The sequence below is a fragment of the Chryseobacterium sp. POL2 genome (assembly GCF_011058315.1).
In the GTDB taxonomy this organism is placed as follows: Bacteria; Bacteroidota; Bacteroidia; order Flavobacteriales; family Weeksellaceae; genus Soonwooa.
On sequence record NZ_CP049298.1, the window covers coordinates 1095758 to 1153428 of the forward strand.

The following is a 57671-nucleotide window of genomic DNA, read 5'->3' on the forward strand; positions in this document are numbered from 1 at the left end:
AAATGTGGAAACGGCAGATTCTCGTTTTATAAAATTCTCCGAAAATCTTTTAGCAGGAAGAATCGGGACAGCTTCCGCAAAAATTTTGATAGAAGGCGTTACCAAGGAAGACAAAATATCTTTACCCGAAGTTCTTAACATTCTTGAAGAATCCAAGGAAAATATTAGTCTTAATAAAAAGCTAACCGAAAAATCTAATGAACTGAGATCGCTCTCTGAAAAACTACAAGTTGCGAACGAGCATCTTATTGTAAAAGACAGACAGAAAGATGACTTTCTGGACAGTGTGGCGCACGAACTTCGCACCCCGATTACAGCAATACGCGCGGCTGGAGAGATATTAGCTGACGACGACGATATGCCTATTGAGATTAAAAAAGAATTTCTTAACAACATCATCACCGAATCGGATAGGTTGAGTGAAATTATCAACGATATTCTATATCTTGACAAATTAGAACACGGCAAAACGCCATTAAACATCGGTCGTTACAACATCATCGAAACTTATCAAAAAGCGATAAAACCTTTGCTACATTTGATAAAAAATAACGATATTCATTTGAGTTTGGTCAATCTTCTTTCTGACGAATTTTTCAATTATGATGAAGCCAGAATGATACAAGTTTTTCAGAATATTTATGGCAATGCGCTAAAATTCACAGACGAGCAAGGCATGATACAAACCAAGTTTTTGACACAGCAAGAAGATTTAATTATAAAAATATTTAATACTGGAAAACATATTCCAGAAAATGATTTGGATTCAATTTTTGATAAATTTTACCAATCGAATAATCAAAATATTATTAAACCAATAGGCAGCGGACTTGGACTTGCCATTTGTAAAAATATAATGATGGCGCACAATGGCAACATAAGTGCAGAAAATAGCGGTTTGGGAGTGACATTTAATTTGACACTTCCAACGATTTAAAAACAGAAAAGAGGAGATATGAAAACGATTTTAATTGCAGATGACGAACACAAAATATTGATGTCTTTAGAATATAGTTTCAGGAAAAATGGCTACAATGTTTACATTGCCCGAGATGGTACAGAAGTGCTGGAAATCCTAAATAATCTGACGCCAGATGTTATTCTATTGGATATTATGATGCCAAAACTAGATGGCTACTCTACTTTGGAAGAAATTAAAAAATTAGAAAAACTTAAATCAACCAAAGTCGCTTTCGTCTCCGCCAAAAACAATCCTGAAGATATTAAAAAAGCTTATGATATGGGAGCCCACGCATATTTTACCAAACCATATTCCGTAAAACAAATTATACAACAAATCGATGAACTGGTTAGTTCTACAAATAATTAATATGTAAAAAGATGAATGCAGAAACATTAACCCAAAGAAGTCTAGACAACAAAGAAGAATTCTGGAAAGAACAAGCTGAACAAATTAGCTGGTACAAATTTCCAAAAACCATAACATCTCTTGACAAAAACAACTATAACCAATGGTTTGCAGATGGCGAACTGAATATGTGTTATTTGTGCATCGACAAACATATCGAAGATGGTTATGGTGACCAAGTGGCCATCATTTATGATTCTCCAGTTACAGACCAGAAAAAAAGCTACACCTTCAACCAAGCTAAAGAAGAAATTTCTCGCCTAGCTGGCGGATTAAAATCTCTTGGATTAAAAAAAGGCGATACCGCAGTTATCTACATGCCGATGATTCCACAAACGCTTTTCTCCATGCTAGCCTGTGCAAGGATTGGCGTGATACATAATGTCGTTTTTGGAGGTTTTGCGCCAAAAGAGTTGGTCGTGCGTATCGACGATTGCAAACCAAAAATTTTAATTACCGCAACGGCAGGTGTTGAGATTGCACGCCGTATCCCTTATTTGCCTTTGGTTGAAAAAGCGATTGAACTTTCTCAAGACAAAGTAGATCATATCCTCGTTTATAATCGTCAATTGGTTGAAAATAAAAACGAATATTTTGAAGGAACTTTAGATTACGAAGAACTTATCAAAAACTCTGAAGCTACAGATTGTATCGCTGTAGAATCTATCCATCCGCTCTATTTGCTTTATACATCTGGCACAACTGGAAAACCAAAAGGCATTGTCCGTGACACCGGCGGTTACGCAACAGCTCTTAAATTCTCTATGAAATATATATACGCTATAGAACCTGGAGAAACATTTTGGGCGGCATCGGATTTCGGTTGGGCTGTTGGACATAGTTACAGCGTTTATGCGCCTTTAATTAACAGAAATGCAACAGTTATTTTTGAAGGCAAACCTGTTATGACACCCGATGCAGGAACTTTTTGGCGCGTTATTTCCGAGCACAATGTCGTATCGATGTTCACAGCGCCAACTGCCATCAGAGCTATTAAAAAGGAAGATCCCAATGGCGAATTGGTGAAAAAATACGATTTATCTTGTTTAAAAAAACAATTCCTAGCTGGCGAACGTTGCGATGTTGCTACTTTGGATTGGTTTAATGAACATATCGGTGTTCCGGCAATTGACCATTGGTGGCAGACAGAATCGGGCTCACCAATGCTCGCACTTATGACTGGATTTGATGATTATAAAATTAAACGTGCTTCCGCAGGAAAACCTATACCAGGTTATGATATCAAAATTTTTGATGAAAACGGCTACCAACTCGACGCACACCACGAAGGTTATTTAGCAATAAAACTTCCTTTACCTCCTGGCGCACTACTTGGGGTTTGGAAAGATTTTGAAAGATTTCAGGACAGTTATTTGTCTCAATTCGATGGTTATTACTTTTCGGGAGATGGTGCCATAATTGACGAAGACGGTTATGTTTTTATCACAGGTCGTGTGGATGACGTTATTAATGTTGCGGGACATCGCTTATCAACATCAGAGATGGAAGAAGTGGTATCCTCACATCCCGACGTGGCAGAATGCGCCGTTGTAGGCATAGAAGATGAACTTAAAGGCCAAATTCCATTTGCAACTGTTGTTATTAAAAATGGCTCCGAAATTACAGACGAACAAGTCGAAAAAGAAGTTGTCCAAAAGGTTCGCGAAAAAATCGGCGCTGTAGCAAGTCTTAAAAATGTAATGGTCGTAAAACGACTTCCTAAAACACGTTCTGGAAAAACACTTCGAAAACTAATACGAACTATCCTTGACGGGAAAGAATTCAGTATCCCTTCCACCATCGATGACGAAACGATTATTGACGAAATTATAGAAAAATTTAAAACCTACAACAAATAACATTTAATAATGAATACCTATCAAATAAAAAACCTCCCAGATTATTTTAAACAATATAAAAAGTCCATTAAAAATCCTAAGAAATTCTGGGACAAAATCGCGGATGAAAATTTTGCTTGGTACCAACGTTGGAGCAAAGTGGTAGAATTTGACATGGAAGAAGCCAATATCAAATGGTTCAAAAATGCAAAAATGAACATCACAAAAAACTGCCTCGACAGACATCTTGAAACGCGTGGTGACAAAACAGCCATCATCTGGGAGCCTAACGATCCTAAAGAAGAAGCACAACACATCAGCTACCGCGACCTTCATGAACGTGTTTGTAAAATGGCAAACGTCCTAGAAGAAATGGGTGTACAACGTGGCGACCGCGTTTGTATTTATCTTCCGATGATCCCAGAATTGGCGATTACCATGTTGGCATGTGCCAAAATGGGCGCAGTACATTCGGTGATATTCGCAGGATTTTCGGCTTCTGCTATTTCTTCTAGAGCCAATGACTGCGGTGCAAAAATTATTGTTTGTTCAGACGGAAGTTATCGCGGCAATAAAGCTTTAGATCTAAAATCCATTGTTGATGAAGCTTTAATACAATGCGACACTGTTGAAAAAACTTTGGTTGTCAAAAGAACACACAATGAAGTCAACATGAAAGAAGGACGTGATTTTTGGCTAGATGACTATTTTCACAAAGCTTCTTCGGATTATGTTACTAAAATCATGGATGCCGAAGATCCATTATTCATCCTTTACACATCAGGCTCGACTGGCAAACCAAAAGGCATGTTGCACACATGCGCAGGATATATGGTCTATACAGGATATACGTTTAAAAATGTTTTTGATTATCAAGAAAATGATATCTTTTGGTGCACGGCGGACATCGGTTGGATCACTGGTCATTCCTATATTCTTTATGGTCCATTAATCAACGGTGCCACAACACTTATTTTTGAAGGTGTACCAACTTATCCAGAGCCCGATCGCTTTTGGGAAGTTATCGAAAAACACAAAGTTACGCAATTCTACACCGCACCTACAGCGATTCGTTCTCTTGCGAAGGAAAGTGTAGAATGGGTGGACAAACACGATTTATCAAGCCTTAAAGTTATTGGCTCTGTTGGAGAACCTATTAATGACGAAGCTTGGCATTGGTTCAACGATCATGTTGGACAAAAAAAATGCCCTGTCGTTGATACTTGGTGGCAAACAGAAACTGGCGGAATTTTAATTTCCCCTTTGCCATTTGTTACACCAACCAAACCTACTTATGCAACACTTCCCTTGCCTGGCGTGCAGCCTGTTTTAATGGATGACAAACGCAATGAAATTACAGGAAATCAAGTTACAGGAAATCTTTGTATCCGCTTTCCATGGCCGGGAATTGCGAGAAGTATCTGGGGCGATCATCAACGTTACAAAGAAACCTATTTTACGGCTTTTCCAGGAAAATATTTCACAGGCGACGGCGCTTTGAGAGACGAAGTTGGCTATTACAGAATTACAGGTCGTGTGGATGATGTGATTATCGTATCTGGTCACAATCTAGGCACGGCGCCAATCGAAGACAGCATCAACCAACATCCGGCTGTTGCAGAATCTGCGATTGTTGGCTACCCTCACGATATCAAAGGTAATGCACTTTATGGTTATGTGATTCTGAAAGAAACTGGAGAAGGCCGAGATCGTGAAAATCTTAAAAAAGAAATCAATCAGTTAATCTCAGACCAAATAGGACCTATCGCCAAGCTGGACAAAATCCAATTTGTATCGGCACTTCCGAAAACCAGATCTGGCAAAATTATGCGTAGAATTTTGAGAAAAATTGCAGAAGGCGACTTTAGCAATTTCGGGGATACATCAACATTATTAAACCCAGAAATTGTCGACGAAATTAAAAACGAAAAAATTTAACATTCTTTAGCTTATTGCTTGTTCGGTTTTTGATATCTCTATAGTTAAACACCAAAATATTTAATTATGTCAAGTATTATCACAGGATTGTTTACCAATCAAAGCAACTACGGAGGTCTAGAAAAAGATTTAGAAGCAAAAGGAATATCTAGCTCGCGCTACATTGTATATTTGGATAAAAATAACCCTAACAATTACGCCGCAAGTGTCGAAGTAGAAGATGATGTGGAAGCCGAAAAAGTTTCGGAAGTATTTAATAAAAACGAAGTCAAAAAGACCTATTTGTTTAATAACATGACGATTAAAGACGCTACGAACTACGACGATTTAAAAAAAACAATCGAGAGAAGAGCAGCCGCGGAAATCCCGAACACACCCGATGTCAAAATCAAAGAAACCGATTCGGGAATTGATTCTCAAGTAAAATTTTAGTCGAAAATAAATCCGCCCAAAATCTAAAGATTTTGGGCGGATTTTAATTTTATGTAGAAAAGGCTAAGCTCTCAGCTCTGCACCGAATTCTTTTTGAAAAGACTTAATCAACGCATTCATCACCTCGTTGATATCTTTGTCTTCGAGAGTTTTTTCTTCGTTTAGCAAAGCAAAACTCATCGCGTAAGACTTCTTAGCTTCTGGCAGATTTTTCCCTTCGTAAACGTCAAACAAATTAATCTCTTTCAAGAAAGGCGACTTATTTTTCTTAGCAACCTCGTACAACTCCGCATACGTAATCGATTTGTCAACCAACAATGCAAGATCTCTACGGATTTTATTAAATTTAGGAATGTCAACAAATTTGAAGTTCTCGGTGCTTCTCAAAGACTGACAATTTTCTAATTCGATTTCCGCATAGAAAGCCTCTTGGTCAACATCTGCATCTTTCAATAAAGCTGGTGCAACTTTTCCGATTCTTGCTAAAGTTTTACCTTCCGAAAGGATTTCTAAGGCATCAGAAAAACGACTATCTTCTAAAGCTTTTTCTTCCAGTTTAAGATTTAATCTCTCTAAAAGAAGCATCAAATAAGCTTTTAATTTAAAGAAATCCGAAGTGCTTTTTGGTTGCAACCAATTTTCAGCAAAATCGCGTCCTGTTGTTAAAATAGCCAATTGTTTTCTTTCTTCATATTTCTCAAATTTATGATATATTTTACCCAATTCGAAAAACTTAATATCTGGATGTTTTCTGTTAATATTGTAAGCGGCATTCGCCAAAAGTCCTTCCAACAAAGACGTTCTCATTGTAGAAAGCTCGTTGCTTAAAGGATTAAGAAGTTTTACCGCATTGGTTACGTCTTTTACAGAAGTTAAAGAATTGTTCATCACCTCGTGGAAACCTTGGCTTTGCAGCGTTCTTGCCCAAGCGTTTTCTAAAACATCTTGATCGTCTAGACTTAATCGTACGGTTGTAAAAGATGTTTTTTGAGGCGCTTCGATTTTGTTATAACCGTATATTCTTAAGATTTCTTCGATGACATCAATCTCTCTGGTAACGTCTGCGCGATAAGCAGGCACCGACAATTCCAGACCATTTGTAATCTCGTTAAGAACCGTAATTTCTAGAGATTTTAAAATTTCTTTAATCTTTTCTCTATGAATTTTAACACCCAAAATTTGATCCAATTTAGAATAACGCAAAACCACATAGAAAGGTTCAATCTTAGTTGGATAAGATTCTAAAAGATCTCCAACAAGTTTTCCACCAGCAATATCCTGAAGCATTTTAACAGCATGTGTCAAAATTGTTTTTGTATTGTTAGGATCCACACCTCTCTCGAAACGGAAAGATGCATCGGTATTAAGTCCATGGAATTTTGAAGCTTTTCTTACCGCAACTGGGTTAAAGTAAGCGCTTTCCAAAAATATTTTAGTCGTCGCCACAGACACGCCGCTATTTTCACCACCCAAAACGCCTGCGATACACATTGGATTTTGGTTGCCATCTTTAATCATGATTTCGTTGCCGCTAAGCTTACGCTCTACCCCATCCAAAGTTTTGAACAAAGTTCCTTCTGGCGATGTCCCAACTACCACTTTGTGACCAGCAATTTTGTCCGCATCAAAAGCGTGCAAAGGCTGACCATAACTGTGTAAAATATAATTCGTAATATCGACAACATTGTTAATTGGTGCAAGACCAATCGCCTTGATTCTGTCTTTTAACCATGCTGGCGAATCTGTAACTTTAAGATCTTCCACAACAGCACCTAGATAACGTGGTGTCAGTACTGTATCTTCTATTTCTATACTAAAATTATGAGTCGCTTCAGAAGTCAATGCTACGGTTTCAACTTTTGAGAATTCTGATCCTAAATTATTGGAGGACAAATAAGAATGAAGATCTCTCGCAACGCCATAATGCGACATCGCATCGGTACGGTTTGGTGTTAATCCGATTTCAAAAACTTCATCATTTATCAATTCAAAATAATCGGCGAAGTTTTCTCCGACTTTATATTTTGTTTCGTCCAAAACCATGATTCCAGCATGATCGTCTGACAGACCAAGTTCGTCCTCGGCACATATCATCCCTTCCGAAACTTCACCGCGGATTTTAGCTTTTTTAATTTCAAAAAAGTTTCCTGTTTTATCATAGATTTTGGTTCCTACAACGGCAACAGGAACAACTTGTTCTGCAGCAACATTGGGCGCACCACAAACAATGTCCAGAACTTTTCCACCTACATCTACCGTTGTTTTGCTAAGTTTATCAGCATTAGGATGTTTCTCACAAGTCAAAACTTTTCCAACAACGATACCTACTAGACTGCCTTTGATGCTTTCGTACTTGTCGATACCTTCTACTTCCAGACCGATGTCTGTTAAAAACATACCGATTTTCTCCGTAGTCAAATTGGTTTTAATGTAATCTTTAAGCCAATTATTTGAAATTTTCATTTTTCTGAATTTGAAATTTTAGAATGCTGACATTTTAATTTCTATTTTAATAAAAATTTGTCAAAAATCCTTTAGTAAAATCTTTATTTAAACAAAATTTGAGACCTGAATTTCAAATCTCAAATTATAAATTTATTATTTATCAATGCTTATAATCCGATTACCGGCATAGAAAGCATCAAAATATTTTCGTTGTCTTCCAAACCGTCGATTGGCTCAATAATACCTGGGCGATTGGGTTGTGACATTTTGAAAGTGATATCGTCTGCTCCTAAAACCGATAACATCTCTGTCAAAAATTTGGAACTGAATCCGATATTAATGTCTTCTCCATTATAATCGCACGGAATCTGCATATCTGCTTTGTTTGCAAATTCTGTATCTTCTGCATGAAGGTGAAGCACATTGCCTGATAATTTGAAACGAACTTGGTTAGTCGATTTGTTTGACATAATAGACGCTCTGCGGATAGAACTCAACAACAAGCTTCTGTTAATGGTCAATACATTTGGATTTTCTTTTGGAATAACTGCGTTGTAGTTAGGATATTTTCCATCGATCAAACGGCAAATCCAAACATTGTTACCAAATGTAAATTGCGCCATGTTTTCGTTGAACTCGATGGCTACTTCCTCCGCCGAATTGTTCAAAATATTTTTGAAAATCGCTAAAGGTTTTTTTGGCATGATGAACTCCATTGGCTCAGCATTCTGCAAATCGGTTCTTTTGTAAACCACCAATCTGTGAGAATCTGTTGATACGAAATTGGTTTCGTGTTCTGCAAACTGGAACAGAACGCCTGTCATTACTGGACGAAGCGAGTCGTTGCTTGTCGCAAACAACGTGTTGCTAAGGGCATCAGCCAAAACACCGCCGGGCATTACCACTTTTTGAGACGCATCGAATTCTGGCAACTCCGGATAATCTTCTGCATTGTCTAGTGCTACAGAGAAATTATCTTTCTCGTCCAAAATTTCCAAAACGCTACCATTGCCTTCTGGCGCATCTTTCACAACCAAAGTCAAAGGCTGTTCACCATAAGTTTTCAAAAAATCCTGAAAAATTTTAGCAGGCACAGCTATCTTTCCTGTATCATCCGACATAACCTCGATAGACGTTATCAAAGTTGTTTCTCCGTCTGACGCAGTCACTTTCAAGTTATTTTGCTCTAACTCAAAAAGATAGTTTTCCAAAATTGGTCTGGATTGCGAACCAGAAATTACACCACTAACAGTTTGTAAGGCTTTTTGCAATTCGCCACTGGCAACAATAAATCTCATAAAAGCTAATTATTTCGATTCACAAAGATAAAAAATTATGGCAAATTGGCAGTCTGATTTCTAATTAATTATCAACAATTACCATATTAAAGTAATTTTATTTTACTTTTGGAAAGAAATTACTCAAAAATCCAAAGCTTTATGAACAAACCGCCTTTACACCAAAGTTTCAAATATACTTTTCAAGGTTTTTTTTGGCTTTTACGTAACGAAAGAAATTTCCAAATCCATATTGCAGGATTGTTAATTAATTTGGCGCTGGTCACTATTTTACCTCTTCAGACTTTAGAAATTATAGCTGTAATTGGCGTTTCATTTTTGGTTTTAATCACAGAAGCGCTTAATACATGCATCGAAAAAATCTGTGACTACATCCAACCTAACTTCGACTCCAGAATCGGAATTATCAAAGACATTGCTGGCGCCGCTGTTTTATTGTCTGCAATATTAGCTGTTGTAGTTGGGCTTTTGGTGTATTGGAAATATATATTTAATTAAAAATTAAATTAGTTTTTCAAAAACTTATTGATAAATTCTGATGTTTTGGTTTTAATTTTCACCACATACAAGCCAGACTTCCAGGATTTAACATCAATTGGAGAAAGCGATTGCGATTGGTAAACTAATTTTCCACTTGCATCGAAAACAGAAAGCACGTCAAGCTCTTTAACACCTTTAATATTCAAAACATCGCCAGTTGGATTTGGATACAACTGAATTTGTACTTTATCAACATTATGAATATCTAAATTGTCTAAATTTTGGATTTTAACATTATCGACTTTAAAGCCGGATTGGTAATTATCGAACTCAAAATCAAACTCTTTAATAGAAGTAACTTGACTATTGAATGTGGAGGTTAAAACTTTCACCTGATCAATAAAATACTCGATTTTTTTGGTACTAAAATCGACATTCACTTTCAGATTATACCACTTGTTTGCTTGCCAACTTTTGGTCGTTATACTGGTGAAATCTCCAACTTCGAGTGTCGAATCAAAATTATAATAAAAGCCACCAAGACGCTCATACTCCTCAACATCCATACTATATAATGTTAGCATATCATAATCCGAAGCGCCAACCGAATCCATGTAAACATCGGCAGAGATGGACATTCTTGGATAGTTGGGAACATCGTAAAAAATACCGCCCCAATTTTCTTCCTGCTCCGCATTTGCGGTTATTGACACCGAGTTATTGCCTAAACTCGCAATGGTATTAACAACCTGAGAATGTGACGCATCGACATAGCCCCAATTGCTCCATCCTTTTTGACCATTGAAATTACCCAAAGTAAAGCCTTCGGAAGTTTCAAAAGAAAATTTAGTTTCTTGTGAAAATATATGCTTTGTTGCTAAGAATACTATAAACGCGGAAAGAAGTAGTTTTTTCTTCATATTATTATTTAAAGGGGAACAAAAATAAACAATCTTTTAAAACAATGATTATATTTTTAAACAATTTACAATATTTAAGATTATTACATAAGTCATATTTTCAAATGATTGTTAATTAATTAAAATCCTTAATTTTGTACTTTCTCAAAAAATTATGGAAAGTATCAAAGTACACGACAAAACTTTTGTCCCTTATCTAAAACATGACGAAATTATTGAAATCGTAAACCGAGTAGCAGCCGATGTCTACGAAGATTACAAAGATGAAAGACCCGTTTTCATCGGTGTACTGAGTGGTGTTATTCAGTTTTTCTCAGATTTCATAAAAGCCTATCCAGGCGAATGCGAAATCGGTTTTATCAAGATGAGTTCTTATGTTGGAACAGAATCCTCCGGTATCGTTTTCAAAGAAATGGAACTTACCAAAGACATCAAAGACCGCCACATCATTCTTATGGAAGACATCGTGGACACAGGTAATACCATCGAAAATCTCTTCACTTACTTCAAAGAGACACAACGTCCAAAATCAATAAGAGTAGCCTCGTTGTTATTAAAACCTGACGTTTATAAAAAAGAATTCAAGATTGATTATGTTGGAAAAGAAATTCCAAACAAATTTGTTTTAGGCTATGGACTGGATTATGATGAATTGGGCAGAAATCTAAAAGATCTTTATCAACTAGAAGAAGGAAACATCAACCATTAATTATAAAAAGTAGAAATCCTTCAAGGTTTCTGAAAAATAAATCTATTAAAAATGATTAACATCGTATTATTTGGTCCTCCGGGAAGTGGAAAAGGGACACAAGCACAACATCTAATTGAAAAGTTCAACCTTCAACAAATTTCCACGGGCGATTTATTTCGTTTCAATATTAAAAACGAAACAGAATTGGGAAAACTCGCTAAATCTTACATCGACAAAGGCGAATTGGTACCAGACCAAGTAACTATCGACATGTTAGTTGACGAACTTAGAAAACCATCAACTGCAGCAGGTTATATATTCGACGGTTTCCCAAGAACAGCTAATCAAACACAAGCTTTGGAACAAATCGTAAAAGACGAACTAAATTCTGAAATTAGCATTTGCCTTTCTTTAGTTGTTAAAGATGAAGTTCTTGTCGAAAGATTACTAAAAAGAGGCGAAACCAGCGGTAGAACAGACGATAGCAACGAAGCTATTATCAGCAACCGTATTAAAGAATATTATGCTAAAACCGCTGAAGTTGCAGAACTATACAAGCAACAAGGCAAATATGTAGAAGTTAACGGCATCGGCGAAATTTCAGAAATTTCTGAAAAGCTTTTCGCAGAAGTCGAAAAAATAAAATAGTTGTCAGTTGTTTGTTGTTAGTTGATAGTTTAACTAAGAGCCGACAACCACCAACCAACAACCATCAACTAAAAAATTATGAGCAATTTTGTAGATTACGTTAAAATTCATTGTACATCCGGTCATGGAGGTGCTGGTTCCGCCCACCTTCGTCGCGAAAAATACATTCCAAAAGGTGGTCCCGATGGTGGCGACGGTGGACGTGGTGGTAGCATTATCATGAAAGGTAACGCACACGAATGGACCTTGCTTCCACTTCGTTACACGCGACATGTTAAAGCTGGTCGTGGCGAAAATGGAGGAAAAAACCAATTAACTGGAGCTGCGGGAGACGATATTTACATTCAGGTTCCTATTGGTACCATTGCAAAAAATGAAGAAGGCGAAATTATCGGAGAAATCCTTGAAGACAAGCAAGAAATCGTTCTTATGCAAGGTGGAAAAGGTGGACTTGGAAATGAGCATTTCAAATCAGCAACCAACCAAACGCCAAGATATGCACAACCTGGACTTCCAGGCGAAGAAGGTTATGTTGTTTTCGAACTAAAAATCCTTGCAGATGTTGGTTTAGTAGGTTTTCCTAATGCTGGAAAATCCACACTTTTGGCATCTATTTCGGCAGCGAAACCAAAAATCGCCAATTATGCCTTCACCACATTAACACCTAATTTGGGGATTGTAGATTACAGAAATTACAAATCTTTTGTAATGGCAGATATCCCTGGAATTATCGAAGGTGCAGCCGAAGGAAAAGGTCTTGGACATCGTTTTTTACGCCATATAGAACGTAACTCTATCTTACTTTTTTTAATTCCGGCAGATTCTGAAAATCATTTTAAAGAATTCCAAATTTTGGAAAACGAACTAAAAGAATATAATCCGGAACTTTTGGAGAAAGATTATATTATTTCTGTTTCGAAAGCCGATCTTTTGGATGACGAACTAAAAACTGAAGTTTCCGCAGAATTCCCAGAAGGTAAAAAACCAATATTTTTTTCAGGCGTTACTGGTGAAGGACTTATGGAATTGAAAGATGCAATTTGGAAACAACTTCACGGTTAATAATAGTATGAAATACCTATTAAGTCTTTTTAGCATTTTGTTGCTGACGGCTTGTCAGTCTCATAAATCGGTATCCAAATATCAGAAATTAGAATATGAGACAACGCCATGTTTCGGATTTTGTCCAATATTTAAAATTACAATTAATGCCGACAAAAGTGCAACTTTCGAAGCAGAACATTTTAATTTTGGAGAAAACCATACAAAAACAAATTTTTCAGCAGAACGTGAAGGTACTTTTAAAACCACTATTAAAGCTAAAGATTATAACAAATTGGTCGCTTTGATTGATGAGCTAGATCCAAAACAACTCAATGATTTCTATGGTGATAAAAACATCATGGATATGCCAACTTCTTTTTTAAGAATTAATTATACCGATGGAACATCAAAAATTATTGAAGATTACGGAAAAAGAGGAACTCCAAAACTAAAAGAAGTTTATAAGTTTTTTGCGGATTTACGCTTAAATCAAACATGGAAAAAAGTAAAATAGCAGACTTAATTTTATTTAAGCTAACTTTGCAATATCAAATTCCTTCTACATGAGGGAATTATTTTTTTTAAATATAAATCATCAATTTGAATTTCACAGACCTCCAACTTATAGAACCTATCGTTAAATCGATTCACGAATTAGGATACACCAACCCAACACCCATTCAGCAAAAAGCCATTCCAGAAGTCCTAAAAGGCCGCGACGTACTAGGTTGCGCCCAAACCGGAACGGGAAAAACAGCAGCTTTTGCGATTCCGATGTTACAAAATCTTTCGCATCCGAAGTATAAAAACAATAAAAAAATAAAAGCCTTAATCTTGACACCAACGCGAGAATTGGCCATCCAGATAGAAGAAAATTTTAAAGAATACGGCAAACGTCTTCCACTGAAATCGTTGGTAATTTTTGGTGGTGTTAAACAAGGCGCACAAGAAGCTGCGATCCGAAAAGGTGTTGACATATTAATCGCCACGCCTGGACGATTGTTGGATTTTATAAATCAAAGAATCATTAATCTGCAAGATCTAGAAGTTTTCGTTTTGGACGAAGCAGACCGTATGTTGGACATGGGATTTGTACATGATGTGAAACGAATCATCAAACTTATTCCTCAAAAAAGACAAACATTATTTTTCTCGGCGACAATGCCAAAAGAAATTAGCGCCTTAGCCAACAGCATTCTTCAGAATCCTGTGAAAGTCGAAGTAACGCCCGTTTCATCAACAGCAGATACCATTCAGCAAAGTGTATTTTTGGTTGAAAAAGATGATAAACTGGAACTTTTGATTCACGTTTTACAAAACCAAAAGATTGATCAATTGTTGGTCTTTTCGAGAACCAAACACGGCGCAGACAAAATTGCAAGACGACTTCATAAAGCCAACATCTCTGCGGAAGCGATACATGGTAACAAATCTCAGAATGCCAGACAAAATGCCTTAAACAATTTTAAATCTAAAAAAACGCGTGTTCTGGTTGCAACCGATATCGCTGCGCGAGGCATTGACATTGATGAGCTAAAATACGTCCTGAACTTCGAATTGTCAGATGTTTCGGAAACTTACGTTCACCGTATCGGAAGAACGGGACGCGCAGGTAATGATGGGACGTCGTTCTCTTTCGTTGACGGTTTGGACTTGGTGAATCTTCGTAATACCGAAAAATTAATTGGTAAAAAAATCCCTATCAATCGCGATCATCCTTATCATACAGATAATCTTATCGAGCAAAAACGCGATAGCAATAATAAGGCTGCTGCCAACACAAGACCTTCCAAAACACAGGAAAAAGAAAAAGTCGCCAAAAAGAATTATTATAAAAAAAGTTCTAGACAAGGCAAAAAATAAACAAAAAAAACGTCATAAGATTGATACTTATGACGTTTTTTTATAAACTAAAACTCGAAGCCTAATTTCTCTTTATTAACCACTGGATTGGCGTAGTGACTTAGAAAATGCGTCTTGAGTTCGACATCATTTTTATCGATACTTAAAGCCATTCTACGTTCAAACAATTCCTTTTCATCTTGCGTGTAATATGCAGAATAACGATTTGCCTCGTTAAGAATATCCAACGCGATGAAACTGTTTGGGAATAATCTATAATTACTAATAATCGCTTTATCAATCGACTCTGCAATCATTTGGATTTGCTGATTATTGTTTTCAGATTTCGATTTTATCTCATCCAAAGTCTCGCTAAGCACTTCTCCAAAATGGATGTGGATTCTTTTCTTTTGTCCCAACACGCCAGCCATCACATTTTCAAAATCTTCATTTTTCGACTTTACAAGCACTTCAGAATTTTTGGACTGAATTGCTTTATAGGTTTTCAATTTATCCGTCGGATCATATTCATAAGAAATGCTGACAGGAACTATATTTAAGCTTTTAAAATAATCACAAACATCAGATTTTCCATTGGTCATTGCAATCATTTTGAGAACGCCAGGATGTGTGGTATCGTTACCATCTTTTGTACGACCTTCACGCTGTGCAATCCAAACCGATTGATGCCGATTTAGAATTAAATCTTTGATATAATCTGACATCAATTGACTACTTTTCAAAAGTTCGCGCGGCGAAACATCACGTTTAACCAAAAAATTTCTGTTAAGCTTCGCCAAAACCATAAAAATATCGCGCTGTACCAGATTATCACCAATAGCGGAAGCCGTCAACTGAAATCCATTTTCTAGCAAAGCCAAATTGATCAAACTCGTATCCAGAACAATATCTCTATGATTGGAAATGAAAAGATAGGTTTTATTTTTATCCAAATGTTCTAAACCTGAAATCGTCAAACCATCCGAAGATTGTTTTAAAATATTACGAATACAATGGCTGATGACTTTATCCTGAAAATCTTCGATACTATCAATTGATGCTAAAATATTTGAAATTTCGTTTTCGGACTTTCCCGGAAAAGCGAACTGTAACAAAGCCATCATCATCGGATGTTTTGCCATCGATTGTAACGCAGGATGTACTTCTTCCTTATTATAAAATCGAATTGAATCTAAACAAGAATCCATAATTAATTATTAATTCCAAAAATTTTTAATGCTGTTTCTGTTGTCCTTTTGTTAATGTCCTCAAACGAAACGCCATAGATATCTACCAGTTTTCCGGCAACCAATTCTACATAAGCACTTTCGTTACGTTTGCCACGATGAGGAACGGGCGCAAGATAAGGCGAATCTGTCTCCAAAACTATTTTATCTAAAGGAATTTGATTCAAAAACTGATCGACTTTTCCGTTTTTGAACGTTGCTACGCCGCCAATTCCTAAAACAAAACCTAAATCCAAAGCATGATTCGCTTGGTCTAGATCTCCTGAGAAACAATGAAAAACACCTCTAAGTTTCGGATGTTTTTTTCGTTCTAAAACCTCGAATGTTTCATCAAAACTATCGCGGGTGTGGATGACAATTGGCCAATCTTTCTCAATCGCCCAATCTATTTGTTGTTCAAAAGCTTTAACCTGAATATCCAAAGTTGACTTGTCCCAATAAAGATCAATCCCAATTTCGCCAATCGCAACAAAATCGCGTTGATCGATGTATTTTTTCACCAAATTCAATTCGTTCTCCCAAGATTCTGGCTTAACAGAACATGGATGAAGTCCCATCATAGCGAACATCTTATTGGGATAATTGGATTCTAAAGCGAGCATTTTTTCATGCGTTTCCGAATCGATGGCTGGCAAGATAAATTTTTCTACGCCTTTGTCTAAAGCGCGCTGAATCATTTCTGCTCGATCGACATCGAATTGCTCAGAATATAGATGGGTATGTGTGTCTATCATTTTTAAAATTTTGTAAAACTGTTTTATAAACTCTTAATGAGGATGTATTTAACAGTTAGTGGCTGTGCTGCACAACTTTTTGCGAGATGGAAATATTCTGCACAAATATTGGTGGAAATAGCTCCTAAAAAACTACAAATCAAAAATTTTTCTAAAGATCAACATTTTCAAAAATTGAATGTTTGGCTTTTTGGCGCTGATTTTCTATTTTCTGTTTTAAGTTTTCCAAAAATTTTTGATGTTTTGGACTTTCCTCATCGGAAGATTTATGCTTGAGCGCAGCTTGGATTTTGTTATTTTCATTAATGAACAATTTGGTATCATCGGCGAAAAAAGCTTGTCCAAATTTCTCCCAAATATATTGCACCGCTTGCTCATTCGGGTGAATAAGATCGTCTTTATAAAAGCGATAATCCCGCAAATCGTCCATTAAAATTTCGTAAATCGGAAGATAATAGCAATTGTTATAATTGGGGATAACATCATGCATTGCCGATAAGAGTTTGGCTTTGCTCAGACTATTTTCGGTCATGCCATCTTTGGTGTGACGAACGGGCGATAAACTGAACAAAATCTGAACATCCTCTGGACAGATATCCTTGATGCATTCTATACTTTCCGCAATATTTTGGCGAAGTTCTTCATCTGTCAAGAATCTTTTGTTAAAAAACTTTTGTGGAATTTTATGACAGTTGGCAGCAATTTTATTTTTTGGTAAAAATTCATAAACGAAAGCACTTCCGTATGTGATAATCACCCATTTCGTGGTTTGTAAAAAGTCGTTAGCAGCTTGTAACTGGCTATTGATTTTTTCCAAAATCTTATGTGCAAATCTGGAATCAAAAGAGGAGTGATGATCCAAACTCATGAACAAGTCGTTGGCCAAAATCAAGTCAATCTCCGAGTAATCTTTCCCTTTATAAATCCTTTGCAAAGCTGTGTTAATCGCATACGGATTGAACAAAGTCCCAAACGGATTATTAAAAGTCTGGAGTTGACCCTCCTTTAATTTAGTATGAATCTCGGTTGCAAAACAAGAGCCGATCGAAAATATAGAATCTTCGATATCTATGTTTTTTTCTACAGCATTAATGTCAACTTCTGTTCTGAAAATCATAATCTATTTTTCTCTTTTCAACAAATATTCTGCAAGTTCTAAAAGGGCTTGTTTTTTCTCTGGCGCAACCTTTATTTTATCTAAATATTCTAAGGCCGTTTCGCTATGTTGATGTACCAGGCGAAGCACTTTTTCTTCAACTTTGGTACGTCTAAAGATTTTTTCTACACCATAGATTTTATCAACATTATCGGTTTTTTTGGAATACCAATAATCGAGTTCTGCACGTTCTTCATCATTAGCATGTTCCAAGGCTGTTAAATAGAGAATTGTTTTTTTGTTTTCGTATATATCGCCCGCATGTTTCTTACCTACTGCTTCTTGGTCGCCATAGACATCAAGATAATCATCCATAATCTGGAAAGCTATACCAATATGTTTTCCAAAGTTATAAATTGATTCGGCATCTTCATCGCTTGCGCCAGCTATTAAAGCTCCAATTTGTAAAGAAGCCGCACTTAGAGATCCTGTTTTGTAAGTAATCATCTTGATGTAATCGTCATGGCTTACATTGCTCATGCTTTCGAAATTAACATCGTATTGTTGACCTTCACAAATAACAATTCCTGTATCTGTAAATATTTTTAAACATTTTTTAAATAATATGGGCTCTAGATCCAAGAAAAACTGATAGGCTTTAAAAAGCAAATTATCCCCCGACAATATCCCTACATTAAGGCCATATAAAGTATGAATTGTTGCTTTGTTACGACGAAGTGGCGCTTCATCCATAATATCATCATGAATCAAGGTGAAGTTGTGAAAAAACTCAATGGCTAAAGCGGGTTTTATCGCATCATCCAAATTACCATCAAAAAGCTCGCAAGCCATAAGTACCATAATAGGGCGCATCCTTTTGCCACCATGCGCCATAATGTAGTTCATGGGTGCATAAAGTTCTCCTGGTTGATCATTAAAACGATAGTTTTCTACGGCTTCGGAAACGATGTTCTGGTATTTATCTAAAAAGTTCATAAACAAATTTGATTTATGCAAAAATACAATTTTTAAACGGTTTTAGTCCATCAAGAAGTTATGCAAAACCGTTTAAAAACAAAAAACTTTGTCTTAAGAAAGACAAAGTTTAATGATATTTAAAATTCTAAAATTTTAGAATGCAATAACCATAAGATAAGTAATCCCTGCAACAATGGCACTAATAGGAATTGTTAAAATCCAAGCCCAAAGAAGACTTACCGTAACACCCCAACGTACAGCAGAAATTCTTTTTGTCAAACCAACCCCAATGATAGAACCTGTCACCGTGTGCGTTGTAGAAACAGGAATACCAAAGTGGTCTGTAATAAATAATGTAATTGCACCTGCTGTTTCAGCACTTACACCTTCCAAAGGCGTTACTTTTGTGATACGCGTTCCCATGGTTTTGATGATCTTCCAACCACCGCTCATCGTCCCCAAAGCAATTGCTAAGAACGATACCAAAGGTACCCAAATATAATGTTCTGTAAAGAAGTTGAAACGCTCGCTAGATTCCAATAAAGCATATTGGTCATTAAGTACATTAACATGGTAATAGATAACCGCTGCCCCGATGATCCCCATAACTTTTTGAGCATCATTAAGACCATGTCCAAGACTGAATAACGCTGAAGATACCAACTGCATTTTCTTAAATTGTCTTTCAGCTTTGTGAGGATTTGATCTCTTATATACCTGAATGATAATGAGGGTAATGATAATTGAAATTATCATACCGATTAAAGGTGCCAAGAAAATAAATAGAAAAATAGGAATAACAACCTTAAACTTCACAACATCTTGCGAAAAGAGTTGTTTAAAAGCTTCTCCCAAAACTTTCACCGTCGAATAATCTGGATGCGCTGCACTTACCGCTTGATAATCTAAAGCCAAAGCATGCATCAAAGCAGCTCCGATAAATCCACCAATTAAGGTATGAGACGATGAGGACGGGATCCCAAACCACCATGTTAAAAGATTCCAAGCAATTGCCGCGATAAGTCCCGCAAAAATCACTTCCAGGTTGATATAATTTTCGTTGACCGTTTTGGCAATGGTGTTACCAATTTTAAACTCGCCAATAATATAAGCTGCAATAAAGAAAGCAGCAAAGTTCCAAACTGCGGCCCATAATACGGCCTGAAACGGGGTTAATACTTTTGTGGAAACGATGGTTGCAATAGAGTTAGCTGCATCGTGAAACCCGTTGATATAATCAAATATTAAAGCTAATGCAATAATAACAATCAGTAAAATTGGAAAATCCATTCTTTTTTATTTTGTTATGTGAATAGATTTAGGCGTATTTAATGACAATACTTTCCATTGTGTTAGCAACATCTTCTGCTTTATCTGTAACCACTTCAAGATAATCAAGAATTGACTTTTGCTTGATAATTAAAATCGCATCGTTGGTCTCGAAAAGCTTAACTGTCGCTTGGCTCAATACATCGTCGGCAATATTTTCGTACGAATTAATTTTAATACACGATTCTTTAACCTCGTTTGGATTTTTGAAATCTTTGAGATTTGCTAATGCATGTTTGATCTCCACGCAAGATTTGTAAATTAATAAAGAAAATTCTGAATATACTTTGTTTTCTGGGGTTTTGTAAAGATAAATATACTTAGCCGATGCATAAATATAATCTGCAATATCGTCTAATCCTGCTGCAAGAAGGCTGATGTCTTCTCTGTCGAAAGGTGTGATAAAATTCTCTCCCAACTGCACGAAAATCTCGTGTGTTAAGTCATCCATTTTATGCTCGTAATCGCTCATTTGATTTAGCATTGACTCGTCATTTACATCAAATTCTAAAAGACCATCATGAAAGGTTTTTGACATTTCAACTAATGTGTCTGCTACTTTTTCGAACAAATCAAAGAAGATTTTGTCTTTTGGCTGGAATGCTCTGAAAATATTTCCAATTCCCATTTTATTTTTATTTACAGTTTTTGTGACCACAAATATCGTTAAATAGGTTAAGCTTAATAACAACGCAATGTTAATAAATTATTAACAATCAAAAAGCCTGCATCACTTGGATACAGGCTTTTTATTATTATTTTGAGATGTTTAGTTTGCGACTTCTGCGCGCATCTCTTTTCCTTTAAACTTCTGTGTTTGAAGGCCTTTAACAACTTCATCTTTAAAAGATTTTTCGATTTCGAAGAATGAGAATTTCTCTAAAATCTCAATATCTCCAATATCTGCTCTTTTCTTAGACTTAGAAGTGGCTTTGTTAATAATCTCTAACATATCAACTTTCTTCAACTGGTCGCGTTTTCCAAGGTTAAAGAAGAAACGCACCATATCTTCGTTATTTCTTCTTCTACCGCCTTCGCGTCTTCCGCCTTCTCTTCTCTCACGAGGTTCGCCTCTTCTTTCGCGCTCTCTACCTCTTTCTCGACGGCTTCCTCTGTCATCTCCACCATTAAATTTGGCTTCAACCAAATCGTTACGATCTTTGTAATACAAAGCCAATTCTTTCAACTGGAACTGTAACAACTTGTGCACCAATTCCTCTTTTGAGAATTGGGACAAATCTGGAATCAACGCATCATCAAAAGCGAAAATATCTTCAGAATTCTCGGTTAATAGTTTTTCAAAAACACCATTAACCTGGGCCTTCACAATATCATCACCTGTCGGGATTTTCCCTTCTGTGATTTCTATCTTTGTAGAAGCTTTTATTTGTTTTAGTTTTCTACTTTCTTCAGGTTTTATTAAAGATAGAGAAATACCATCTTTACCTGCACGTCCTGTACGACCACTTCTGTGTACAAAAACTTCTGGATCATCTGGTAAAGAGAAATGAATAACATGCGTTAAAGAATCTACGTCTAATCCTCTAGCAGCAACATCTGTCGCTACCAAAATATCGATATTCTTCAAACGGAACTTCTTCATAACCGTATCACGTTGCGCTTGTGACAAGTCGCCATGAAGTGCATCTGCTGCATAGCCGTTTTGCATTAAGAAATCTGCAACTTCTTGCGTTTCCATTCTTGTACGGCAAAAGATAATCGAATACTGATTAGGATTCGCATCGATCATTCTCTTCAAAGCTTCTTTCTTTTGACGGTAACCCACTACGAAATATTCGTGCTTGATGTTCTTTTTAACTTCGTTAATAGAACCAACCGAAATACGGTGCGGATTTGTCAAATAGTTTTTAGAAATTCTTTCTACCTCTTTGTTCATCGTTGCCGAGAACAAAAATGTCTGTTTGGTTTCTGGTGTTTCACTGATAATCGTTTCCAAATCATCTTTGAAACCCATAGACAACATTTCGTCAGCCTCATCCAACACCAACCAATGGATGCTAGAAAAATCTAAAGCTTTTCTATTAATAAGGTCAATCACACGTCCTGGAGTCCCCACAATAATTTGTGGTTTCTCTCTCAAAGAACGGATCTGCTCCATAATACTACTACCTCCATACACCGCAGTTGTTTTGATGTTTGGTAAATACTTGGAGTAAGTTTTTATGTCTTTTGTAATTTGAAGACATAATTCTCGCGTCGGACAAAGCACCAAAAATTGGATTTTGCGACTCGTATCGTCAATCATATCCAAAATCGGAAGCGAAAACGCCGCTGTTTTGCCTGTCCCGGTCTGCGCAAGTGCGATAAGATCGCGGATATCTGATAAGATAAATGGGATAGTCTGTTTTTGGATTTCTGTAGGGCTTTCGTAGCCCATCTCGCCAATTGCCTTCTGTATGTCAGGACTTAAACTGGACTCGGAAAATAACTTCATTAAGTTGTATAAAATTTTTGCAAAGATACAATTTTATTTTTGACAATTTTTATAAACTTTTGTTAACAAATATATATTGGGATAAAAGCAATCAAAATTAAATAGAAAACGGACACTCAATTTTTTTTAAAAAAAATCTGCAAAATACGGGAGAAAAGCATCATATTTACTACTTCAAATCTATTATGCTTCCATGGGTTTATATAGTGACATCGCCGAATATCTACAGTACATATCGCCTCGTTTTTATAAGTCGCGCTATTTTAAAAAACTAAAAAACCTTAGTCCAAACAATATTATCGAACGAAATGTGGAACCCGAATTTTGGTGGGTTAAAAACTATCTTAAAAAAGATGCTGTATTTATTGATATTGGGGCAAATGTTGGCGCTTATCTTTATTTATTACAAAATCATTTGAAGCACAAAAATATATTTGGTTTCGAGCCCAATCCAGAGCTCAATTCACGTTTGAAAAGACTATTTCCAAATATGCACATTTTCTCATCCGCTTTGTCCGACGAAAACCTGAATGCGGAATTCAAAATCCCAGTGATTAATGGTCAAAAAGTACATAGCCGTGGAACCTTGCAAACACAAATTAAAGAAAAAGATGAGGAAAAAATTATTCTGCAAACGGTACAAGTGGTGAAAATGGACGACCTAAATCTCAATACTTCAAGAATTGATTTTATAAAAATTGATGTCGAAGGCAATGAAATGAAAACACTTCGAGGCGCCCAGAAAACTATTCTACAACACCGACCAACATTCATGGTGGAGATAGAACAACGCCATCATAAAGAACCAATTTGGAGTTTAATATCTGAGATTGAAAGTTGGGGATTTACAGCGAATTATCTCGACCGAGAAAGTTTGAGTTTAAAAAAATTAACAGAAGAATTCATACTTTTGCAAGATTCGACTAATGTTAAGAATTATCAATTTTACATTAATAATATTATTTTCATTCCAAATTAACAAGAACACAACATGAGCGTTGTTGCACGTCAAGGCATAAAATATTCAATTATAGGTTATCTGGGGACATTATTGGGAATTATTTCCTCAATTTTCATATTTCCACATGACATGGAGTTTTATGGGAAATTGCGATTTATCCTTCCTACAGCCGAAATGTTTATCCCAATAGTTGTTTTTGGATTGTCATTTTCTAATGTGAAATTTTTTTTAAAAACCAAGGAAGATGGCAAACATCACAATTTCCTCAGCTTATCTTTGCTTGGCGTTGTCATCAATTTCATCATTTTTTGTGCGCTATATTTTTTAGCAGCCACCCTTTTTCCAAACTTAAAAAATTCCGAAACATGGCAAATGAAAAATCTTATTTTTCCCATGATTTTGGTTTTAGCGTTATCATCGATTTTTAATAAATATATTACCAATTATAAGCGGATTGTTGTCTCCAATATTTTTGAAAATCTGGTGCCAAAACTGGCTAATCTTGGTGCTTTTATCATTTTTGTATATCTATGTTTCTCCGAAAAAATAGCTTATGCCTTTTTCTTCGGAATGTTTGTATTAACACTTCTTGGTTATGCATTTTATGCTAATAAGCTCGAAAAAATCCAACCCGATTTCAGTACAAATTATATTAAAAAAGACCAATTTTGGAAACAAATTTTCTTTTACAGCTTGTTTGGATTTTTAGGAAATATCGGTAATTATCTCGCCGTAAGGATTGACAATTATATGATCGGCGAATTTATCGACTTCGAGGCCAACGGCGTTTACAGCACTATTCTCGCTATTATTGGTATTATTAATGTGCCACAAATGGGGCTTTTCAATATTTCGGCGCCGATTATCAACAAAAGTATTAGCGAACATAATTTCGAAGAACTCGACCACTTTCACAAAAAAACATCACTAAGTTTGTTCTTCTTAGGTTTGTCTTTATATTCGTGTATTTTGGTAGGATTTCCCTATTTAACAGACCTTATCAAAAATGGCGATTTGTTAAAACAAGCGGAACCTGTGGTTTGGATTCTCGGCTCCGCATTTATTTTTGATCTAGCGACAGGTTTCAACGGCCATATTATCTCGTTGTCAAAATATTATCGTTTTAATATTGTCATCATGTTAATCTTGGCAAGTTTAACTATTGGGCTTAATTTTGTTTTTTTAAAATACACCGATTTAGGAATTATTGGCATTGCGATGGCAACGGCTATTTCTCTTTCTATTTTCAACAGTATTAAAATCATTTTTAATTATCAAAAATTCAAAGTTTTTCCTTTGAGTATGCCGATGCTTTATGCGTTGGTATTAAGCTTTTGCGCGATTAATATTGCGATATTAACACCAAATTTCTCAAACAGTTTACTGAATTTATTTTTAAAACCAAGTATTGTTATAGCCATTTTATTAATCGGAAATCACTTTATGAAAATCTACCCTTTGGATAAATACCTGAACAAAAACTTCTTCAGAAGCCTTACAAAATTCAAATAAAAAAAAGGAAAAGTTTGGCAGGGTAAACTTTCATAAAGATTTATATTGCAAATGCTAATATTAACCTCAGGAGGCAGAAAGAGAATTAACCAAAAATTTCCTTATTTGTTACTCAAATATAACAAAATTAATTCTTAACCAGCTCATTTTCAGAAGATGAAGTTATCCACATTCTATTCACAAAAGATGAACCTTTCTGGCTCCTCGAGTTTTTCTAAAGAATAGATAATCAATATTTTATCTTGTAATTTAATTTTATTCCAATAGAAAGCGCCAGCAAAACGACTTTCCAAAATTTCCCCTTCTAGACCATGATCTGAGCGTTTTATCTGATGAGGAAAGTAGAAATTTTTATTAAGATTAAACTTATGCTTTTCAAAATCCGTAAAGACATTTACTTCGCCTAAAAGTTTGGCAACATATTCATTCGTAGGCTGTTGATAAGTTTCTTTCGGCGTGTCATATTGTAATAATTCACCTCGTTCAAGAATAGCAACTTTGTCAACCCAAGGTATAATCTCCTCCAAATTATGGGTCGAAATAATAACCGACAAACCCATATTTTTAACCATAGAAAAAAACTTATCACGAAGATCAAATTTTCGGGAAGTATCCAAATTGCTGAAAGGCTCATCCAACAATAACAGCTTGGGCGTAACTGCCAAAGCACGCGCAATAGCAACACGCTGTTGTTGTCCTCCACTGAGATTTTTGGGAAGCACTTTGGAAAAATCCGCCATACCCACCGCTTCCAAAAGCAGATTGACTTTATCCTTTTTTTCACCAAGATTAATATTCGAAATAAATTTTCCGACATTGTCAAAAACATTGGCATAAGGCATAAGATCGTATTGTTGCGCCACCAATTTCATATCAGCTTCTCCAGGAACAAGATTCGCTTTTGGTCCTTTAAGCCTTCTTCCGTCGAAAATAATGTCGCCTTGTCGCCAGTCGTACAAACCATAAATAAGGCTCAACAAAGTTGATTTTCCACAACCACTTTCTCCTGCCAAAGCAATAACTTGGGCATTTTCCATTGAAAAACTGAAGTTTTGAAAGAGTTTTTGTTCGGGTAAATAACTGAATTCTAAATCGTTTATTTCTAAAAGCATAATGCAAAATTACAGATTTTAAAATACTGATATTATTTGTTATATTAGCACAATAATGTCTTAATTATAATTTCATGATGAAAACAAATCTGTTATTTGGAGGATTGGCAGCTTTAGCAATTTCTTTTACCATAATCTCTTGTGGAAAAGACAAACCTGTGACAAGCGAAAGTAGCGAAGTTTTAACCACTACAAACGGCCGACTTTACGTTGTTGATACGATGAACAGCAAGGTAGAATGGAAAGGTTTTAAAGTTTTCAAAACAGATAACACCAGCCATATTGGTTCTATAAAATTCGAAAGTGGCGAAGTTACAATCAACGAAAACAAACTTGAAAGCGGAAAATTTGTGGTGGCCTTAACAACTTTAGCCAATAGCGATATCAAAGATGCTGAAGAATCCGCTAAGCTGGATGGCCATCTTAAAAGCGCCGATTTTTTCGATGTTGAAAAGTTCCCAACCGCTTCTTATGAAATTACGAAAGTTACTGAAGCTACAGAAGGCAGCGATTACAACACGATATTAGACGGAAACCTAACTATTAAAGGTATTACAAAACCTATCAGCTTCAATGCTAATGTTAAAATGGGTGAAGGCGAACTACAAATTGCTACCGAACCGAAAGACATTAGCCGTGATGAGTTTGGCATTAAATTCCAAATCCCAGCAGCCAACGGCTTGATAAAAGACGAAATCAATATCCAAATGTTGATGAAAGCCATCGAGAAAAAATAAATTATTTTTCAATACATAACGAAATCTGCCCATAGTTGGCAGATTTTTTTATTAAGAATAGCGATAAAATTTGTAATTTTGCAACTTATAATTATATCCTAAGTAATGACAGAAAGAATTGATGAATTATTGGTAGAAGTAGAACAATTCAATTCCACAGCAAAGGAAGAGATTGAGCAATTCCGCATCAAATTCAATGGTAAAAAAGGCGTTTTAAATGATTTTTTTGAACAATTCAAAGAAGTTCCCAATGACCAGAAAAAAGCTTTTGGTCAAAAAATCAATAGCCTAAAACAAGCCGTTGCAGCGAAATTAGACCATCTTAAAAACGCTACAGAAAACCAAACAAGCATCATAAAAGATGATCTTACAAAACCCGCTTTTCCTTTAGAATTAGGAACAAGACATCCGATTAATCTTGTTAAAAACAGAATTATCGAGATTTTCCGTTCTATAGGTTTTGCCATTGCCGACGGACCAGAAATCGAGGACGATTGGCACAACTTCACGGCGCTTAACTTACCAGAATATCACCCGGCGAGAGATATGCAGGACACGTTCTTTATCGATACCAATCCTGACACGTTGCTTCGTACGCATACTTCGTCTGTACAAGTGCGTTATATGGAAGAAAACGAACCGCCAATTCGTATTTTATCCCCAGGTCGCGTATTCCGTAACGAGGCTATTTCGTCGCGTTCGCATTGTATTTTCCATCAAATCGAAGGTTTGTATATCGATGAAAATGTAAGTTTTGCGGATTTGAAACAAACCATTCAATTCTTCACAACAGAATTATTTGGAAAGTCAAAAATCAGAATGCGTCCATCGTACTTCCCTTTCACAGAGCCAAGCGCAGAAGTTGATGTGTATTGGGGACTTAACTCCGAAACGGACTACCGAATTACAAAAGGTACAGGCTGGCTAGAGATTATGGGTTGCGGAATGGTGGATCCTGCTGTTCTTAAAAATGTAAATATTGATGCTGACAAATACAGCGGATTTGCATTCGGAATGGGAATCGAGAGAATTGTAATGTTGCTTTATCAAATGAGCGATATCCGCATGTTCTTTGAAAATGATGTCCGAATGTTGAATCAATTCAAATCTTTATAAAAAAATAAATCCACCGAAATGGTGGATTTTTTATGGATTAAATCTAAGTATAATCCATTTTCATTCTATTGATTTTACAGTTTTATGATTTTTAAAACACGAATTTACAAACAAAAAAAGCCCAAATATTTGGACTTTTTAGATTATGATTTTATGATTTAAAATCTTATTTTGTGAAATTTACCGGATATTTTGTTCCAGAAATCTTGTCGATACTTGCCTTTAACGAGCCTACTTTTAATTCAGCTTTTATAGCTATCGGAATTCTATTTTTATCATTGGAAACCCAAAGTGTAACACCTTCTTTTTCTTTGAAAACGCGTCCACTCATTACCGATGGAATAATTCTAAGACAATTAATAGTCCCAAATTTTGTAGAGACTCTCTCTGTCCCGGAAATACGCAACTGAAACGGAAACAACTCATCATCAATCCAAATATTCATCTTGATTACATTTCCAATCTTTAATTGATTGTCGTCAAGATTTCTCAAATAATAAAAACTCGACAACATATCTTGTACACCTTTAACTGTGTTAATAGTCTTTGGCTCTCTATCTGTATTTTTTTTATCGACTAAATAAATGGTATTGTTAGCATGATTGAATGTGCTTTGCAAATGCTGACGATAGCTACCTTCCGCCACATTTCTCACATAAAAATAAGGTTGTCCATAAAGATTGATATAACTCTCATAGACATCATCTACTTTGAAAAACGCTCGCACGGCTCCAGAAGTTTTACCAACACCTTTCACGTAAAAATAAGGTTTTCCGTTGAGCATGGCATTGGACGTAGAAAGCGTGGCAGAACCAGCAGTCAATATACCATAATGGATTCTATAAGTAAGACTTTCACCCGCTGCAATGTTATCATATTGGGCAGATGACATCATAAAACAAAACATTGCAAACAACAACATTATTTTCTTCATTTCTGTAATTTTGATATCAGTTAGACAAAAACGTTGCCAAATATAAGACAATAAATTAAAGCCTTTAAATTCTGGGAATCTAAAGGCTATATTTTTTAGTAATTTCTATTAATTTTTCTTAATTAACTTAATGTTGGGATGTTTATCGCGTTAATATTAATTTTAAAATCGGATAATTGTGATTTAATTTTAGAAAAATTAGATTTAAAAAAGTGAGTCTGCTCAAACAAATCTTCGTAATAAGAAATTCCTTTTAATAGGTTTTCTTTAAAACTTTCCCATTTTTTGATTTGTGATTTTGTCAAATCTTCTGAAAAATCAAAAATGTCGTTCCTTAAATATTCAACATACAATTTCAGTTCATTAATAAAGATATTTGGACGCTTATTGTCTGGCAAAATATTTTCATAACCATAAATATGGCGAACCATTTCTGCCAAAGACACTTCTTTATCAAAATAGCTAAGATTAGGCCCTGGACAGACGACAACGCCTTGCTTCTCGCCTTTTATCGTCATACCTTGTTCCAGATATGCCGAATTTACCAAGCCTACGCACAGACAAGATTTATCCGTAATTGCATTTCGTTTTCTTTGAAATTGCTCGGGTGAGAAACTCTCTTTTGTCGCTTCCAAATCTGCCAGTTTGATATCTTGGTATTTTTTGGACGCCGTACAAGTTCCTTTTGGAGAGAGTTCTTTACTTAGCGCCAACAATTTTTTAGGACAAGAACTTCCGAATTTGTTTTTAGAAATATTCTGCTCTTTAATCAACTCGTTGGTCGTACCTTTTACCGAATTGAACGGAACACCCAATGGCGAAATATGACTTAAATAGAAATCGGTTTCGGTTGCTTTTGCTAACAAATTTCTTGTTTCGCTATCTACAGAAGTCGCTTCTGGAACCAACAAAAACGGCGATCCCCAACCGGCGCTGTCCACCTTGTAATTCGATAATAAAAACTCGTGTTCTTCGGCTGTGCCAATTCCGCCTTGTACAGATATTTTGATTTCTAAAGGCTGTGCTAAAGTCGGACGAGATTTTTGTTCCAGAGCAGTTTGCAGCAGTGCATGAGCAGAATTTTGCAACTCAGTTTTCTTTTGTTTGAATTCTTCCATAATTGGGCCTAGCAAAATACCTTCGGTTGCAAAAGCATGTCCGCCACAGTTGAGCCCCGACTCTATACGATATTCTGAAACCCAAAGACCTTTTTTTGCAAGAAAATTACCCTGTATCATCGCAGAACGAAAGTCGCTAACTTTAAGAATAATTTTCTTTTTCAACTCGCCATTTTCATTTGGATAAAAATCGTCAAACTCCTCCAAATAGCTGTAAAGTCTGGGATTCATCCCCGCAGAAAAGATAACCGAGGAAGTCAATTTGCTTTTTGCAAAACCTCTTAAGGATGCATGTGCGTCGTTGTACATCGTTGGCAAAGCTGTGTTTTTAACATAGTTATCTTTGTCCACTTTTGTCATAATATTGACATCGATTTCGCCTGGTGTCAAGTTGGTTTCCAAAAGATTTTTAAGATTGTTTTTCCAATCATCTTTTTTATTAATCGCGTTTTGCAAAGCATCTTTCAGCTCCGAAGTGCCAGGCAACATTCCTACAAAATTTTTAAGGGATTCTGTATTCTTGTTAAGCTCTTCTTTAAAGCTATTAAACTTTTCTTTAACGACATCGTCCATCATGTTAAGATAAGCCGTGATTCTTTCTGCGCGGTAATCTTCGGCTTTTATAGAAATTGCCTGAAAATCGAAATTAAATTTTTTACTGTAAAACTCTCTCATTCGTTCGACAATCTCATCATCGATAATCGACACTACAGAAGAGATTCCGTATTGTGCTACCCGAATTGGGCTGTCAATAGTGTAAGCCAAACCCATTACTGGAATATGGAAATTATGCACAAGTTTGTTACTCATTAATTATTGTTTTGGTTAGATTTTTAATTATAAACTCAATGAAATTTTAGGAAATTCTCACTGAAAACACACAAATTTATTCGTTTCCACATAGTTATGCAAAGAATAGCACCTGCTATTTCGCAGGAAAATCTAATTTAAACTCTTGAAAAATAAGTTTTCAATTTTTATAAAATCTATAATTTAAGAAATTTGTGTTCCTGTTTTAATGACTGCATTTTTCTTAACAACGATGATCCCGTCTTTTACAGAATAGGTATCGTAGTCGCCATCGGGTATGTGTTTTCCGCCAATTATACGAACATTGTCGCCTATTTGGCAGTTTTTATCAATAATAGCGCGTTCGATATAGCAGAATTTCCCAATGCCAATGTTAGGAATATCGTGACGTTCGTTTTCAAGAATTTCGGCGGTGCTTTGATAATAATCTGCTCCCATAATATAAGAACTCACAATGGTACTTCCTTTATCTATTCGGGTTCTGTTACCAATAATGGAATTTTCAATTTTCGTTGCTAAAATGATACAACCATCACCGAAAACAGCTTTACTAACGAAAGATCCATTAATTTTTGAAGGTGGCAACATTCTCGCTCTTGTATAAATCGGTGATGCACTGAAAAGGTTAAACTGTGGAAGGTCTTGTGCCAAATTTAGATTGGCTTCGTAGAAAGACTCGATGGTTCCGATATCTGTCCAATAGCCATCATACTGAAAACTAAGGGTATTGTATTTACCAATAGCTTTGGGAATAAAATCTTTACCAAAGTCGTCACCGTCATTTTCTTCGAATAATTTTTTCAGGACATTTTTAGAAAAAACATAAATCCCCATGGATGCGAGATAATTTTTGCCTTCGCGTTTGTTAGCATCTGAAACTTCGGATTTCCAATTGGGAAGGATTTCGGAACTTGGTTTTTCGATAAAATTGGTAATATTACCAGCTTCATCGGATTTTAGAATTCCGAAACCTGTCGCATCTTTTGCATTAACCGGAATACTTGCAATGCTAATGTCGCCGTTGTTTTTTTCATGAAAGTCGATCATCTCTCGAAAATTCATTTGGTATAATTGATCGCCTGACAAAATTAAAATATAGTCGTATTCATACTTTGCAAGATGCTTCATCGATTGACGTACGGCATCCGCAGTCCCTTGGTACCATTGGTCGTTTTCAATATTTTGCTCGGCGGCCAAAATATCGACAAAACCACGACTAAAAATATCAAAATGATAGGTGTTTTTGATATGTGAATTAAGCGAAGCTGAGTTAAATTGTGTCAAAACTAAAATCCTGTTATAGCCAGAATTAAGACAATTGGATATTGGGATATCAACCAATCGGTATTTTCCTGCGATAGATACAGCAGGTTTTGAACGAGAGTCGGTCAATGGAAACAATCTTGTCCCACGTCCGCCTCCCAGAACTACCGAAAATAACATTTGCTTTCATATTAATAAGTCGTGTTTTAGTGTCAAGAAACTAAGTTTCTGAAAATGTTTTGTTATTGATTTTCAGCTCTGTATTTGTATAAATGTAAGTAATTTTCTGCAGATTTCTCCCATGAAAAATTAAAATTCATGTTATTTTCTATTAACATTTTTATCCGTTTTTTATCCTGATAAACAGACAATGCACGTTTTATTGCATGAATTGCACTTTCTTCATTAGCTTCTGTAAAATTAAAACCACTTCCGCCACTTGAAATATCCTCAACAGTATCTTTCAATTCGCCAGTATAACGTACAATCGGAATTGTTCCGTAGCGCATAGCATACATTTGGTTTAATCCGCAAGGCTCAACCCGCGATGGCATAAGTAGAAAATCTGCAGCTGCATATATCTGGTGCGACAAATATTCTTTGTATCCCAAATCCAATGCAAAATTGAAATGATATATTTTTTGTAAATCTTTTAAAAGGTGTTCCACATGAGAATCGCCAGAACCCAACACAATAATATTAAATTGACCATTGGTTTCTGTTATTGACTTGCTAATAATACCTGGAAGAAGGTCCGCTCCTTTTTCAACAGCGAATCTTCCGATGAATCCAACAAGTGGCAAATCTACATCCAGACCATATTCTTTACAGATTTCAGATTTGTTTTTCGATTTTCCGATTTCGGCATTTTTAAGGGAATAATGCTGCTTAATCATTGGATCTGTTTCTGGATTCCAAACTTCTGTATCTATACCGTTAATTATTCCAAAAGCTTTTTGTCGCTCTTGAAATATTAAAGCTTCAAGCCCTTGAAAGCTCGTAAACAATTCTTCCAAATAACCTTTAGAAACTGTATTAAAAACATGACAAGATTTTATCATCGCCGCCATTGGATTAATTCTGGAATCCCAATCCAACAAACCATAATGACTTGCGTCAAAAAAAGGAAGGTACTTCGACATCAACCAATCCATACTTCCTTGATATTCTCCATTATGAACGGTGCCAACTGTTTTTACACCTTTTAAAAACTGAAATTCTGGACAATTTTCTATCATAAAAGGCACCAATCCTGTGTGATAATCGTGACAATGTAAAATATCTGGACGAATCTCCATAGCGGATAACCAATGTAAAACAGCATGTTGAAAAGCAATAAATTGCTCTGACTCATCCCAATATCCATAGACTTTCTCTCGATCGAGAAGTCCTGGAATTTTCACCAAATACAAATCAAAACCCAAATCTTGAGATTTCTCTTTATAGACAATTACGTCATACATCTGCTCTGCTTGATGAATAAATCCCTCAAAAACGATTTCAAAATCATGATTATAAACAAAAGCATTGTTATACCAAGGCATTATAACACTTGCTTCTAATCTCATTTTGTTTTGATATTTTGGCAAAGCGCCCACAACATCAGCTAATCCACCAACTTTTGCAATGGGATAACATTCCATAGAGAGATGAAAAATTCTCATATTATTTTATTGTTTTTTTTTTAAATGATTCTTTTCAAAATAAGTCCTGACAATGGTGGTAAACGAAGTTCTAAAGCAAAGTTTCGTCCCATACATTTATTATTCTCGACTTTATTAACATTAGGAATTATGCCACTTCCGCCATATTTTTTGTCATCCGAATTAAGAATAATTTCCCAAAATTCCCAGTCCACACCAATTTGATAATCCATGCTATTCGGCGTAAGATTAAGAATCACCATTAGCTGATTCGCCTGATTTTTTGCTTTTCTTAAATATATAAAGACCGAATGATTGCTGTCCTCGCCACTCACCCATTCAAAGCCATTTTTATCAAAATTAAAATCATGTAAAGCCGATTCTGTTTTATATAAAATATTAAGATCTTTTACAAAATCTTGCAATTGTCGATGAATAGGATATTCTAAAAGATGCCAATCCAATTGACTTTCAAAATTCCATTCGTTGGTTTGTGCAAATTCGCTGCCCATGAACAAAAGTTTAGTACCTGGATTTGTAAACATATAAAGATACAAGGCGCGTAGATTGGCAAATTTTTGCCACTCGTCACCATTCATTTTGTAAATTAAACTGCTTTTACCATGCACAACTTCGTCATGTGATAAGGCCATCATGTATTTTTCGTTGAACATATAAAGGCTTGTAAAAGTCAATAAATCTTGATGGTATTTGCGATAAACAGGATCTTTTTTAAAATAGTTAAGCGTATCATGCATCCAACCCATCATCCATTTCATATCGAATCCGATGCCGCCCTCCGAAATGGGATGCGTTAATTTGGGAAAATCTGAACTCTCTTCCGCAATCGTTATTACATCTGGAAATGCCTCATGAACAGCCAAATTGAAATCTTGCAGAAATTTTTCAGCTTCCAGGTTGACATTTCCTCCAAAAACATTGGGTTCCCACTCGCCTTCATTCCGCGAATAATCCAAATGCAAAATAGAAGTTACAGCATCAACACGAAGGCCATCTACATGATAGCGATCGAGCCAGAATAGCGCATTGCTAATCAAAAAAGATTTGACTTCGGGACGGGCATAATTAAAATATAGGATTTCCAATCTGGATGAAAACCTTTTTTGGGGTCTTCATATTCATATAAAAAGCTACCATCAAAACAATGCAAAGCATTGGCATCTCCAGGAAAATGTGAAGGCACCCAATCGAGAATAACGCCAATATTATTTTGATGAAGCTGATCTATCAAAAACATCAAATCTGTAGGTGCGCCAAAACGAGAAGAAGCTGCAAAAAAGCCAGTAATTTGATAGCCCCAACTCGGATTGTATGGATACTCCATCACGGGCATAAATTCCACGTGTGTAAAATTCATTTCTTTAATATAATCAATTAATTCGGGAGCTAATTCTCTGTAAGTTAAATATTGGTTGGGCTTATTTTCGCTCTTTTTCCAAGAGGCCAGATGCAGTTCGTAAACGGAAATTGGAGAATTATTAATGGATTTTTCCATACGGTCTGCCATCCATTTTTTGTCATGCCAAACATACCAAGTTGATGTAATAATAGAGCTTGCCTGGATCGCTTGCTCCATCTTTACAGCAAAAGGATCGCTTTTTTCAAGCAACGCACCTCTTGATGTTCGGATGCTGTATTTATAAATTTCAGAAATTGTAACACCGGGAATAAAAGTTTCCCAAATTCCCGATTGATCCTCTCTATTTAATAAAGGATGTTTGTAATGACTCCAATTATTAAAATCACCAATTACAGAAACTTCCGAAGCATTGGGCGCCCAAACGGAGAAATAAATGCCAGATTCGCCATCTACAACAATCTCATGTGAGCCAAATTTTTCATAAAGCTTAAAGTGATTACCTGCCAGAAAGAGGTAAATATCGTATTCTGTCCAAAGAGAAAAAGCTTTGGTTTTTGGCATAAACAAGCTGTTATAAGACATTAAGAACCATAGCAAGTTAAACAATAATTAGGAATTGGCAAGTTAAATTTTAGACATTCAGCTAAGTTTTAATTATTAATTAAACGTAATGATAAAAACATTCTACATTGCTCAATCAAAATAAAACCATGAAAGCGCTTCGCTTTTGAAATTAGTTAATATTTGCGTAACTTAGTAAAAGATTTTGCATTATTAATCAAAGCATTAGACATTGTCACGTTTTTTGCAACATATTAACGACTAATAAAAATCCGAATTGGATTGTTTATAAATTAAAAAAACAAAAACACAATGGTACATAAATATCGAGAACTTTTCAATCAGGAATTCACCGACGAAAAATACGCGTTGATGAAAGAGATGATTTATGAAAAAACTGGTCAATATACTGGTTTTCGTCTTTGCGAAACGCCTGTGTTCTTACCTTATTCTTTTAGGGAAAAAATATTATATGCGGCAGAATCTATTCTTTATCAAATTAATAAAATCCCGAAAGAGATTTTTGACAAAGCTGTTCCTGCCCATCGTATTGTACCACATGACACCGAAAAACCACATTTTTTGTGCATCGACTTCGGGATTTGTCGTGGTGCCGACGGCAAGCCCATTCCGCAGTTGATAGAGCTACAAGCTTTTCCTTCGCTTTATGCTTTTGAGGAATTACACCGCGATGTTGTTTTCGAGGTTTTTCCATTTTTGTCAGAGTTGTCACAAAGGATTCCTTATGACCAACTCATCGAAATTATGAAAGAGGTCATCGTAGGTGATGAAGATCCAAAACATGTTATCCTCATGGATATTTTTCCGGAACAACAAAAAACAAAAATCGATTTTAAAATCACCGAAGATCTTTTGGGAATCAAAACCGTTTGCCTAAGCAAAATCAAAAAATATAACCGTAAAATATATTATGAAAACGATGGCGAACTGATCCAAATTAAACGTATCTATAACCGCGTGGTCCTAGACGAGTTGGACAGAATTGAAGATTTTCATCCCGAATTTAACATTCGTGAGGAAGTTGATGTGGATTGGGTAGCGCACCCGAATTGGTATTATAAAATCTCGAAATACATTTTGCCGCTTTTGGAACATACTTACATCCCGGAAAGTTATTATGCTAACGAATTCCCAGCTGATGAGAATATTGAAGACTATGTCTTAAAGTCGCTATATACCCTCAGCGGTGTTGGTATTAATCTAAATCCTACCAAAGAAGACCTTGACAATTTAAAAGATCCTTCGCAATATATTTTGCAGAAAAAAGTAGAATATGCAAATGTCTTTAAAGATCCAAATGGTGATTTTGCCAAAGGAGAAATCCGAATGTTATTTATATGGAAGCCAGGCGATGAGTTCCCAACTTTTCTTAACAATATGGTAACGCTCACAAAATCCGATCGGATGAATGAGGATTTTAATATCGCCAATAAAATATGGACAGGAAATTCTTTTGCCTTGTTTGTGAAGTAGTTGATATTTTTTAATAAATAGGTATAGAGCGTTGTTAGGGTTTTGAACCCTAACAACGCTTCTGTTTTATGACAACACCAAAATAGCATCGAGAATCTGCGGCCGGGATAGTAAGGGCGCGAGCGCAGCGAGCGGTCTGAAGAATGGCGACGGAACAAGCCAAGGCTTCTGAAGACGAACCCCCTGAATAGCCCGAAATGCCGCCCAAATTATAAAACTAAGACACCAAAAGACTACACCCGCGGATGTCGGAATGGTCTATCCTACCGAGAACTTGGAAGCTTTTGCTAAGTATGTGAGGCGTAGAATTCGCAATGAGTTTTCCCAAATCCTGCGTGGCGATAAAACTGCACGAATGGCGGTTGGCAAGATCGATAATGTTAATCGCGCCAGTTCTGCCCGCCTCCATGTACGAAAAAGGATCTTCGGTATTTCGGATTAAAATCCGCATCCAATTGGGACATTCGTAGATATTTTCGCCCAACGAGTAGGCCTGCGACAGCAACTCGGTCATCGAATATTCTGAGTAGATTTTTTCGGTTTTGAAACCTTCTTGAAAAATGGCCAGTAATTCATCTTTCGTCATTTCTTCTTTGCGACCTTTCATACCGCCCGTTTCGATAATGATGAGATTTTCGGTTGAACTAAGTTTTAAGTGTTTTGATTTTAAAGTATCCAAAAAATCGAGCAAGGCAAACGAAACGCCGAAAAGAATGACTTTTTTGTCAGAAATACGATTTAGCAATTCTATTAAATCCTCGTGATTGTAGAGAAAATAGCCATTTTCTGGTTTTCCAGATTTTTCGATGAGATAATTGACCATATAGATTAACGACGAATTTTCGCGTTCCAAATAACTTGGCAACAATCCTAAAAATATAAAATCTTCTGGCTTTCCTATAAACTCTTCAAAACTTTTATAAATACTTTCCTCATACAAATTAAAATCGGCAATCCAATGTTTGGAAAGATTCTTTTGGGTAGTGCCCGAACTTTGAAAATATTGTTGGCTTGTTTTGTTTTGATTTAAAACCTTGTGATTTTTGAACATCTCAATCGGCAAAAACGGTATGGCTTCTATGCTATTAACTTCAGAAGGATCAATATTGAGATAATCGACAAACTTTTTATAAACCTCAACATTTTGATATTGATAACGAAAACAATCCAAAGCTTCTTTTAGAAAATCAGCTTCGGTTTTAATATTAAAAATAGGATTTGACATGTCAGAAAAATTTAGGCTTCGTAGGTTTTAAGATGAAATTCGCCATCGAAAACGCCGTAAGTAAAATAGGAAATCCAATCGCCAAGGTTGATATATTTCGAAGATTTTGGCAAATCCAAAACCATGGGCAAATGGCGGTGTCCATAGATGAAATAGTCGATATCTTCGGTCTCCAATTTCTTTTTAGAATAGACGATTAAAAACTCGCGTTCTTCCCCCAAAAAGGCTTTGTCTTCTTCGCCAGAAATGATTTTATTTTTCTGAGACATGTAAAGTGCAACACGCATTGCGATATCGGGATGCAACCATTTGAAAGCCCATTGTGCAATAGGATTGGTAAAAAGTTTTTTCATTCTTTTGTAGCCTTTATCACCAGGCCCAAGCCCATCGCCATGTGCTAGAAGCATGGTTTTTCCTCTTGCCGTAAAATATTGTTTTGAAAAGAAAACCGTACAACCAATCTCCTCTTCTAAGTAGTTTTTCATCCAGAGATCATGATTTCCGACAAAGAAATAAATATCGATGCCGTTATCTTTCAGCTCTGCTAATTTTCCAAGAACACGCACATAACCTTTCGGGATGACATATTGCCACTCGTGCCAAAAATCAAACAAATCTCCCATTAAGAAAAGCACCTGCGCATCGGCTTTAATCTCGTTAAGCCAACGGATGAATTTCTCTTCACGAACTTTACTGGATTTTGGATCGGGCGCACCAAAATGTTGATCCGAAGCAAAATAAATTTTCTTATTAGGAAGCAGATTAATTTCCGTCATGTGTACTTTGGTTTACGAAAAAAAAATAGTTTTTTGAAATTTTGGCGGGGTAAAAACTAGTTCTCCTCAGCCAACCATTCGCCATAAGAATTCTCTGTCTCATGCAGTTTTAGATAAGCTAATTCGATATTATTAGGAAGTTTATTTTTGATTTTAGCTGCGATATCGTACAACATGTTTTCGCAAGTGGGTTGATAATCACAAAAAATCACTTTATGACCTTCTGCTTCCAACTTTTGCCCTAGATCTTTGTGCGGCGAAGCGCCATTCACCAAAACAGCATGATCCCAACTATCAACAATCTCTTGTTTTACAATGCGTTTGATATCACCAAAATCAACGACCATACCATTTTTAACATTATCAATATCATTAATAGGTTCGCCTTTTACGGTCACAAAAAGCTTGTACGAGTGGCCATGCATATTTTTGCATTTTCCATCGTAATTATAAAGCACATGTGCGGTCTCAAAAGTGAAAATTTTAGTAATTCGAATCATATGGCAAAGATAAGAATTTTCGATTCTAAAAATAAAGATTGTGACATCTACAAGTGTTAATAACTTTTCTTTTCATAAAAACTTTAAAATTCGTAATTTGGCACATAATATTTAAAAAGTAAAATCAAATCATGTCAACATTAACATTCGCTGAAAAAATCGCACAGGCAGAGAATTTTCTTCCTATTAACGGAACGGATTATATTGAATTTTATGTAGGAAATGCGAAACAAGCAGCACATTATTATAAAACAGCTTTCGGCTTCCAGTCGGTAGCTTATGCAGGTCCAGAAACAGGTGTTAAAGATCGAGCGTCTTATGTTTTGCAACAAGGGAAAATCCGTTTGGTTTTAACAACAGGACTTAAGTCTGATTCGCCAATTAATGAGCACGTTATTAAACATGGAGATGGTGTTAAAATTTTAGCACTTTGGGTAGATGATGCTTATAAAGCTTTTGAAGAAACAACGAAAAGAGGTGGAAAAGCCTATCTGGAACCAATGACAATTACTGACGAATTTGGAGAAGTTAAAATGTCTGGTATTTATACATATGGTGAAACGGTTCACATGTTTGTAGAGCGCAAAAATTACAATGGTGCTTTTATGCCAGGCTATGAGAAATGGGAATCGGACTACAATCCAGAAGAAACAGGTCTTTTGTATGTTGACCACTGCGTTGGAAATGTTGGATGGGACAGAATGTTGCCAGTTGTTAAATGGTATGAAGAGGTTATGGGCTTTGTAAATATTCTTTCTTTTGACGATAAACAAATTAATACAGAATATTCTGCGTTGATGTCTAAAGTAATGTCCAACGGAAATGGTTTTGCCAAATTTCCAATTAACGAACCCGCTGAAGGAAAGAAAAAATCACAAGTTGAAGAATATTTGGACTTTTATGAAGAAGAAGGTGTGCAACACATTGCCGTAGCAACCAAAGATATTATCCACACCGTTACCGAACTTAAAAAACGCGGTGTAGAATTTCTTTCTGCGCCACCAGAAGCTTATTACAATATGATCCCTGAACGAGTTGGAGAAATTGATGAAGACATCAAAAAACTTCAAGATTTAGGAATTCTTGTTGATTGTGATGAAGAAGGCTATCTGCTTCAGATTTTCACCAAACCTGTCGAAGACCGCCCTACTCTATTCTTCGAAATCATCGAAAGACATGGGGCGCAAAGCTTCGGTGCGGGTAATTTCAAAGCATTATTCGAAGCCTTAGAAAGAGAGCAAGAAAGAAGAGGAAATCTTTAAAAATAATCACTTACGAATTTGTCAAAGTTTTACAGCTTTGGCAAATTCTTTTTTTTATTCAAAACACATTTTAATGAAAAAAATTATTTTATTATGTACTTTAATTTTTGCTTTTGCAAGTTTTAGTGCACAAAATTACAACCAGCTTAACGACATCATTTCGAAAATTGAAAAACGTGCAAAACAAAATAGAAATGCCACAGATTTTCAGATTCAAAACAAAAAATTTGTTCTTATACAGACTTTTGAAGATCATGATGAAAGACATGTCGTAGAATTTAATGGGGACAATACTGTAACCTTAATCGAGCTTTTTGATGATAAAGCAACCAAGCAAACTTCATCTAACATTTTCACAGGTGATTATGTCAGAAAAAACAATGTGATATCCATACGAGCGGATAAGTTGGAAGGCAAAAAAATCGGAATGCCACTCACTTATACATTATATCTCATGAATGCCAAAAATATTTGGTATCTTAAGGACTTAAGCAACGATACACGTTGGATTGAAAACAAAAACCTCGGTAAGAAAAAATAAAATTTAAAAATTATGAAATCTTTTATAGAATACAATCCTGATAGTGACTTCTCGATACACAATATACCTTTCGGCGTAGCGGTATTTAACAGAGAATATATTGCATGTGCCACAAGAATTGGCGATATCGTCATCGATCTTGCAAGCTTATACGACTTTGGTTATTTTGAAAATATAAAAGGTCTGGAAGACAATATTTTTGAAGCCTATACGCTTAACGAATTTATTGAATTAGGAAAACCAATTACAAATACGGTACGATTAAAAATCCAGGAACTTTTCCTTGAAGATTCAGCATTATCAAACGACGAAAAAACCAAAGAAGCCTGTTTCTTCAATCTTGATGAAATACAAATGATGATGCCTGTCCACATCCCTAACTATACCGATTTTTACAGTAGTATAGAACATGCAACCAACGTGGGAAAACTTTTCCGAGATCCAGAAAACGCGCTACTTCCCAATTGGAAACATCTTCCGGTAGGTTATCACGGTAGAGCTTCTTCAATCGTTGTTTCTGGCATCGATATCCAACGTCCTGTTGGACAAATAAAACCGCCAACTGCGGAAAAACCTTTCTTTAGTCCAAGTTTACAATTAGACTTTGAACTCGAAATGGCTTTTGTAGTCAATAAAAATACAGAACTTGGTGAGCACATTCCAGTTTCAGAAACGGAAGACGCTATTTTCGGAATGATGATCTTCAATGATTGGTCTGCAAGAGATATCCAGTCTTGGGAATATGTACCACTTGGACCATTTTTAGGAAAGAATTTCGGATCCTCAATTTCGCCATGGATTGTTACTTTAGAAGCTTTAGAACCATTCAGAACCACATCGCCAAAACAAGAACCAGAAGTTTTAGATTATTTAAAATTTGAAGGGGATAAAAATTACGACATTAATCTTGAAGTTTATCTCAAACCAGAAAATGGTGAAGACAATTTAATTAGCGAAAGCAATTACAAATTCATGTATTGGAATATGTCACAACAATTGGCGCATCATACCGTGAATGGTTGCAATGTTGAAGTTGGCGATGTCTATGCCAGCGGAACCATTTCTGGCAAAGACCAAAAATCTTTCGGATCGATGCTAGAGCTAACATGGAGAGGACAAAATCCATTAAAACTTAGCAACGGCGAGGAACGAAAATTTATTGAAGATAATGACACCATCACTATGAAAGCTTGGTCAGAAAAAGATGGTATCCGTGTAGGTTTTGGGGAAGTTACAGGAAAAATATTACCTGCAAGATCAATATAAACCTTGAAAGCATTTTAAACTTTAATAACAAATTTTTGAATCCTTCTCTGATTCAGAATTAATATGAAAATAATTGATCCTAAAGAACTCTCGAGTCCCCAATTACAATTGGTCATGCAGTCGGCAATTGCTCCACGTCCAATTGCTTTGGCTAGTACAATAAACGCTAAAGGCGAAATCAATCTTTCGCCCTTTAGCTTTTTCAATATGTTCAGCACCAAACCACCGATTCTCATATTTTCACCAAGCCGTCGCGTTCGTGACAATACGACCAAACATACACTTCATAACCTGTTAGAAGTTCCGGAAGTAGTCATCGGAAATATCAATTATAACATGGTACAACAAGTCTCTTTGGCGAGTACAGAATACGAAGATGGCGTTAACGAATTTGTAAAATCTGGCTTAACAATGAAGCCCGCCGAATTGGTAAAACCACCATTAATAGCTGAATCTCCCGTTAATTTTGAATGCAAAGTTTTAGAAATAAAAGCTTTGGGCGATGTTGGCGGATCAGGAAATTTAATCATTTGCGAAGTTGTAAAAATTCATATCCAAGAAGAATTTTTGGGTAAAGATGGTAATTTGGATCAAAACAAATTGGATCTTGTGGCAAGACTTGGCGCTAACTATTATTCAAGAAGCAATGCTGGAAGTCTTTTCGAAGTTCCAAAACCTTTGGTTACAAAAGGTATTGGCTACGACCAACTTCCTGATGTTATCAAAAACAGCAGCATCTTTACAGGAAATAATCTCGGAATGTTAGCGAATGTTGAAAGCTTGCCTGGAACTGATTTTTCTAGTGAAGAAAATATCCATATCAAAGCTCAAAAAGAACTTCATCAAAACAATATTGCCAAAGCTTGGGAAATTTTAAAATTAGATTAATGAAAAAAATAACTGCACTATTATTGGCTTGTTCCGCAAGTTTGATATTCGCTCAATCCATTTCTGAAAATCGAATTAAAGAAATTGTCACCACTTTATCCTCGGATGACATGAAAGGTCGAAAAGTCGGAACGCCTGAAAACGAAAAAGCGGCTGAATATATTGCTGAGCAATTCAAAAAGAACAAATTGGATTACTGTTATGGACAATCGTATTTGGTTCCTTTTCATTACAAAGACGAAATGTATTTTAACGTTTGCGCTATCAAGAAAGGAAAAACAGATAAGCTTATCGCATTCGGAGCGCACTTTGACCACATCGGAGAAAAAAAATCTGGCGATGACAACATCTATAATGGTGCCGATGATAATGCTAGCGGAACCTCTGCGGTAATCGCACTTTCGGATTATTACAAAGACCGAAACGATGAGTATTCTTATATGTTTTTAGGCTTCAATGCTGAAGAAATTGGATTGGTAGGTTCTCGCAATCTCGCAGATAATGGTGAATTCAAAAAATACCTCCCGAACATTAACGCGCTTTTTAACTTCGAAATGATTGGTACCAAGTCAGAATTTGGTGCTAACAAAATGTTTATGACGGGCGATAACGTTTCAGATTTAGACGAATTGATGAATGTTAATGCAGTTGATGATTTTAAAATCGTTGCCGATCCTTATCTTAGTCAAGGTTTGTTCTACCGTTCGGACAATGCTTCTTTTGTAAAGAAAAATGTCGTGGCACACTCGTTTTCTACAGTCGATATGAACCATCAAAACCATTATCACAAAGTGAATGACGATATTTCTGTCATTGATTTTAAAAACCTAACACAACTGGTGAATAGTTTTGCAAAAACGCTTGACAATACTTTGAAAAAAGATTTTAAGCCTAGGTATAACGATCAACTTAAAAAATAAAAAAAGCAGTCTCAATTATCTTGAGACTGCTTTTTCTTTTATTTGCATTCAATTATTTTACTAGATGTGCGCGAAGCATCCAAGCCATTTTTTCGTGTTTTTCTAAAAGTCCAACCAAGAAATCTTCGGTTCCGAAATCTTTGGAATCTTCCATTTTCGCAACAGCATCACGAATGTATTTGATGATGGATTCTTGATCTTCTAACAAAGCTTTTATAAAATTTTGACTATCGTTTTTAGCAATTTTTTTCTCTGTTAATCGACTGAGTTGCAAAAATTCTTTCAAAGTTGCTGGCGCCGATTGTCCCAATTGACGAATGCGTTCTGCAACCTCATCAATTACTTCCGCCAACTCATCATATTGACTTTCAAAAAAAACATGCATACTGTGAAAATCTGTGCCTTCGACATTCCAATGTGCATTTCTGGTTTTGGTGTACAAAATATGTTCGTCTGCCAAAAGTACGGACAAGATTTTCGTATTATCTTTAATCTGTTTTGCTTCGATTCCGATTGAATTTTTCATATTTTTATTTTTTTAAATTATTTAAATTTTATTCGACAAAACTAATGCAAAAAGCTAACCAATAAAGCTTTTTTAAATTTATAAAAGAGCTTATAGCATTTTATAAAATCTATCGTAAATTAATTTTTAATTCATAAAATCAATTTAAAATATTTCTTAAAAACCCAATCGTTTCTTCTGTTGCTAAAGCCATATCTTCTGGCATTTGAGATTTTGTCCAAGGCTCAGAACTTCCAAAACCATGATCTGCATCTTCAATAATAATTAATTCCGATTGTTTGGACCACTCTTGCAGTTGTTCTGCTTCTTTAACATTCACCGTATCGTCCGCCGAGCCATGGATAATCAAATATGGAATTTCTAAACTTCTGACAGCTCTTTCGATATTAAAACGATTTTCGTGTTGTTTAAAATCTTCAAAAAATTGAAAATAATGCGGCATCTGTTGTTTGGTTCTTTGATTTTCGATATACACCACACCTGCTTTTTTGATATCTTCAATGACTTCAGCAGACGGAAAACGCGAGCCATAATCTGAAATACCTGCCAAACCGACTAAGGCTTTTACGCGAGAATCCTCACTCGCTTGGATGGCAATATTTCCATTGCCTCGGCTATGTGCCATTAAAGCCAAGCGCTCTGGATCAACTTCTTTTTGTTGTAGAAAATAATCGATAACCACTTTAAGATCAGACATTTCTTTAGAATAATTATTGTGTCCGAAAGCTTCCAAATCAGCAAAATTCGTTGTATCTTCTAAAGTGGTTCCGTTGTAAGAAAAATTAAATTTAACGACATAAAATCCAGCTTCTGCAATTTTTTGAACCATCAATTCCCAAGCGCCCCAATCTTTGTAACCTTTGTAGCCATGTACAAAAATTAGCAATGGCAAATTGCTTTCTCCTTTTGGGAAATAAGCATCTGCCAAAAAGGCTTTAGTTTCGGGATTTTTAAGGATAATATTCTTATTTATTTCTAATGACATGTTTTTATTTTTAAAGTTAAACAAAATCTCCTCAATGCTACAATATTTGGCACGTTGGCTTTTAAAATTTTCGATGGCTTAATTTTTGAGATCTCTTTATCCAGAATTTAAAAATATCATGAGACATAAATTTATCATCACAGCAACACTTGGCACCATTGCGATTGCAGGCGTTAGCCAATCTTGCGTGGCTTTGGCAACCTCAAGTATTGGACTTTCTATCATCAAGAGAATATTGGTTGGCGGAATTTCTAGCGGATTATCAACTTTTAAAGATAAAAATGCATTTTTGTCTAATAATCTTATCGACCAAGCTATGCCTTCGCAGTTGAGAAGTATCAACGCTACATTGAGTGGTCTTGGACTTTCCAGCTTGGTACAAAAAGAAAAAGAATATATTGCTGAAGCTGCGGCATTCACCTCAAATCTTGCAGAACCGATTTTGATAAATGGTGTTAATAGTCTTACCACGAACGATGCCGAAAGAATTGCGCAAGGCGGCTCTGGCATTGCAACTCAGATTTTGAGAGAGAAAACAGAATCCCAACTTATCGCCACATTAGCGCCGAAAGTTGATGAAAAACTTAACGAATACGGCATTATTAAAACTATAAATACCGCTTTGAAAGGCAATAATCTATTAGGAAATCTTTTCGGTGGAAATTCTAGTAGCAATAATAACGCAAGCATGATAAGTAATTTAGCAACACAACAAATGGTAAATGGACTTTTCGCGTTAATTTCTAATTATGAAAAACAAAATGCAGATGTCTTGAACAATGCTTTTAAAAAATAAAGATTCCAAAGTTTTGACTTATTAAAGAAATAAAAACTTTATGAATATTAAGCAGTTATTTTTTTTTAAAATAATGAGTTTGATATTCTAAAAATTAAATATCACTATCTTTGTATTTCCTATATTTTGGAACCTTTTTATTGATTTAAAAACTTAAATTTATGGCAGAAATTATCAATAGCAATCATAAAAGTCCTGATGAATTTTATAAATCGCTTCATGAGAAATTGACAGATCATCATAATTTCCCTGAAGAATATTTGTACAAATTTATCATTCCTAGTGATTCTGGAAAGATTACAGAAATTCTGAAAGTCTTTGACGGTCTCAAATTCACTTTTAGTAACCGCGAAAGCAAAAACGGAAACTATACAGCTTGTACGATACAATGTTTTGTACTAGACGCAGACCAAGTTATCAACATTTATAAAAAAGTTGCCGAAATAGAAGGTGTTGTAATGCTTTAAAAAATAAACCTCTAGAAATTTCTAGAGGTTTACTTTTTTAAAACCTAAACTTAGTATTTTATCTTTTTATTAATATTTATAAAAGCTTTTGTTTGGTTTAATTTGAGATTTTATGAACGGATAACGAAGCCTCTCTATCTGTGAGCAAATTAAGATTTACTAAACCGCCTAATCGCACCGCGAAAGTAAGTTCATCATCTTTATTTAGTTTATAAATTGTATTGATTTCACTAGAGGAAATTATAAGATTAAGAACACCTAAGTTAAGTCCTCCGAGGAGTCCACCTATTAATTGCGTCAAACTAATATTAGCTCCAGAGAAATTTCTCCTATCAATCTCAGTACCATTTTTAAAAATTTTTATGCCAGCAAAACCTCCATTAAAAAGATCTAAAGCTGACAATTGTATGCCCGATCCGTAACGAAAATAATAACCTATGGAATACATGCCAGCTTCTTGGATTTTTAAAATTCCTGTTGCAATCATTGGAGATGTACTACCATTATGAAAAGTATTATTAGAGCCCGTAGCCGTAGAAAAATCAATATATTGATCATCTGCCAGTAGAGCAATATTCAATATACCGTTACCGCCACCTATTCGCGCTTTGTAAACTGTACTATTAACTGATCCAGAGCTGGAATTGTCAGTAGTTTGCATTCTTTTCCATACACTTCCATCAAAATAATAATATCCTACACTTGTCATATTAATTCGCTGATCATTGGCATTGCCTCCCGTAACGTCAGTAATATAGACCGAAGTACCTTGATGAGAAGCACCATAAGAAATACTTAGGTTGGTTAATTCTGCCCGCGTTAGTCTAGGTGTTTGCAAACCAACATATTGGTTGGTATCGACAATATTTCCACTTGCATCTCTTTTAGCACTTACATCTAAAGTTGCATTTGGTGAAGTTGTATTAATACCTACCTGGGCATTAACTATCATACCAAAAGATACAATAGCAAGTATATTGAATAAATATTTCATTTTTAAACCTATTAAATTATAAAATGTCATTAACACAATTGTATTGCTCTTTAGTCACTAATTAATAGACTTTTAATTAAGACTTAAACAATAAGAGAAAAAAATATAATTAAATAATAGGTGGCGCTCTCAACACCGATAAGAGGAATCTCTCAAGTAAAAGAATGAAAACTCGATGGAATGAAAAAATTCTGCTGTTAAGTTTCTTGCCTATCATGTTTATGTTTTATGTATCAAATATAAATCTCCCCCAATCAAAAACACTAATATTTCAATATGACATAGGTATGACAACCTATAATAAGAGCATGACATAAATAATACAACAAAAACAGCATGGTACTTTAGGGGTATGACATCAATATCATATCAGAAATAAAATTTACATTTCTGAAAAGAATTCGTAAATATTAACATCATTTGGAATAAAAAATTTTTTCCTAATTCTGTTTTTTCTTCGTTGGACGGAAGTATGTTGAATCACTAAACATTGTGCAATTTCTTTTGAACTAAAATTCAACTTAATCATGGAACAAAAAACCAGTTCAGACTGTTCCAACTTAGGATTAATAGTTTTTAAATTACATCTAAAATTAGGATACAAATCAGCAAAATGTGTCAAAAATGAAGCGTCATTCTTTTTTGCTAATTGTATTATATCTTGCAATGCCATCTTCGTATTTCGGTTTTGTAAATCATGATCGAATTGTTGAAGCTTGCTTTTTAATTCTTTATTTTTTTTATACTGAAAAACTATTATCAGTATTAAAACAATAACAATAATAATATATAATTGAACATTTATAAGAATATCATGTTTAATAATTTTAGAAAAAGAATTTGTTATAAATATTCTTTTGTTAATAGAGTCTAATAAAAACAAATCTGAGTGTTGGGATAATAAATAATCGAGAGATACAAAATCCGATTGGAAAATCTTATTCATGCTTCCGCCATATAAATATTTTAAATGTTCAGGAATAAGACTATTCGCGATGTCTTTTGTGCATCGAAAGATGATAGAAATAAAAGCGTTCATGTTATTAGGTAGTTTTCATTATAAATATAATATTTTTTATAACAACACACACATAATAAAACAAAAACACTAACAACACACTTATAAGCCATTATTATTACAAATAATGTTTATTATTCAAAAAAAACAATAAAGATTTGACACAAAAAAAGCCTCCAGAATATTCTGAAGGCTTTTCAATTATCTAAAAATTCTTAAATTAAGAATTTTCTAAAATATAAGTAAACATCAATGGTGCACAGATGGTTGCATCTGATTCCACAATATATTTAGGTGTATCGATATCTAGTTTTCCCCAAGTGATTTTCTCGTTCGGAACCGCTCCTGAATACGAACCGTAAGACGTTGTAGAATCGGAAATCTGACAGAAATACGACCAGAAAGGAACGTCTTCCCACTCTAAATCTTGATACATCATTGGAACTACACAAATTGGGAAATCTCCAGCGATACCGCCACCAATTTGGAAGAAACCAACGCCTTTTCCACCTGAATTGGCCCTGTACCATTCCGTTAAATAAATCATGTATTCGATACCTGATTTTACGGTGTGAACATTTAAGTTTCCTTTGATAACGTTAGAGGTGAAAATGTTTCCTGTTGTAGAATCTTCCCAACCTGGACAAACGATAGGCAAGTTTTTTTCAGCCGCCGCTACAATCCAAGAATCTTTAGGATCTATTTCGTAATACTGCTCTAGAACTCCAGAGTTTACTACTTGATACAAGAATTCGTGTGGGAAATATCTTTCTCCTTTTTCTTCCGCCGCATGCCAAACATCTTCCAAATGCGTTTGCAATCTTCTGAAAGCTTCTTCTTCCGGAATACAAGTATCGGTTACTCTATTATAATGCTGATCTAGCAATTCTCTTTCCTGCTCAGGCGTTAAATCTCTATAGTTAGGAACTCTTTTATAATGTGAATGCGCCACCAAGTTCATTACATCTTCTTCAAGGTTTGCCCCTGTACAAGAGATAATATCTACTTTTCCCTGACGGATCATTTCTGCCAAAATTTTACCCATTTCTGCGGTAGACATTGCACCAGCAAGAGTAATCATCATTTTCCCGCCATCTTTTAGGTGGGCAACATAACCTTTAGACGCATCTACCAAAGCAGCAGCGTTAAAGTGTAAATAGTACTTTTCAAGAAATTCTGAAATTGGTCTATTGCTCATTTTGAAATTTATTTTTGCAAAGATAATAATATTGCATAGTAAAGCCGAAGTCTTCCTAGGAGAAAAGCGCTTTTTGTCATTTGTTAAATTTTAGATTAAAAAAGTAAATAAAAATATCTTCCTTATCGTTTAACCTAAATATGTGTAACTATTTTTTTAAAGAAAGCCTTATCTTTGCCTAATCAATTCAATAAAATGAAACGATATATTTTCGCTTGTTTATTTTTTTTAACCCATTTTTATTTTAGTCAAAACAACAAAACTTTAGAATGTTACGATCTTAAAAAAATTCTAAAAGTTGAGGCAACACCTCTGTATCAGCCACATTTGGACGCCTCGAAGAAATTTAAAATTAAACTTCTAAAAGACACCAAAGATGTTAACAAATATAATGACAAAGGAAAACTTCCAAAAGTAAAACTAAGCGCAAAAGGTTACAAAGTTCAAAAACTGGATTACAGCAGACCTTATCTTGTGACCAAAGCAAAAACCACTTTAGAAAAGATCGGTGCGCGATTTAGCAAAGAAAATAATGGTGCGAAAATTACCATCACCTCTATCACAAGAACTTTGGAGGACCAATGCAAACTTAGAAAAGTCAATTCCAATGCTTCTCTTGGGATAAGCTCTCACAACTACGGAAATTCATTTGATATTTCTTATGTTCGCTTCAATGGAAAGCTCGCCCACAACTCAAAACTAGACGCCGCGCTTCTTAAGGTTTTAAAATATTATGAAAACCTAGGAAGAATATATTTCATCAAAGAAAAACAGCAAAGCTGCTACCATGTGACCGTACGAAACTATTAAAGCATCAAAATTATTGGATATTAATAGCAAAAAGCAAATTTTCTCTCTCGCTTAAAATCCTTACTTTTGCACCGAAAATTTTAAAACATGATTTCAGTACAAGGTTTAGGACTTCATCATTCGGGAAGTTATCTTTTTAGAGATGTCAATTTTACGATCAAAAAAGATGACAAAGTCGGATTGGTTGGGAAAAATGGCGCTGGGAAATCTACGCTTCTCAAAATGCTTTCTGGAGAAATTAATTTCTACGAAGGCAACGTTGTACCCGATGGTAACATTACAATTGGCTTCCTAAAACAAGACCTTGATTTTGTAAAAGGCAGAACCGTTTGGGACGAAACCATGCAGGCTTTTGAACAAATCAACGCGTGGAAAGCAGAACTGGATAACGTTAACCACCAACTGGCAACCAGAACTGATTACGAAAGCGATGACTATTCCAATATCATTCAAAAAATGACGGAACTCAATGATCTGTTGATGAATCATGATGCTTATAATTTGGAAGGCGATGTGGAGAAAGTATTGTTTGGTTTAGGTTTTAAAGCTGACGATTTTCAAAAAATCACCGACGAATTTTCTGGTGGCTGGCGCATGAGAATAGAACTCGCAAAACTTCTTTTACAAAAAAATGATTTGATGCTTCTCGATGAGCCTACCAACCACTTGGACATGGAATCTATCGTATGGCTCGAAAATTTCCTTAAAGATTACAATGGCGCCATTGTATTGGTAAGTCACGACAAACAGTTTATGACTGCTGTCTGCAACAGAACTTTTGACATCAACAACAAAAAAGTTGACGACTACAAAGCCAACTATACCAAATATCTTGTGATGCGTGCAGAACGTCGCGAAAAGCTAACACAAGCTAAGAAAAATCAAGATGCCGAAATCAAGCAGATGGAAGATAACATCAACAAGTTCCGTGCTAGTGCGACAAAAGCTTCTTTCGCGCAATCTTTGATTAAAAAATTAGAAAAAATAGAACGCATCGAAATTGATAACGATGACGTATCGAAATTCAATATCCGATTTGTACAATCTGTTGTTCCGGGAAAGGTGGTTTTCGAAGCCGATAAACTAGGAAAATCTTATGGCAACAAAAAGGTTTTTGATGATGTCGATTTCTTTATACAACGTGGCGATCGTATCGCTTTGTTGGGACAGAATGGTCAAGGCAAAACCACTTTAGCAAAAATCTTGGCAGACGATATTAAAGATTATTCGGGATCGTGGACACTCGGTCACAATGTTAACATTGGCTATTTTGCTCAGAATCAAGAAGAAGTTTTAACACCTGACAAAACGGTTTTACAAGAAGCAGAAGATGCCGCAACCGAAGAAACCAGACCTAGAGTTCGTGATTTGCTAGGATCTTTCTTGTTCCAAGGTGAAGATGTTAACAAGAAAACCAAAGTCCTTTCTGGTGGAGAACGTAACCGTCTGGCACTTTGCAAATTGTTGCTACGTCCGTTCAATACGTTGATTATGGATGAGCCTACAAACCACTTGGACATTCAGTCAAAGGAAATTATCAAATTGGCTTTACAGAAATTCGAAGGGACTTTGATTGTTATTTCTCACGACCGTGAATTTTTACAAGGACTTTGTGATAAAATTTTTGAATTCCGTGATGGAAAAATGAAAGAATTCTTAGGAAACATTGATGAATACCTAGAATTCCGTCAAAAAGAAAGCATTCGCGAAGTTTCTATTGAAAAGGCAAAACTTCATGGTGAAGTCCAAAAAGCTGTTGAAGAAAAAAAAGCCGAGGAAAAGCCAATCGCCACAGAAAATTCTACCAACAATGCTTTTGTGAGTAAAGAACAAAAAGCGATTTTAAATAAAATTAAAAAAGTTGAAGAACGCATTTCTGAACTTGAGGAAAGGATTGCAACATTTGAAACTCAGTTTACTAAAGAAAACCCTAGTGACGACACTTTAGAAAAATATAACAAAACAAAAGAAGATCTTGACGTAGCCCTACAAGAATGGGAATATCTGTCCGAGCAGACTTCATAATATTTAATAATCCTTCATAACTGAAGGATTTTTTTTTAGCTTCTTTAAAATTATGCTAAATTCGCGGCAACATAAAAACTACCATGAATATCCCCTCAAAATCATTAATTGCAGCAAGCTTTCTGTCCTGTATAAATTTGTTCTGTCAAGAAAAAGACAGTATTGTTCTCTATAATATAATTGCAGAATTACCCAAAACACAATCTTACAAAATCTCAGAAACCGAAACCTTTACTTATCAAAAACCAAGAATCTGGGACTTGGTTAACAAAATCCCGACTAACGTTGTAGGAACTGCCAAAGATGTCGTTTCAAAAGAAGTTTACCCTTATTCATTAGGTGCGTTAGGTTTAACACTCGCTATGTTACCTGCAGATCCTTGGGTTATTAAAAATAGTCGCAGTTTTGGCAATGATTTGGGATTATCAGAAGATCATTATTACAAAGATTTAGGCCCTTTAAAAATTATTCCAGGAAATGCTAACTCCGCATTTTATTTTTTAGGAAACGGAATGACCGTGGTACTTTTATCTGGCGGAATGCTAACTTATGGACTTATTGACAACGACTATCGTGCGATGAGCACATCATTACAATTGCTAGAAAGTATTGCTATTTCGGGATTATTTTCTCAACCTATAAAAAGATTAACAGGACGCGAAAGTCCTTTTGTTACCATTAATGAAGGTCGTCAACACAGCGCTTGGAAATTTGCGCCCAGTTTTAAAACCTATCAAAATGACACTTCCCGATATGACGCTATGCCCTCTGGACACCTAATGACCGCCATGTCTGCGTTAACCGTATTAACAGAAAACTATCCCGAAAAAAAATGGATAAAACCTATAGGATACTCACTTTTAGGACTTTTAGCTTTTGAGATGATGCAAAGCGAAGTCCACTGGGCATCCGACTATCCTATCGCAATTTTGTTGGGTTACATTATTGGTAAAAATATTGCAAAATCCAGAATTACAAAATCTTCTGATAAAAATATCGCTAACAAACCTAAAAAATACAAACTTCAGTTAACCGCAGCACAAGTTTACGAATACAAAACACTAGGATTAAGTATTAAATTTTAAACGCTAAAAATTCAAAGATAAATCCGTATTTTTGGATATTTAATACCTTTTCAAATGAAATTTTTAAAATACTCTTTGCTTGCTTTATCAATTAGCAGCTTGGCTTTTGCACAGGAACAAAAATTTACCATGGCGGAAGCGGTTAATGGCATGCGAAGCACTTTAGCTCCTAAAAGCATTTCTCAATTTTCGTGGTCAGAAGATGGACAATCCTACATCCAATCTGTGAAAAATGCTTATTTAGCCACAGATTTGAAAACGAAAAAACAAGACACTTTAATTTCGTTGTTTCAACTGAATCAACATCTTGGTACAAAAAAATTAAAAGCACTTCCTAGAATTAATTTTATTGGAAATGACAGCGCTTATTTTGTGGCAAATAATGAAATAACTTGGTTGAAAAAAACTGGAAAAAACTGGACGATTGCCGAAAAAACTACGATGCCAGAAAACAAAGAAAATTTTCAACTTTTAGCAGACAACAAAAACTTCGTTTATACCAAAGACAATAACTTGTTTTTAAACAAAAACGGAAAAGAAATCGCCATTACCAACGACCAAAACAAAGATATTGTGAATGGCCAAGCGGTCCACAGAAACGAATTTGGAATAAAAGGCGGAATCTTTCCTGCACCTAATTCGGAATTGGTGGCTTTCTACAAAATGGACCAAAGCATGGTGAAAGATTATCCCATTATCGATTGGTCTGTAACACCCGCTGTCAACAAGAATATCAAATATCCAATGGCTGGGCAAAAGTCACACGAAGTAACTTTGGGTATTTTCAACATCAAAAACAATTCGACAACATTTTTAAAAATTGATGGTGATAAAGAACAATATTTAACAGCTGTGTCGTGGAGTCCAGATTCCAAATATATTTTCGTAGCCGTTCTTAATCGCGGTCAAAACGACATGAAGTTGAATCAGTATGATGCTTCAACTGGTAATTTCATAAAAACTTTATTCGAAGAAAAAGGTGACAAATATGTAGAACCGCAAAATCCAATGCTTTTTTTACCAGGTTCTAATAAGGATTTTATTTGGCAAAGTCAAAGAACGGGTTATAACCATTTATACCTTTACAATATAGATAAAGGATTGGTTTCACAATTGACAAATGGCGATTGGTTGGTAACCGAAATTCTTGGTTTTAATGAAAAACAAAAAGACATCTATTTTGTTTCTACTAAAGAAACGGCTTTGGAAAGACATCTTTATCGGGTGAATTGGCAAAACCAAAAAATCGAAAAATTGTCAAAAGATAAAGGTATGCACCAAGCAATCCTTTCAAAAGACGGATCCATGCTATATGATATTTACGCCAATGCGACAACGCCAAGAGTTGCCAACATCATCCATACCAATAACTTGAAGTCTGAGAATATTTTAACATCAGAAAATCCATTAAAAAATTACAAACGTCCCGAAATTAAAAACGTGACATTAAAAGCTGATGATGGCACAGATCTTTATGCAAAAATCATCTTACCAACCGATTTTGATCCCAACAAAAAATATCCGACAATTGTCTATCTGTACAACGGCCCACACTTGCAATTGGTGACCAATTCTTTCCCAGCTTCTGGCAACCTTTGGTACGAATATATGGCACAAAACGGCTATATCATCTTCACAATGGATGGTCGCGGATCGTCTAACCGTGGACTAAAATTTGAGCAAGCTGTGTTTAGAAATTTAGGAGAAACAGAAATGAACGACCAACTAAAAGGTGTGGATTATCTAAAATCGCTTCCTTATGTGGATGCACAAAATATGGGAATTCACGGCTGGAGTTTCGGCGGTTTTATGACAACCTCATTTATGTTGAAACATCCAGATGTCTTCAAAGCTGGCGTTGCTGGCGGCCCCGTTATCGACTGGAACATGTACGAAATAATGTACACAGAACGTTATATGGACACGCCACAAGAGAATCCGGAAGGTTACGCCAAAGCCAATCTTTTGGACAAAGTTCAGAATCTTAAAGGCAAATTATTAATGATACATGGTGCACAAGACGACGTGGTGGTTTGGCAACATTCTATGAAGTTTTTAAAAGCAGCTGTGGACAATGGCGTACAACTGGATTATTTTGTTTATCCTGGCCACGAGCACAATGTTATCGGCAAAGACCGCGTTCATCTGATGCAAAAAGTCACCGATTATTTTGACCAACATTTGAAAAAATAAATTCTAGAAATCCGCTCCATGTATAGGGCGGATTTTTATTTGGGCGGCATTTCGGGCTGTGCAGGGGTACCGTCTTCAGACACCCCAAGCTTAATCTTAGCAATGTCTTCAGACCGCTCGCTCACGCTCGCGCCCTTACCATCCCGGCCGCAGATTCAACAAAAAAAGCAAGATCTCTCTTGCTTTTTGTTTATTTCTAAAAATTTAAATTCTTATTTAATAAAACCTCTGTTTCTTAACAATGGTTTGATGTCGGGATTACGGCCTGTAAAATCTTTGAAAGCTTTATTAAGATCCACCGAATTACCAACGGACAAAATATACTTACGGAATCTATCCCCGTTTTCCCTAGTTAATCCGCCATTATCACGAATCCATTCCCAAGCATCAGCATCTAAAGTCTCCGACCAAATATAAGCGTAATAACCCGCCGAATAGCCGCCACCCCAAATGTGTGCAAAATAAGGCGTATGATATCGTGGCGGAACAGTTCCCAAAGTGAAGCCATGTTGCAACAAAGACGCTTTTTCAAAATCCAATACTGGTTTAAAATCCGCATCTTTCGTTACCGTATGCCAATCCATATCCAAAATCGCTGCAGACACCAATTCTGTGGTCATATAACCTTGGTTAAAAGTCGCTGCCCTTTTTATCTTATCCACCAACGCTTGCGGTATTGGCTGCTTGGTTTCATAATGAATTGCATAATTTTTCAAAACTACAGGATCCAATGCCCAATGCTCATTAATCTGAGATGGAAATTCTACAAA

Annotated in this window: 53 protein-coding genes (2 of these 53 running past the window's edge); 27 read left to right on the forward strand and 26 right to left on the reverse strand. The window is 35.6% G+C overall.

What is annotated here, in order from left to right:
• The 5 genes from G6R40_RS05085 to G6R40_RS05105 all read left to right on the forward strand — a co-directional run.
• Positions 1 to 937, forward strand: partial view of an ATP-binding protein gene (locus G6R40_RS05085; protein WP_165132429.1) — the 3' end only. Its footprint begins 1730 nt before the window's first position; only the last 937 of its 2667 coding nucleotides appear in the window; its start codon lies off the left edge, out of view; it ends in the stop codon at positions 935 to 937.
• Positions 938 to 955: 18 nt separating this feature from the next.
• A complete protein-coding gene (locus tag G6R40_RS05090) occupies positions 956 to 1330 on the forward strand; it encodes a response regulator (protein WP_165132432.1) in 375 nt (124 codons plus the stop codon).
• An 11-nt stretch (positions 1331 to 1341) separates the two neighbouring features.
• The gene (locus G6R40_RS05095) at positions 1342 to 3228 is read left to right on the forward strand and encodes an AMP-binding protein (protein WP_165132435.1); all 1887 of its coding nucleotides are present in this window, start codon (positions 1342 to 1344) and stop codon (positions 3226 to 3228) included.
• 9 nt (positions 3229 to 3237) lie between these two features.
• Positions 3238 to 5145 (forward strand): acetate--CoA ligase, encoded by a 1908-nt coding sequence (acs, locus tag G6R40_RS05100; protein ID WP_165132438.1) that lies wholly within the window; start codon positions 3238 to 3240, stop codon positions 5143 to 5145.
• 66 nt (positions 5146 to 5211) lie between these two features.
• Positions 5212 to 5577, forward strand: coding sequence for a hypothetical protein (locus G6R40_RS05105; protein WP_165132441.1), 366 nt, complete (start codon positions 5212 to 5214; stop codon positions 5575 to 5577).
• A gap of 63 nt (positions 5578 to 5640) precedes the next feature.
• Here the strand turns inward: G6R40_RS05105 and pheT are convergent, their stop codons facing one another.
• Both pheT and dnaN read right to left on the reverse strand, forming a co-directional pair.
• The gene (gene pheT, locus G6R40_RS05110) at positions 5641 to 8040 is read right to left on the reverse strand and encodes a phenylalanine--tRNA ligase subunit beta (RefSeq protein WP_165132444.1); all 2400 of its coding nucleotides are present in this window, start codon (positions 8038 to 8040) and stop codon (positions 5641 to 5643) included.
• A 149-nt stretch (positions 8041 to 8189) separates the two neighbouring features.
• Positions 8190 to 9320, reverse strand: coding sequence for a DNA polymerase III subunit beta (gene dnaN / locus G6R40_RS05115; RefSeq protein WP_165132447.1), 1131 nt, complete (start codon positions 9318 to 9320; stop codon positions 8190 to 8192).
• A 141-nt stretch (positions 9321 to 9461) separates the two neighbouring features.
• Here dnaN and G6R40_RS05120 point away from each other — a divergent pair, with 141 nt between their 5' ends.
• Positions 9462 to 9818, forward strand: coding sequence for a diacylglycerol kinase (locus G6R40_RS05120; protein WP_165132450.1), 357 nt, complete (start codon positions 9462 to 9464; stop codon positions 9816 to 9818).
• A gap of 8 nt (positions 9819 to 9826) precedes the next feature.
• Here the strand turns inward: G6R40_RS05120 and G6R40_RS05125 are convergent, their stop codons facing one another.
• A complete protein-coding gene (locus tag G6R40_RS05125; protein ID WP_165132453.1) occupies positions 9827 to 10720 on the reverse strand; it encodes a T9SS type A sorting domain-containing protein in 894 nt (297 codons plus the stop codon).
• Between the two features lie 154 nt (positions 10721 to 10874).
• On the opposite strand from G6R40_RS05125, the gene G6R40_RS05130 reads away from it, so the two are divergent.
• The 5 genes from G6R40_RS05130 to G6R40_RS05150 all read left to right on the forward strand — a co-directional run bounded on the left by G6R40_RS05130 (position 10875) and on the right by G6R40_RS05150 (position 14966).
• Positions 10875 to 11429 (forward strand): phosphoribosyltransferase, encoded by a 555-nt coding sequence (locus G6R40_RS05130; protein ID WP_165132455.1) that lies wholly within the window; start codon positions 10875 to 10877, stop codon positions 11427 to 11429.
• Between the two features lie 51 nt (positions 11430 to 11480).
• Positions 11481 to 12059, forward strand: coding sequence for an adenylate kinase (locus tag G6R40_RS05135; protein ID WP_165132458.1), 579 nt, complete (start codon positions 11481 to 11483; stop codon positions 12057 to 12059).
• Between the two features lie 78 nt (positions 12060 to 12137).
• The gene (obgE, locus tag G6R40_RS05140) at positions 12138 to 13121 is read left to right on the forward strand and encodes a GTPase ObgE (RefSeq protein ID WP_165132461.1); all 984 of its coding nucleotides are present in this window, start codon (positions 12138 to 12140) and stop codon (positions 13119 to 13121) included.
• 7 nt (positions 13122 to 13128) lie between these two features.
• Positions 13129 to 13617: a DUF6438 domain-containing protein gene (locus G6R40_RS05145; protein ID WP_165132464.1), complete on the forward strand. Its 489-nt coding sequence runs from the start codon at positions 13129 to 13131 to the stop codon at positions 13615 to 13617.
• An 86-nt stretch (positions 13618 to 13703) separates the two neighbouring features.
• Complete coding sequence (locus G6R40_RS05150) at positions 13704 to 14966, forward strand: DEAD/DEAH box helicase (protein WP_165132467.1); 1263 nt, start codon at positions 13704 to 13706, stop codon at positions 14964 to 14966.
• 47 nt (positions 14967 to 15013) lie between these two features.
• Here the strand turns inward: G6R40_RS05150 and G6R40_RS05155 are convergent, their stop codons facing one another.
• The 7 genes from G6R40_RS05155 to G6R40_RS05185 all read right to left on the reverse strand — a co-directional run bounded on the left by G6R40_RS05155 (position 15014) and on the right by G6R40_RS05185 (position 22784).
• Positions 15014 to 16153 carry a 1-acyl-sn-glycerol-3-phosphate acyltransferase gene (locus G6R40_RS05155; protein WP_165132470.1) on the reverse strand — a complete coding sequence of 380 codons (1140 nt, stop codon included), beginning with the start codon at positions 16151 to 16153 and terminating at the stop codon, positions 15014 to 15016.
• A gap of 2 nt (positions 16154 to 16155) precedes the next feature.
• On the reverse strand, positions 16156 to 16926 hold the full coding sequence (locus tag G6R40_RS05160) for a TatD family hydrolase (RefSeq protein WP_165132473.1): 771 nt from the start codon (positions 16924 to 16926) through the stop codon (positions 16156 to 16158).
• Positions 16927 to 17077: 151 nt separating this feature from the next.
• Positions 17078 to 18043 carry a GSCFA domain-containing protein gene (locus G6R40_RS05165; RefSeq protein WP_165132477.1) on the reverse strand — a complete coding sequence of 322 codons (966 nt, stop codon included), beginning with the start codon at positions 18041 to 18043 and terminating at the stop codon, positions 17078 to 17080.
• Between the two features lie 3 nt (positions 18044 to 18046).
• Positions 18047 to 19018 (reverse strand): polyprenyl synthetase family protein, encoded by a 972-nt coding sequence (locus tag G6R40_RS05170; RefSeq protein ID WP_165132480.1) that lies wholly within the window; start codon positions 19016 to 19018, stop codon positions 18047 to 18049.
• 135 nt (positions 19019 to 19153) lie between these two features.
• Complete coding sequence (locus G6R40_RS05175) at positions 19154 to 20290, reverse strand: inorganic phosphate transporter (protein WP_165132483.1); 1137 nt, start codon at positions 20288 to 20290, stop codon at positions 19154 to 19156.
• A gap of 28 nt (positions 20291 to 20318) precedes the next feature.
• Positions 20319 to 20957, reverse strand: a complete 639-nt coding sequence (locus G6R40_RS05180; protein WP_165132486.1) for a DUF47 domain-containing protein — start codon at positions 20955 to 20957, stop codon at positions 20319 to 20321.
• Between the two features lie 141 nt (positions 20958 to 21098).
• Positions 21099 to 22784: a DEAD/DEAH box helicase gene (locus G6R40_RS05185; protein ID WP_165132489.1), complete on the reverse strand. Its 1686-nt coding sequence runs from the start codon at positions 22782 to 22784 to the stop codon at positions 21099 to 21101.
• A gap of 193 nt (positions 22785 to 22977) precedes the next feature.
• Between G6R40_RS05185 and G6R40_RS05190 the strand changes: the two genes are divergently transcribed.
• Positions 22978 to 23763: an FkbM family methyltransferase gene (locus G6R40_RS05190; protein WP_165132492.1), complete on the forward strand. Its 786-nt coding sequence runs from the start codon at positions 22978 to 22980 to the stop codon at positions 23761 to 23763.
• Positions 23764 to 23775: 12 nt separating this feature from the next.
• The gene (locus tag G6R40_RS05195; RefSeq protein WP_165132495.1) at positions 23776 to 25257 is read left to right on the forward strand and encodes a lipopolysaccharide biosynthesis protein; all 1482 of its coding nucleotides are present in this window, start codon (positions 23776 to 23778) and stop codon (positions 25255 to 25257) included.
• Positions 25258 to 25430: 173 nt separating this feature from the next.
• Here G6R40_RS05195 and G6R40_RS05200 read toward each other — a convergent pair whose 3' ends face one another.
• Positions 25431 to 26369, reverse strand: a complete 939-nt coding sequence (locus G6R40_RS05200) for a sulfate/molybdate ABC transporter ATP-binding protein (protein WP_165132498.1) — start codon at positions 26367 to 26369, stop codon at positions 25431 to 25433.
• A gap of 77 nt (positions 26370 to 26446) precedes the next feature.
• Between G6R40_RS05200 and G6R40_RS05205 the strand changes: the two genes are divergently transcribed.
• Complete coding sequence (locus tag G6R40_RS05205; protein WP_165137536.1) at positions 26447 to 27106, forward strand: YceI family protein; 660 nt, start codon at positions 26447 to 26449, stop codon at positions 27104 to 27106.
• A 105-nt stretch (positions 27107 to 27211) separates the two neighbouring features.
• Positions 27212 to 28222, forward strand: a complete 1011-nt coding sequence (pheS, locus tag G6R40_RS05210; RefSeq protein ID WP_165132501.1) for a phenylalanine--tRNA ligase subunit alpha — start codon at positions 27212 to 27214, stop codon at positions 28220 to 28222.
• 166 nt (positions 28223 to 28388) lie between these two features.
• On the opposite strand, the gene G6R40_RS05215 is transcribed toward pheS, so the two are convergent.
• The 6 genes from G6R40_RS05215 to G6R40_RS15305 all read right to left on the reverse strand — a co-directional run bounded on the left by G6R40_RS05215 (position 28389) and on the right by G6R40_RS15305 (position 35932).
• Positions 28389 to 29156 (reverse strand): DUF3108 domain-containing protein, encoded by a 768-nt coding sequence (locus tag G6R40_RS05215; RefSeq protein ID WP_165132504.1) that lies wholly within the window; start codon positions 29154 to 29156, stop codon positions 28389 to 28391.
• Positions 29157 to 29278: 122 nt separating this feature from the next.
• Entirely contained in the window at positions 29279 to 31084 is a 1806-nt protein-coding gene (locus G6R40_RS05220; protein ID WP_165132507.1) for a hypothetical protein, read from the reverse strand.
• Between the two features lie 183 nt (positions 31085 to 31267).
• Positions 31268 to 32527: a glucose-1-phosphate adenylyltransferase gene (locus G6R40_RS05225; protein WP_165132510.1), complete on the reverse strand. Its 1260-nt coding sequence runs from the start codon at positions 32525 to 32527 to the stop codon at positions 31268 to 31270.
• Between the two features lie 62 nt (positions 32528 to 32589).
• Positions 32590 to 34011, reverse strand: a complete 1422-nt coding sequence (locus G6R40_RS05230) for a glycogen synthase (RefSeq protein WP_165132513.1) — start codon at positions 34009 to 34011, stop codon at positions 32590 to 32592.
• 20 nt (positions 34012 to 34031) lie between these two features.
• Entirely contained in the window at positions 34032 to 35096 is a 1065-nt protein-coding gene (locus G6R40_RS15300) for an alpha amylase C-terminal domain-containing protein (RefSeq protein ID WP_317164547.1), read from the reverse strand.
• A complete protein-coding gene (locus G6R40_RS15305; protein ID WP_317164548.1) occupies positions 35045 to 35932 on the reverse strand; it encodes an alpha-amylase family glycosyl hydrolase in 888 nt (295 codons plus the stop codon). Before G6R40_RS15305 ends, G6R40_RS15300 begins: the two co-directional genes overlap by 52 nt.
• 312 nt (positions 35933 to 36244) lie before the next feature.
• On the opposite strand from G6R40_RS15305, the gene G6R40_RS05240 reads away from it, so the two are divergent.
• Positions 36245 to 37426 carry a hypothetical protein gene (locus G6R40_RS05240; RefSeq protein ID WP_165132516.1) on the forward strand — a complete coding sequence of 394 codons (1182 nt, stop codon included), beginning with the start codon at positions 36245 to 36247 and terminating at the stop codon, positions 37424 to 37426.
• A gap of 217 nt (positions 37427 to 37643) precedes the next feature.
• Here the strand turns inward: G6R40_RS05240 and G6R40_RS05245 are convergent, their stop codons facing one another.
• From G6R40_RS05245 to queD, 3 genes are read right to left on the reverse strand one after another with little or no spacing between them, the layout of a single operon-like run.
• Complete coding sequence (locus G6R40_RS05245; RefSeq protein ID WP_165132519.1) at positions 37644 to 38651, reverse strand: acyl transferase; 1008 nt, start codon at positions 38649 to 38651, stop codon at positions 37644 to 37646.
• A gap of 11 nt (positions 38652 to 38662) precedes the next feature.
• Positions 38663 to 39427, reverse strand: a complete 765-nt coding sequence (locus G6R40_RS05250) for a UDP-2,3-diacylglucosamine diphosphatase (protein WP_165132522.1) — start codon at positions 39425 to 39427, stop codon at positions 38663 to 38665.
• Between the two features lie 56 nt (positions 39428 to 39483).
• Positions 39484 to 39927: a 6-carboxytetrahydropterin synthase QueD gene (gene queD, locus G6R40_RS05255; RefSeq protein WP_165132525.1), complete on the reverse strand. Its 444-nt coding sequence runs from the start codon at positions 39925 to 39927 to the stop codon at positions 39484 to 39486.
• Between the two features lie 131 nt (positions 39928 to 40058).
• Here queD and hppD point away from each other — a divergent pair, with 131 nt between their 5' ends.
• From hppD to G6R40_RS05280, 5 genes are all read left to right on the forward strand, one after another.
• Positions 40059 to 41189 carry a 4-hydroxyphenylpyruvate dioxygenase gene (gene hppD, locus G6R40_RS05260; RefSeq protein ID WP_165132528.1) on the forward strand — a complete coding sequence of 377 codons (1131 nt, stop codon included), beginning with the start codon at positions 40059 to 40061 and terminating at the stop codon, positions 41187 to 41189.
• 73 nt (positions 41190 to 41262) lie between these two features.
• Positions 41263 to 41730, forward strand: a complete 468-nt coding sequence (locus tag G6R40_RS05265; RefSeq protein WP_165132531.1) for a hypothetical protein — start codon at positions 41263 to 41265, stop codon at positions 41728 to 41730.
• A gap of 12 nt (positions 41731 to 41742) precedes the next feature.
• The gene (gene fahA, locus G6R40_RS05270) at positions 41743 to 42996 is read left to right on the forward strand and encodes a fumarylacetoacetase (RefSeq protein ID WP_165132534.1); all 1254 of its coding nucleotides are present in this window, start codon (positions 41743 to 41745) and stop codon (positions 42994 to 42996) included.
• 63 nt (positions 42997 to 43059) lie between these two features.
• Positions 43060 to 43884: a flavin reductase family protein gene (locus G6R40_RS05275; RefSeq protein WP_165132537.1), complete on the forward strand. Its 825-nt coding sequence runs from the start codon at positions 43060 to 43062 to the stop codon at positions 43882 to 43884.
• Complete coding sequence (locus G6R40_RS05280; protein WP_165132539.1) at positions 43884 to 44804, forward strand: M28 family peptidase; 921 nt, start codon at positions 43884 to 43886, stop codon at positions 44802 to 44804. Before G6R40_RS05275 ends, G6R40_RS05280 begins: the two co-directional genes overlap by 1 nt.
• A 52-nt stretch (positions 44805 to 44856) precedes the next feature.
• Here the strand turns inward: G6R40_RS05280 and G6R40_RS05285 are convergent, their stop codons facing one another.
• Positions 44857 to 45330, reverse strand: coding sequence for a Dps family protein (locus G6R40_RS05285; RefSeq protein WP_165132542.1), 474 nt, complete (start codon positions 45328 to 45330; stop codon positions 44857 to 44859).
• A 139-nt stretch (positions 45331 to 45469) separates the two neighbouring features.
• The gene (locus G6R40_RS05290) at positions 45470 to 46315 is read right to left on the reverse strand and encodes an alpha/beta hydrolase family protein (protein WP_165132545.1); all 846 of its coding nucleotides are present in this window, start codon (positions 46313 to 46315) and stop codon (positions 45470 to 45472) included.
• Positions 46316 to 46433: 118 nt separating this feature from the next.
• Here G6R40_RS05290 and G6R40_RS05295 point away from each other — a divergent pair, with 118 nt between their 5' ends.
• Together G6R40_RS05295 and G6R40_RS05300 are read left to right on the forward strand one after the other, a co-directional pair.
• Positions 46434 to 47111, forward strand: coding sequence for a DUF4197 family protein (locus G6R40_RS05295; RefSeq protein WP_165132548.1), 678 nt, complete (start codon positions 46434 to 46436; stop codon positions 47109 to 47111).
• 161 nt (positions 47112 to 47272) lie between these two features.
• Positions 47273 to 47578, forward strand: coding sequence for a DUF493 family protein (locus G6R40_RS05300; protein ID WP_165132551.1), 306 nt, complete (start codon positions 47273 to 47275; stop codon positions 47576 to 47578).
• A 97-nt stretch (positions 47579 to 47675) separates the two neighbouring features.
• Here the strand turns inward: G6R40_RS05300 and G6R40_RS05305 are convergent, their stop codons facing one another.
• The 3 genes from G6R40_RS05305 to G6R40_RS05315 form a co-directional block, all read right to left on the reverse strand.
• Positions 47676 to 48572, reverse strand: coding sequence for a hypothetical protein (locus G6R40_RS05305; RefSeq protein WP_165132554.1), 897 nt, complete (start codon positions 48570 to 48572; stop codon positions 47676 to 47678).
• Between the two features lie 382 nt (positions 48573 to 48954).
• Positions 48955 to 49611, reverse strand: coding sequence for a helix-turn-helix transcriptional regulator (locus G6R40_RS05310; protein WP_165132557.1), 657 nt, complete (start codon positions 49609 to 49611; stop codon positions 48955 to 48957).
• Positions 49612 to 49810: 199 nt separating this feature from the next.
• Positions 49811 to 50788, reverse strand: a complete 978-nt coding sequence (locus G6R40_RS05315) for a deoxyhypusine synthase family protein (protein WP_165132560.1) — start codon at positions 50786 to 50788, stop codon at positions 49811 to 49813.
• A gap of 195 nt (positions 50789 to 50983) precedes the next feature.
• Between G6R40_RS05315 and G6R40_RS05320 the strand changes: the two genes are divergently transcribed.
• The 4 genes from G6R40_RS05320 to G6R40_RS05335 all read left to right on the forward strand — a co-directional run bounded on the left by G6R40_RS05320 (position 50984) and on the right by G6R40_RS05335 (position 56901).
• Positions 50984 to 51598, forward strand: a complete 615-nt coding sequence (locus G6R40_RS05320) for a DUF5715 family protein (protein WP_165132563.1) — start codon at positions 50984 to 50986, stop codon at positions 51596 to 51598.
• Between the two features lie 87 nt (positions 51599 to 51685).
• The gene (gene abc-f, locus G6R40_RS05325; protein WP_165132597.1) at positions 51686 to 53623 is read left to right on the forward strand and encodes a ribosomal protection-like ABC-F family protein; all 1938 of its coding nucleotides are present in this window, start codon (positions 51686 to 51688) and stop codon (positions 53621 to 53623) included.
• A 161-nt stretch (positions 53624 to 53784) separates the two neighbouring features.
• Positions 53785 to 54708, forward strand: coding sequence for a phosphatase PAP2 family protein (locus tag G6R40_RS05330; protein WP_410497356.1), 924 nt, complete (start codon positions 53785 to 53787; stop codon positions 54706 to 54708).
• Positions 54709 to 54762: 54 nt separating this feature from the next.
• Positions 54763 to 56901, forward strand: a complete 2139-nt coding sequence (locus G6R40_RS05335; protein ID WP_165132602.1) for a S9 family peptidase — start codon at positions 54763 to 54765, stop codon at positions 56899 to 56901.
• Between the two features lie 212 nt (positions 56902 to 57113).
• Here the strand turns inward: G6R40_RS05335 and G6R40_RS05340 are convergent, their stop codons facing one another.
• Positions 57114 to 57671 carry the end of a M3 family metallopeptidase gene (locus G6R40_RS05340; protein ID WP_410497357.1) on the reverse strand. 1473 nt of this gene lie beyond the right edge of the window, so the window shows 558 of its 2031 coding nt (coding positions 1474–2031); the start codon falls outside the window, past its right edge — the gene reads right to left on this strand; it ends in the stop codon at positions 57114 to 57116.

What these genes read in the sequence shown, in the direction of transcription:
- G6R40_RS05090 (WP_165132432.1), top strand. Translation starts at nt 956, where the DNA reads ATGAAAACGATTTTAATTGCAGATGACGAACACAAAATATTGATGTCT.
- G6R40_RS05095 (WP_165132435.1), top strand. Translation starts at nt 1,342, where the DNA reads ATGAATGCAGAAACATTAACCCAAAGAAGTCTAGACAACAAAGAAGAA.
- acs (WP_165132438.1), top strand. Translation starts at nt 3,238, where the DNA reads ATGAATACCTATCAAATAAAAAACCTCCCAGATTATTTTAAACAATAT.
- G6R40_RS05105 (WP_165132441.1), top strand. Translation starts at nt 5,212, where the DNA reads ATGTCAAGTATTATCACAGGATTGTTTACCAATCAAAGCAACTACGGA.
- pheT (WP_165132444.1), bottom strand. Translation starts at nt 8,040, where the DNA reads ATGAAAATTTCAAATAATTGGCTTAAAGATTACATTAAAACCAATTTG.
- dnaN (WP_165132447.1), bottom strand. Translation starts at nt 9,320, where the DNA reads ATGAGATTTATTGTTGCCAGTGGCGAATTGCAAAAAGCCTTACAAACT.
- G6R40_RS05120 (WP_165132450.1), top strand. Translation starts at nt 9,462, where the DNA reads ATGAACAAACCGCCTTTACACCAAAGTTTCAAATATACTTTTCAAGGT.
- G6R40_RS05125 (WP_165132453.1), bottom strand. Translation starts at nt 10,720, where the DNA reads ATGAAGAAAAAACTACTTCTTTCCGCGTTTATAGTATTCTTAGCAACA.
- G6R40_RS05130 (WP_165132455.1), top strand. Translation starts at nt 10,875, where the DNA reads ATGGAAAGTATCAAAGTACACGACAAAACTTTTGTCCCTTATCTAAAA.
- G6R40_RS05135 (WP_165132458.1), top strand. Translation starts at nt 11,481, where the DNA reads ATGATTAACATCGTATTATTTGGTCCTCCGGGAAGTGGAAAAGGGACA.
- obgE (WP_165132461.1), top strand. Translation starts at nt 12,138, where the DNA reads ATGAGCAATTTTGTAGATTACGTTAAAATTCATTGTACATCCGGTCAT.
- G6R40_RS05145 (WP_165132464.1), top strand. Translation starts at nt 13,129, where the DNA reads ATGAAATACCTATTAAGTCTTTTTAGCATTTTGTTGCTGACGGCTTGT.
- G6R40_RS05155 (WP_165132470.1), bottom strand. Translation starts at nt 16,153, where the DNA reads ATGGATTCTTGTTTAGATTCAATTCGATTTTATAATAAGGAAGAAGTA.
- G6R40_RS05160 (WP_165132473.1), bottom strand. Translation starts at nt 16,926, where the DNA reads ATGATAGACACACATACCCATCTATATTCTGAGCAATTCGATGTCGAT.
- G6R40_RS05165 (WP_165132477.1), bottom strand. Translation starts at nt 18,043, where the DNA reads ATGATTTTCAGAACAGAAGTTGACATTAATGCTGTAGAAAAAAACATA.
- G6R40_RS05170 (WP_165132480.1), bottom strand. Translation starts at nt 19,018, where the DNA reads ATGAACTTTTTAGATAAATACCAGAACATCGTTTCCGAAGCCGTAGAA.
- G6R40_RS05175 (WP_165132483.1), bottom strand. Translation starts at nt 20,290, where the DNA reads ATGGATTTTCCAATTTTACTGATTGTTATTATTGCATTAGCTTTAATA.
- G6R40_RS05180 (WP_165132486.1), bottom strand. Translation starts at nt 20,957, where the DNA reads ATGGGAATTGGAAATATTTTCAGAGCATTCCAGCCAAAAGACAAAATC.
- G6R40_RS05185 (WP_165132489.1), bottom strand. Translation starts at nt 22,784, where the DNA reads ATGAAGTTATTTTCCGAGTCCAGTTTAAGTCCTGACATACAGAAGGCA.
- G6R40_RS05190 (WP_165132492.1), top strand. Translation starts at nt 22,978, where the DNA reads ATGGGTTTATATAGTGACATCGCCGAATATCTACAGTACATATCGCCT.
- G6R40_RS05195 (WP_165132495.1), top strand. Translation starts at nt 23,776, where the DNA reads ATGAGCGTTGTTGCACGTCAAGGCATAAAATATTCAATTATAGGTTAT.
- G6R40_RS05200 (WP_165132498.1), bottom strand. Translation starts at nt 26,369, where the DNA reads ATGCTTTTAGAAATAAACGATTTAGAATTCAGTTATTTACCCGAACAA.
- G6R40_RS05205 (WP_165137536.1), top strand. Translation starts at nt 26,447, where the DNA reads ATGAAAACAAATCTGTTATTTGGAGGATTGGCAGCTTTAGCAATTTCT.
- pheS (WP_165132501.1), top strand. Translation starts at nt 27,212, where the DNA reads ATGACAGAAAGAATTGATGAATTATTGGTAGAAGTAGAACAATTCAAT.
- G6R40_RS05215 (WP_165132504.1), bottom strand. Translation starts at nt 29,156, where the DNA reads ATGAAGAAAATAATGTTGTTGTTTGCAATGTTTTGTTTTATGATGTCA.
- G6R40_RS05220 (WP_165132507.1), bottom strand. Translation starts at nt 31,084, where the DNA reads ATGAGTAACAAACTTGTGCATAATTTCCATATTCCAGTAATGGGTTTG.
- G6R40_RS05225 (WP_165132510.1), bottom strand. Translation starts at nt 32,527, where the DNA reads ATGTTATTTTCGGTAGTTCTGGGAGGCGGACGTGGGACAAGATTGTTT.
- G6R40_RS05230 (WP_165132513.1), bottom strand. Translation starts at nt 34,011, where the DNA reads ATGAGAATTTTTCATCTCTCTATGGAATGTTATCCCATTGCAAAAGTT.
- G6R40_RS15305 (WP_317164548.1), bottom strand. Translation starts at nt 35,932, where the DNA reads ATGCCAAAAACCAAAGCTTTTTCTCTTTGGACAGAATACGATATTTAC.
- G6R40_RS05240 (WP_165132516.1), top strand. Translation starts at nt 36,245, where the DNA reads ATGGTACATAAATATCGAGAACTTTTCAATCAGGAATTCACCGACGAA.
- G6R40_RS05245 (WP_165132519.1), bottom strand. Translation starts at nt 38,651, where the DNA reads ATGTCAAATCCTATTTTTAATATTAAAACCGAAGCTGATTTTCTAAAA.
- G6R40_RS05250 (WP_165132522.1), bottom strand. Translation starts at nt 39,427, where the DNA reads ATGACGGAAATTAATCTGCTTCCTAATAAGAAAATTTATTTTGCTTCG.
- queD (WP_165132525.1), bottom strand. Translation starts at nt 39,927, where the DNA reads ATGATTCGAATTACTAAAATTTTCACTTTTGAGACCGCACATGTGCTT.
- hppD (WP_165132528.1), top strand. Translation starts at nt 40,059, where the DNA reads ATGTCAACATTAACATTCGCTGAAAAAATCGCACAGGCAGAGAATTTT.
- G6R40_RS05265 (WP_165132531.1), top strand. Translation starts at nt 41,263, where the DNA reads ATGAAAAAAATTATTTTATTATGTACTTTAATTTTTGCTTTTGCAAGT.
- fahA (WP_165132534.1), top strand. Translation starts at nt 41,743, where the DNA reads ATGAAATCTTTTATAGAATACAATCCTGATAGTGACTTCTCGATACAC.
- G6R40_RS05275 (WP_165132537.1), top strand. Translation starts at nt 43,060, where the DNA reads ATGAAAATAATTGATCCTAAAGAACTCTCGAGTCCCCAATTACAATTG.
- G6R40_RS05280 (WP_165132539.1), top strand. Translation starts at nt 43,884, where the DNA reads ATGAAAAAAATAACTGCACTATTATTGGCTTGTTCCGCAAGTTTGATA.
- G6R40_RS05285 (WP_165132542.1), bottom strand. Translation starts at nt 45,330, where the DNA reads ATGAAAAATTCAATCGGAATCGAAGCAAAACAGATTAAAGATAATACG.
- G6R40_RS05290 (WP_165132545.1), bottom strand. Translation starts at nt 46,315, where the DNA reads ATGTCATTAGAAATAAATAAGAATATTATCCTTAAAAATCCCGAAACT.
- G6R40_RS05295 (WP_165132548.1), top strand. Translation starts at nt 46,434, where the DNA reads ATGAGACATAAATTTATCATCACAGCAACACTTGGCACCATTGCGATT.
- G6R40_RS05300 (WP_165132551.1), top strand. Translation starts at nt 47,273, where the DNA reads ATGGCAGAAATTATCAATAGCAATCATAAAAGTCCTGATGAATTTTAT.
- G6R40_RS05305 (WP_165132554.1), bottom strand. Translation starts at nt 48,572, where the DNA reads ATGAAATATTTATTCAATATACTTGCTATTGTATCTTTTGGTATGATA.
- G6R40_RS05310 (WP_165132557.1), bottom strand. Translation starts at nt 49,611, where the DNA reads ATGAACGCTTTTATTTCTATCATCTTTCGATGCACAAAAGACATCGCG.
- G6R40_RS05315 (WP_165132560.1), bottom strand. Translation starts at nt 50,788, where the DNA reads ATGAGCAATAGACCAATTTCAGAATTTCTTGAAAAGTACTATTTACAC.
- G6R40_RS05320 (WP_165132563.1), top strand. Translation starts at nt 50,984, where the DNA reads ATGAAACGATATATTTTCGCTTGTTTATTTTTTTTAACCCATTTTTAT.
- abc-f (WP_165132597.1), top strand. Translation starts at nt 51,686, where the DNA reads ATGATTTCAGTACAAGGTTTAGGACTTCATCATTCGGGAAGTTATCTT.
- G6R40_RS05335 (WP_165132602.1), top strand. Translation starts at nt 54,763, where the DNA reads ATGAAATTTTTAAAATACTCTTTGCTTGCTTTATCAATTAGCAGCTTG.